Here is a 57,671-nt window from a genome sequence, read left to right as displayed (position 1 = left end):
TCTGCTCATGCTGGTTCAGCCTTTTCAATGCCGCTTTCAGGCTCCCCTCACGGTCGCCCAAATTAGCCCCTAATGCAATATAAGCCTCTGATGCCTCAGAGGTAGAATGTATGGTCATTGCCAAGTTCTCACTTTCTGGTTCTGTGCAGCTCTACGGTCACTCCTTGAAAGTGAATGTCGAACGGCGGATGCGGTTTAGTTACCTTCACCGTTACTGCATTGATAACAGTATAAGTGTCCAGTACTGAGGATGCAATATATTCAGCCAAAGCTTCGATGAGTTTAAATGACTTTGTTTCGACAATTTTTTTGACAAGGAAATGCACTTCCGCATAATTCACGGTCAGTGTGAGATCATCATTAAGACCAGCGCCCTGCAGATCAAGCTCCAGATCCAGATCCACGTAAAATCGCTGACCGAGCTTGCGCTCCTCTTCAAACACTCCGTGATAGCCGTAGTATTCCATGCGGTGCAGTGTCATTTTATCCATAGGGGTTACCTACTTTCTATTCAAATAATCTATAGTTCATCGTATATTAGCCACGTGCCAACGTCCCTGTAGCGTAAAGCATGGCATCGCACATCTGCACCGTCCGCTTGATTCTGGCTACGTCGTGCACCCGCACGATCTGGCAGCCTTGGGCAATTCCGAATGCTACAGTGGCCGCAGTGCCTTCAACCACATCATCTGCCGGGAGATCCAGCACAGTCCGAATGAATTTTTTGCGGGAAGTGGCCAGCAGTACCGGATATCCAAGCTCGCTCAGCCGGTCCAGATTCATCATGGCCTGAAGATTCTCAGTATAATCCTTAGCAAATCCAATCCCGGGATCAATAATAATGTTCTCCGGCTTCACTCCTGCGGCCAGCGCCAGATTTACGCTATCCGCAAGGTCGGCAGACATATCACGAGCCAGATCCTGATAATTCCGGTCATTGCGGTTATGCATGAGAATGATGGGACAGCCACTTTCCGCAGCTACAGCCGCCATATTCGGGTCAGCCTTGGCGCCCCAGACATCATTAATAATGTGGGCACCCGCCTGAATGGCCTTGCGGGCCACTTCGGCCTTGTAGGTGTCAATCGACAAAGGCAGATGGGGAGCCGCACGGTGAATGCTCTCGATGACGGGCAATACGCGGGCCAACTCTGCTTCCAGACTTACCGGTTGATGGCCGGGCCGTGTCGACTCGCCGCCAATATCAATAATATCGGCACCCTCCGCTGCCATTTGCAGCGCATGCTCTACCGCCCGATCCGGCTCGTCCCACAAGCCTCCATCGGAAAAGGAATCCGGGGTAACATTCAGGATGCCCATAATCAACGTTCGTTCACCCAGTGTCAGTTCCGCTGCACCTATACGGTAATTCCGCTTATATATCACGGGTCTCATTTCAGCAATCCAGTCCTCTCTCTGTACAACTCCAGCAATAATGCTGTAATTCTCCCGCAGTGCCCGCCACTTACCGTCTGTCGCCCATTTGTATGCCACAGCGTTGTAACCGGAACGATCTCCTGTACCGAATTGGTTAAAAAAATCTCATCCGCTTCTGAAATCTGCTCCCATCTATACAAGCCTTCTTCTGTTTGCAGTCCAGCATCGAGCGCCAGTTCTAATACCATTTCCCGGGTAATTCCCGGCAGGATGCCGGTGGCTACACTCGGTGTGTAGAGCACGTTATTGTTAACGAAAAAAACATTGCTGACGATGCCCTCAGCAATCTCGCCCTGTGCAGTCAGCATCAATCCCTCTACACCGGTTGCAGCTGAAGCATATCCTGCCAGTTCACGCTTCGCGAGGATATTGTTCATATAATGCAGCGACTTGAAGCGCACCGGGCCCTCCGGCGTATTACGCGGCAGGTTCAATACTTGCAGGCCTTTGCCTTCCAGGTAGAGAGTGTCAGGAAACTTCGGCAGTTCTTTGATATAGAGTAAATGATTCGGCTGACTGTAGTCGCCCGCAGGCAAACCCAGAATATCTTCACCGGCTGTTACGGTGTAACGGATATAAGCATCTTGCAATTCATTTTTGCCCATTACACGCTGAATCCAGTCCCGCAGCTCAGCAGCTTCTCCTTCAAAAGGAATTCCGAGCTGTCTGCAGCCTTCCGCCAGTCTGCCGATGTGCCGCTGCAGCAGAAAGGGTTCTCCCCCGTATGTCCGGAAAGTCTCAAAAAGGCCCATGCCATACAAAAATCCGTGATCCAGAACGGAAATCACGGCATCTTTGGAATCAACGACCCTGTTGTTCAATCCAATATAATTCATACCGGTTCTCCGGCTCTCCGTTTCAGGAAATTGCGTAGTATGGTGTGCCCATGATCGGTAATAATCGATTCAGGATGGAACTGTACACCCTCTATCGGGTATTCTTTGTGGCGCAAGGCCATAATTTCACCTTCCGCTGTTTCCGCCGTAATTTCCAGGCAGTCCGGCAAACTATCGCGTTCCACGATCAGTGAATGATAGCGGGTTGCGGTGAACGGAGACTCCAGTCCCTCAAATACCGAGGTTCCGTTGTGGTGGATGGGCGAGGTTTTGCCATGCATCAGGCGCTCCGCCCGAATAACATTGCCGCCAAAAGCCTGTCCGATCGCCTGATGGCCCAGACAGACACCGAAGATCGGAATTATTCCTTTGAAATGCTGCAGCAGCTCAAGACTAATGCCCGCTTCGTTCGGTGTACACGGCCCCGGAGAAATCAGGATATGGTCCGGTGCGAGCGCCTCAATCTCCTGAATGGTAATCTCATCATTGCGGGATACCTTCACTTCTTCCCCAAGCTCTCCCAGATACTGCACCAGGTTGTACGTAAAGGAATCATAATTATCGATAACCAAAATCATTATATTGCTCCTCCTTCGGCGCCGCCGGTGGTCCGTGATTCCTGCTGATACTCGCTGCAGAGAACCGCCTTCACTATGGCTTTGGCTTTATTATGGCATTCCCGGTATTCCCGGTACGGGTCAGAGTCGATCACAATACCCGCACCTGTCTGGATGTAACCTACTCCGTCCTTAACCGCCAGTGTTCGTATAATAATATTTAATTCCATATTGCCGTTATAGTCAATCCAGCCCATCGACCCCGTATACGGACCACGCCGAACGGGCTCCAGCTCCTCGATGATCTCCATCGTGCGCACCTTGGGTGCGCCGGTGATTGTGCCGCCGGGGAACAAGGCGGCCGTAACATCGTAAGCGCCTTTACCAGGCGCGACGGTGCCCTCCACCTGCGAGACGAGATGCATCACATGCGAGTATCGCTCCACGGTCAGCAGCTCCGGCACGCTGACCGTTCCATATGCAGCGACACGGCCGATGTCGCTCCTCTCCAGATCGACAAGCATAATATGCTCGGCGATCTCCTTCTCGCTCCCGCGCAGCTCCGCCTCCATGGCGGCGTCCTCCGCGGGAGTAAGGCCCCGGCGCCGGGTACCGGCTATGGGGCGTGCACTGACCTTGTCCCCGTGCAGCTTGACGAGCAGCTCGGGCGAAGCGCTGGCAAGTGCGAAGCCGGGCGAGCGCAGCAGCCCCATGTACGGGGACGGATTGAGCTTGCGCAGCCATTCATACACATCCTCCGGCGAGGATTTCAGCTGCGCTTCTTGACGCAGCGACAGATTGACCTGGAATACATCTCCTTGCCGGATGTATTCCTGAACCTTCTGGACCGCCAGCTGAAACTGCTCGGGCGAGAAGGCTGAAGTCATGCCCGGCCACTCACCGGTGACATGGGTATGGGCTTCAAGGATGGCAGCCTCGGCAGCTTCTTCTTCAGCGCCGCATTCTGAAATCCCTGGGGAGGCTGAGATCAGCCGCCATTGCTCCAGCATCTGCTCTGCCCGCCGGAGAGCGTCTTGATACTGATCTTTTAGTTCAGCAGGGCCAGACGGGTTTGCAGTAATAACCGGAACATGCACTGTGCAGTACAGCATATCCTCCTGATGATCATAGATCCACAGCTCCTCCAGCCTCATAAAGAGGTAATCGGGAAAGCCCGGATCATCCTCAGCCAAGGCAGGCAGCTTCTCCAGGGAACGGGCCACATCATAACTGAGAAATCCAATGCAGCCACCTATAAAGGGAGGCAGTACAGAGTGCTGGACGCACGGTGACGTGAAATCCTTCATCCAGCCCTCCAGCATCTCCAATGGTTGACCACTTATGACAGAGTGGAATCCATGCTCATTTGTATTAGCAGTATATGGAGGGAAGCTACTTACTTCAGCCGAGCCATCTTTGCCTTGCAGCACAGAAACCGGACTTAAGCCAAGGTATGTATAACGGCCTCCTTTCCCGCTCTCCAGTACCACTGAATACGGGGAGGCCGTCTCCCAGGCTTTCTTCCAGGAAGAAGGCAATCCTCCCTTGTCCTGAGGTGATCGTATAATAAGGGGGAGAAGGCTCCACTCTGCCTGCGCCCATAGCTCCCAGTCCTGCCATGCTGTTATGATTTCCAATGCCATCCCCCTAACACTTCGTAACAAAACTTGCTTCGTAAGCATCTGCTTAGTTTTGTGCAGCTTACGCTTCCTGTGAAATTGACTCTGTGCACAATCCACCCTAAGCAAATCCCACGGTTAATCCGTTCCCTTATCCTTTGGTTTATTGCCTGTCAGTATACTGTACTTTGGACGGTTTTGAAAAGCCTGATGGATCGATTTTCTCAAAAAAGAGCCTTCACATCCCTATATCAGCGAATGGAAGGCTCTATGGAGGATATGCAAATCAGCAATTACACTTCGAAATTGTAAAGTGGAGTACTCAGGTAACGTTCACCGTTACTTGGAATAATCACAACGATCTTTTTGCCTGCTCCCAGCTCTTTAGCCACTTTGAGGGCAGCGAAGACGGCTGCACCGGAAGAAATACCAGACAGAACGCCTTCTTCCTTCGCTACACGACGCGCGGTTTCGAAGGCTTCGTCGTTCTCTACATGAATGATCTCATCATAGATTTTCTGATTCAGGATATCAGGAATGAAGTTCGCGCCGATCCCTTGGATCTTATGCGGGCCTGGTTTACCGCCAGCCAGAATTGGTGATGCCGCAGGTTCAACAGCATAGATCTTCACATCTGGATATTTATCCTTCAGAATCTCGCCAGCCCCTGTGATTGTTCCACCGGTACCTACACCGGCAATGAAGGCATCCAGTGGTCCACCGATGGACTCAATGGCTTCAACAATCTCAGGACCGGTAGTTTCGCGGTGAATCTTCACGTTCGCCTTATTCTTAAACTGCTCAGCCAAGAAGAAGTCAGGATTCTCGCTAAGGATTTGTTCAGCCTTCTTAACTGCACCGTTCATACCTTCTGATCCAGGAGTAAGGACTAGCTCCGCACCATAAGCACGCAGCAGATTGCGCCGCTCAAGGCTCATGGTTTCCGGCATAACAATAACCGCCTTGTAGCCTTTGGCTGCAGCAACAAGTGCCAGGCCAATACCAGTGTTACCACTGGTAGCTTCTACAATGGTACCGCCTGGCTTCAGAAGCCCTTCCTTCTCAGCTTCTTCCACGATGCTGATCGCGATGCGGTCTTTTACACTGGAGCCCGGGTTTTGATATTCAAGCTTCAGATAGATTTCAGCAGAACCTTCGGGAACCACCCGGTTGAGACGAACGAGCGGTGTACCTCCGATCAAATCTGTTACACTGTTGACGACTTTAGCCATGAGTAAAGACCTCCTTGGAATGATAAATGAATGGGTGCGTAACTTGTGACAATAGTCTTCAGTATAAATTCCCGGGTGTATGAAAAAGCGGCTTGGTCTGCACCAGGATATTCAACACCGCAGCGCCAAGTTATAGCGCTGGACAGCGGAATTGAACCATCCGCCGTTTGTTATTTCCGACTAAATCAGTAGGTTTTACGTTAAGTTCATATTATCAATCTTGTAGGCTGTTGTCAATATATATCGCTGTATCATATTTAGCGCGCAAATCACTTTCCACCTTCTGTAGCGGGGGAGCCTTCTCCAGCGCAAGCTCTTCACGTACCTGCTGCCTGATTTCAGCGTGATCCTGCTCCCTGGGCACGATAGTTTGTTCCAGGCGAATTACCGCATAAGTTTCCCCTGTCTGAAGCGGACCTGCAATGTCACCCGCTTCCAGGCCAGCAGCAGTCTTCAAAAGATCCTCCGGCCAGAAGGGGTCGCCCTCCTCCACCATACCGATACTTCCTCCATGGAGGCGGCTTTCCTCATCGATGGACAGCTCCCTGGCCAGTTCTGCAAAATTCTCCCCCTGCTCCAGGCGGTCCATCACTTTTTCCGCCTCATCGTAAGTGGTTACCTTAATCATAGAGAGCTGCATTTCCTTCTTGGGAGTGAACCGCTCTGTATTTTGCGCTAAATAATCATCAATTTCGCTCTCACTGATGTTAATTCCCGCCGTTGCTACCGCTTGCAGCGTGAGGCGATAGACCGCCTCTTCCCGTACTTCTTCACGGGAGAGCCCAAGCTCTGACTCCATCTGTTCGTAATATTGCTGTTCGGAGCTGTAACCGGCCATACTGCGCTGCAGTTCCTTCTCGACCTCATGATTGGTCACGGTAATCTTTAAGGCCTTGGCCTCTTTGCTGACTACAATATGATTTAGCAATCCAAGGAGCACTTCATCCCCGTGCTTTTTTTTGAGCTCATCTATCCATTGCTGGTCTGTAACCGGCTGATCTCCCGCTCTTGCAATGTCCGAGGACTCCCCCTCTGCGGCCTCTCCCTTGAGTATGGCCATAGCCCGCAGACTCCAGAACAATAAACCTCCGAGCATTAATGTTGCGATCGCCAGTAGTATAACGGCATTGCGCAGCACGCGCTCTTGTCTTGTCATCATCCCATAGCCCTACGATTTCGCTTGATTCAGGATAACCTGCAATTCATCCTTATGAAATACATAAGCCTCGTTACAATAATGGCATACCACTTCCGCCTGGTCATCTTCTTCGATTAACCGTTCCAGCTCATGCTGGCCCAGACTCACCAACGTTTGCTCTACACGCTCACGGGAGCATTGGCAGACAAAATTTATATCGAGTTCATCCATAATAATTACATCAGGAAGCAACCAGCGAAGCATCTCTTCCGGCTCGAGTCCCTGTTCGAGAACGGCGGTAACCGAAGGCAGTGCACCTACTGCCCGCTCAATCTCCGTGATCTCATCATCGGTGAGGCCCGGAAGAAGCTGCACAATAAATCCACCGGCAACTTTCACAGAGTTATCCGTTTCGACAAGCACTCCAAGCCCTACCGCAGCCGGCGTTTGCTCGGATACCGCAAAATAATAGGTAAAATCCTCACCAAGCTCTCCCGAAACAATAGGAACACTCCCCCGGTAAGGCTCCTTCATGCCCAGGTCCTTACTGATATCGATGAACCCTTCTGTTCCCACTGCTCCCGCGACATCCAGTTTGCCGAGACTGTTGCTTGGCAAATGAACATGCGGATTCTGTACATAACCACGAACTTCTCCAAGAGCATTAGATTCCGCAACAATCTGTCCAAGCGGTCCGTTTCCCTTGACCATAATTGCCAGTTTTTCCTCACCCTTGAGCATTGCACCCATCATAGCAGCGGCTGTAACCGTACGGCCCAGCGCTGCTGTTGCTGTGGGATACGTATCGTGTCTGCGCCGAAGCTCGTCGACAAGCTCAGTGGTACGGACTGCAAAAGCTCTTACTTTGCCGTTCATCGCCGTTCCCCGAACCAGCCGATCTTTTTTTTCATCCATTGGTTGCATACTCCTCCTGTCATTTACCCCATACGGGTTCTATATCTTTATTTGTTACGGTCATAAATAATTCTTAAGCCTTCCAGCGTCAGCATAGGATTAACTTCGTCTATACATTCGGTTTCGCCGGCAATCAGTGTCGCCAGGCCTCCTGTAGCGATTACTTTCAGCACCGGGGCATTCATCTCCAGCTTAATGCGTTTCACAATACCTTCAACCTGACCCGCGTAGCCAAAAATAATCCCAGCCTGCATGGCGTGTACGGTATTGCGCCCAATGACTTTCTTCGGCTTCTCAAGCTCAATCCGCGGCAGCTTAGATGCCCGCTGATATAATGCCTCAGTAGAAATACCCAGTCCCGGTACAATCGCACCGCCAAGATAGTTTGCACCGGCATCAATGCAGTCAAACGTAGTCGCCGTTCCAAAATCAACGACGACTAGCGGACATTTATATTGTTCAATGGCGGCAACCGCATTTACAATCCGGTCAGCACCAACTTCACGCGGGTTCTCATACCGCAGATTAAGCCCGGTCTTAATGCCCGGGCCAACAAGCAGCGGTTCCTTGCCAATGTATTTCACACACATCTCCACAATCACCTGTACAAGGGGTGGAACAACCGAGGAGATAATGACCCCTTCCACGTCCTTGAAAGATATATTCGACATATGAAACAAATTATGAATCAATACACCATATTCATCTGATGTCGATTGACGGGCTGTGCTGAGCCTGAAATGATGGAGCAGTTCGCGCCCCCGGTATACCCCAAGGACAATATTTGTATTCCCGATATCTACAGCAAGCATCATGAAAGGTGCTCCTCCTTCTTCGCATTCAGATCCAGACTGATATCCAGACTGGAGAAGGAATAGGTGAGCCTGCCGACAGAAATCACATCAACCCCGGTCTCAGCAATGCGGCGGACTGTCTCTAGGGACACGTTGCCGGAGGCTTCGGTTTTGACATGAGGGGCTTTGGTTTTAATCCGTCTTACAGCTTCAGTCATCAGTTCAGGGGACATATTGTCCAGCATAATTATATCTGTCCCTGCTGCAATCGCTTCTTCAACCTGCTCCAGGCTCTCCGTCTCCACTTCAATGGTCATCGTATGCGGAATATTAGCCCGGGCCCGTCCAACAGCCTGACGAATTCCTCCGGCTCCCTTGATGTGGTTGTCTTTAATCATTACGGCATCGTATAGGCCGAAACGGTGATTAGCGCCACCACCAATACGAACGGCGTATTTCTCCAGCATCCGGTGACCGGGAGTTGTTTTGCGTGTATCCACCAGCCGGGAAGGCAATCCCTCAAGCTTTTGTACAAAAGAGTGAGTACGGGAAGCCACACCCGATAAACGCTGCATTAAATTAAGTGCTAAACGTTCTCCGGTGAGAATCGAATGTGTACTGCCTTCTACCTCGGCGATAACAGTCCCTTTGGTTATAGCCTGACCTTCTTGTACCATGGCAGTGAACACAAGGGAAGGATCTACCACCTCAAAAACCAGTTCTGCTACAGGAACGCCACAGATAATACCATCCTCTTTGGCGTGAATAATCCCCTTGGATTCATGCCCAGCAGGAATCGTTGTGCGGCTTGTGATATCACCAGAGCCGACATCCTCATGCAGCCATCCCTTAATCATTTGTACCAGTTCTTCATTGTAGCCATTAAACATCATCACTTAATTCCTCCACTATTCCCAGTTCACGAATCTGAAGCAGATGCTTCTGCCAACGGGCATCATCACGCTGAGGATAATCCTCACGGTAATGCGCACCTCGGCTCTCATGACGTGCTAAGGCTGATTCGGTAATCAGCAGACAACAGGTCAGCATATTGGCGAACTCGTATTCTTCACGTTTGGTCAAAGCTGAATGGAAGATAGGCAGTTGGCGCTTCAATTCATCTAATCCTTTGAGCAGCATCTCTTCATTCCGCCGCAGACCTGCATATCGTACCATTACCTTTTGTACCTTCAGACGGCGCTCTACAATAGCCTGGGTTGGGGATTCCACCCTTCCTTCATCGCATCCTGCTGCTATATAGCCACGCTCAAGCGGCGGCAGCTGACGGATACGTTCAATAATCCTCCGACCAAAAACAACAGCCTCGGACAGTGAATTACTGGCTAGCCGATTAGCTCCCTGCACTCCGGTAGAGGACACTTCCCCGCAGGCAAACAACCGGGAGATATTGCTCTCTCCATTAAGATCGGTCTTGATGCCTCCCATCATATAATGCGCAGCCGGAGCCACTGGAATCCAATCACTTGTAATATCCAGCCCATAACTCATACAGGTTGCATAAATAGTCGGAAAACGGTGTCTGACCATTTCTGCCGACTCGTGAGTTATATCCAGGTACACAAAAGTAGATTTGGTCTGCTCCATTTCACTGATGATGGCCCGGGCAACGATATCACGAGGCGCAAGCTCCAGGAGCTCATGATAGCGTTCCATGAAACGTTCACCATTGATATTACGCAGCACAGCACCCTCGCCGCGGACCGCCTCGGAGATCAGAAAACGCGGTGCCCCCGGATAACTTAGCGCTGTAGGGTGGAACTGAATGAATTCCATGTCGCGAATATGCGCGCCGGCCCGGTAAGCAATCGCCACACCATCTCCGGTTGCTACCTCTGGGTTCGTAGTATAACGGTACAACTGACCGGCTCCCCCGGAGCACAGTATGGTTGCAGCTGCCTGGAGAAACAAGCGTCCGCCCCCAGGGCGCTGGACCAGGGCACCCACACATTCTCCTCCGTCAGTGATAAGATCGATCACAAAATGATCATCCCATACCTCAATATTTTCATGCTCCGCTACCTGCTCTCCCAGAGCGCGCACAATTTCATATCCTGTTGCATCCCCATTGGCATGCAGAATACGCCGGTGGCTGTGCGCACCTTCTTGGGTGAGCGCAATCACGCCGTTCTCTTTATCAAAAAGTGTGCCTAGACGGATTAACTCACGCACTCCTTCAGGCCCTTCATTTACAAGAACATCAACAGCCGCTGATGAGTTAAGTCCCGCTCCCGCCATCAGTGTATCCTGACGGTGATAGGCAGGTGAATCATCATCGGCAAAGACAGCAGCTATGCCACCCTGGGCATAACGGGTATTGCTCTCCATCAGCGTTTTTTTGGTTATCATAATGACTTTCCGGTCTTCACTGGCTTTGATCGCTGTGAACAAACCGGCGATGCCTGAACCGATGACGATACAATCCGTTTGGACTGTTGGAAGCTCGCTAAGGTCGAAATCAACCAAATATTGTGGAATCATGACCGCTTTTCACCTGTTTCAACGAAAGAGTAGCGCATGCTACCGGACTTGTAGCATGCGCTCTAGGGATGTTCTGGCTTTGTCGGCGACAGCGGGCGGTACATAAATCTGCGGCTTCATCGTCTCCAGGCATTTGACCAGTTTTTTGAGATTATTTACTTTCATATTAGGGCAAACGAGAAATTTGGTGGCAAAATGAAACTCTTTATCCGGACTGTCTTTCCGGAGCTGATAGCCGGTGCCATCTTCTGTTCCGACAATGAACTGCTTGCGGTCGGATTTTTTACAATAATCAATAATGGATGTAGTACTGCCTACATAATCGCCCATGGCCACTACCTCAGGTCGGCATTCCGGATGAACTACAAATTCAGCTTCCGGATATTTTGCTCTCATTTCAATTACGTCTTTGACGGTGAGCATGTCATGGGTATTACAGTAGCCTTCCCAGATGATCAGCTTTTTGCCGGTCTGATCCTGAACATATTGGCCCAGGTTCTTGTCAGGCACCCAGATAATTTCTTCGGCATCCAGCGATTCAATAACCTTCACCGCATTGGCAGATGTACAGCAAATATCCGTTTCCGCCTTGATTTCCGCTGATGAATTGATATAGGTAACCACTTTGGCATTAGGGTGCTGTGCCTTCAGCTTGCGCAAACCATCCACATTCACCATGTCGGCCATCGGACAGCCAGCGCGCTCATCCGGAATAAGGACCGTTTTATTCGGAGCCAGAATTTTGGCACTCTCTCCCATGAAGTGGACACCGCAGAATACAATTACATCAGCATCCGTTTCGGCTGCCTTTTGGGCAAGTAAAAATGAGTCTCCCCGAAAATCTGCCACTTCCTGAATTTCATCACGCTGATAATAATGAGCCAAAATGATTGCGTTCCGTTCTTTCTTAAGCTGTTCGAGGCGCACACGAAGTTCACGATTCTGTTCCTGCTTGCGCTCAAGCGCCAGAGCTTCCACGGTCTGTTCTCCCCCTTATGTCTTCACGGCTTTTAGCCGGCACATACTTAGCAATCTCCCCGGAATTTGCGGGTACGCAGCAGCCACCCAGCCCTGCGATTGATTCGTCATATATTATTTAATATTTAATCACTAATGTACACAACGTTCCACCCACTGTCAATGTAACCCGGCTGGCAGAAGACGTTCTTCTGGGCACTGAAAAGATAAAAAAATCCGGAGTACCCTAAGGTTCTCCGGATCTTAAATCACTTACAATCTAGACGAGACTTCCGCCACCGTCTTTATTACCGTCATCCGAGCCGTTTCCATGCTCTGTATCCGTGTTGTTCGGAATATCCTTGGACAAGTCCCCGATAGTAGTAGAGGTATCCTCAGCTTTACCTTGAATGCGGACACGCACATCACCAATGGAATCAATGACAGGCTCGCCTTCTTCGTGGGTAACGCCAGGCACTTCTACCGGTTTGCCGTCTTCTGTCAGATAACCCTGCTCGATCAATTCCTTGATCTGATCCAGCTCCAGCGTTTCTTTCTCAAGAAGTGTATTGGCAATCAGGTGCATCTCTTTGGAGTATTTGGTCAGCAGCTCTTTGCAGCGTTCATAACTGCTGCGGATAAAGTTCTGCATTTCCTGATCGATCTCGTATGCAATGGAGTCACTGTAATTCTGCTCATGCCCGATATCACGGCCCAGGAAAACCTGGCCCTGAGAAGTACCGAACTGCATAGGTCCCAGCTTATCACTCATACCGTATTCCATAATCATGCTGCGCACAATCCGTGTAGCCTGCTGGAAGTCACTGTATGCGCCTGTACCGATCTCGCCAATGAATAGCTCTTCAGCGACACGCCCGCCAAGGAGTCCCGTTACCTTATCAAGCAATTCCTGCTTGGTAACAAGCATACGGTCTTCTTTCGGAAGCATAATTACGTATCCGCCTGCACGGCCGCGCGGGATGATGGTCACCTTGTGAACCATATCCGCATGTTCCAGGAAATAACCGACAATCGTATGACCGGCTTCGTGGTAAGCCACAATACGCTTCTCGCGATCACTAATGACACGGCTGCGTTTCTCGGTACCTACGATTACCCGGTCAATGGCTTCATCCACTTCATTCATGGAAATATCCTTACGGTTACGCCGTGCAGCGAGGAGTGCTGCCTCATTTAGCAGGTTCTCCAAATCCGCTCCGGTGAAACCGGTAGTACGCTTGGCGATAACGTCAAGTCTAACGTCCTTCGTCAATGGCTTATTGCGGGAATGAACCTTGAGTACAGCTTCGCGGCCTTTCACATCCGGACGATCCACTGTAATCTGACGGTCAAAGCGTCCCGGACGAAGCAGGGCCGGGTCAAGGATATCTGCACGGTTGGTAGCCGCAACGATAATTATTCCTTCATTACCGCCAAAGCCGTCCATCTCAACGAGCAATTGGTTGAGGGTTTGTTCACGTTCGTCATGTCCGCCGCCAAGTCCTGCGCCACGCTGACGTCCAACTGCATCAATTTCATCGATAAAGATGATACAAGGTGCATTCTTCTTAGCGTTCTCGAACAAATCACGTACTCGGGAAGCGCCGACACCGACGAACATTTCAACGAAGTCGGAACCGGAGATGCTGAAGAAAGGAACCCCAGCTTCACCGGCTACCGCACGGGCCAACAGGGTTTTACCTGTACCTGGAGGGCCCACGAGAAGCACACCCTTAGGAATGCGGGCTCCTACTGCGGCAAATTTACGCGGATCTTTGAGGAATTCCACGACTTCGACAAGCTCCTGCTTCTCTTCATCGGCCCCTGCAACATCCTCGAAACTAATTTTCTTCTTCTCTTCATTATATAACCGGGCCTTGCTCTTACCGAAATTCATTACCTTGCCGCCGCCACCCTGTGCCTGATTAAACAGGAAGAAGAACAGGATGAACATGATAACCAGCGGAATGATGGAAGAAAGGAACGTCAGCCAAATGCTGTCACCCTCCATCTTCTTCTGCGATAACTCTATGCCGTTATTATCACTGGCAGCTACGAGTTCATTAATGGCTTGATCTGTAGGAGGAACAAATGTGGAAAAGTTCTTCGATTTAGCATCTGAAGGCTGCTGTTTATATTCGCCGGTTACGGCAAATGCATTGCCTTCGAACTGAATCGTCATGCTCTTCACATTGTTATTCTTGATCTCCTGTCTTAACTCATCGTATCTAGGGAAATCGGCGGATTCATTTCCATTGCTTACAAACTGGACAATGCCCACCACGACTAAAAATAAAATCAAATAAAAACCAGAATTCCGGATGAACCGATTCATCCCCTACCTCCTCTCACAACACTCAAGTTATTGTACCATAGCCTGCCCAGACTCCTCAAATTTGACAGAAGTCAGGGAACCGATCCGTAGATCTAAGGCTGCGATTAGCTCATTTGGAATAAATCTCAGGCTTCAGTACACCGACGTAAGGGAGGTTCCGATACTGCTCGGCATAATCCAGTCCATACCCTACTACGAATTCGTCCGGAATTACAAATCCGGTATACGCGGCTTCCAGACTAACTGTGCGCCCTGCCGGTTTGTCAAACAAGGTGACCACAGTCACTGATGCAGCATTGCGCCCTTGAAGCATTTCAATCAAATAGCTGAGCGTTAGCCCGCTGTCAATAATGTCCTCCACAATCAGAACATCGCGTCCCTCAACGGAAGCATCCAAATCCTTGATGATTTTGACTACGCCTGAGGATTTGGTGGATGCTCCATAGCTGGATACCGCCATGAAATCCATTTCAACCGGCACTGTAATGACTTTAACCAAATCTGCCATAAAGATAAACGCGCCTTTTAGCACACAGATGACGAGTGGCGTGCGTCCTGCATATTCCGTACTCAGCTGGGCGCCGAGCTCCCTGATTCTTTGTTGGATTTCCTCTTCGCTGATCAAGATTTCCTGAATATCGTTCTGCAACTTGCGAACCTCCTAAGTTATACTATGAAAGACTTACTTTGACCATTACGCTTCTTCGCTCTTCTCCATATCCTCCAGAGACAATAAAAGAACCGAGGCCGTGTGCCGCCCTACTGCGGCATGCATCGAGCGTCTAACGCCCGGAATCCAGACAATATTGCCCAGACCATCACAAACGAGGGGAATCACAGAGCGTTCGGAAGAAGGTATTTTATCATCAATGTAAATATCTTTTACCTTTTTGCTTCCGTTTAATCCCATAACCCTTATGGTATCTCCAGGCAAACGGGAACGGATGGTGAGTGGCAGGACCAGCTCGCTGCTGTCAAACCACGCCAACATTTCCCCAAAGTCCTCCCCCAGTACAGAAAAATTTTCTCTCTCCAGCACCGACATCGTCAATACTTTTCCTATCTCCTTAATTTCAATACGGGGATGAGGCAAAGACAGCCGATATGTATAGCTTAATTGCTGCTTCGGAGGCTTGGACAAGAACACAATAGTATCGTATTGCCGCATGCAGGTCAGTCCGCCACCCAAATTCAAACTCCATACCGTGGGATGCTCCTGCAGCGTTCCGCGGCGTACTGCTTCAATCTTGGAAAAGTCCAAGCTCGATGAATCCGCCGACAGATAATTTAATATTAGTTTAATCAAACGCCGTTGTAAAGCGGAGGGTACGGCCGCAAAAGAGGTCCTCTTCAAAGAACATTTTCCAGAATCGACCAGAACAAGCTCATCAAAACATTTTCCCGCTGCCGCTTCCATAAATTCATCTTCCGCCTGAACAATTTCAGACAATTGAAGTAGCGACTGCTTCACTCTGGGATTGTACTCTTCAAGCGTTGGGATCAGCTCCAGCCTTACCGCGTTGCGTCTATACTCCGTCATTAAATTACTGGCATCCTCAGCATATGAAAACCCCTCCTGCCGGCACAATCCGACAAGAGCTGTTTTGTTAATACGCAGGAAGGGCCGGATTAGTTCCACCTTTTTTTCGGTGCGTTTCCACCGCATGCCCGCAAGGCCTGAGGGACCGCTTCCCCGAAGCATGCGCATCAGCACAGTTTCGGCCTGATCGTCTGCATGGTGAGCCAGCGCAACCGAACGGGCTCCATAGCGGTGCGCCGTATCGATGAGAAACTGATAACGTTTCTGCCGTGCTGCTCCCTCCGGCCCAAGACCGCTCTCTTTGACGAGAGAGGGAATATCAAACTCTGCCAGCTCAAAGGGAAGTCCGAGCTCGCGAGCCATGGCACGGACAGATTCCGCTTCTTCTGCCGATTCTGCACGAAAGCCATGATTCACATGCGCACAGATTAAGGTTAGCGGTATCCGGTTCAGGGCGATTTCATTCAGAATATGCAAAAGAGCCACAGAGTCCGGCCCTCCGGAAACTGCGACTACAATGGTGTCATGGGGCGACCATAGCCGATGCTCAGCTGCAGACTCCAATACGGATTCCACCAGTTCTTTCATTTGCTCCATACGGCTCCCTTTCTCACCCGGTAACGGGCCGGAACTGGCATGAGATGCCAAGCCCTCCCGATATTATGTATAATTTTCAAAATCGAAATACGTAGTAAATCGTAAATACAAGCAAAAATAAGGATAGCGCGAATGCACTTTTTAACCAGCCGGGTGTCGCCATTGATTCTTTCCCCGGTTTTCTTGAATTGTAAATATGGGTCCTCCAGGCTTCTGTTGCCGCCTCCGTTCCCGGGAATCCGCCTTTAAGTGCCAGACACAGCCAAGCAGAGAGCTTCTTATCGGGCAAAGTTCTGGCCAGCTTCAGCAGCTCGTCGGCACTTCTAGTCTGCGGCAGCTGGGAGGCAGCTGTCTTCAACCCTTCTTCATCCAGTAAACGCAGACACAGCACTGCAAAGGCAAACAGATCGTAATTCTCGTCACCCATACGGCTGCCCGCATTCCAGTACCCGCGGTCATGCCATTCAGTAAATTGCTTCACACTGCGGCCAAGCGGGCTGGCACCGCCGTAATCAATCAGCTCTGCCTCTCCGTAATTGGACACCATTACGTTCTCTGGCTTCAAATCTCCAAACACAAAGCCGCACTCATGCAGATTGCGTAGCTTCTCCAGCAGCTTGAGGCCAACCAGACCTAACCAGGAGGCCCCGTTCTTGGCTAAAAAATGGTGCAGCGGCCGGCCCTCCACATAACGCATAACATAAAAAGGCACGCTATCAGCGTCTTTAAAATCATCTGATTCGAGTAAATAGGAGGACAAGGGAGATTCACGGTGTGCACGATGCTCTTTTCGCTTCCTGCTGGATTGCAGGCTGGTCAGAACATTGATCTCGGATTGCAGCTCAAGGGTATCGTTACCGATCTTGAGGGCATAGAGCTCCCGTCTGCCTTCCCGCTGCACCAGATATACGGTTCCGTTCGCTCCTCTTCCCAGCATCCGCTCAACGACATAACGGTTTCCCCGCCATTTGCCGCTGATTACTGTGCCGGCAGGATAGGGCGGATTAGACGACATACCCACCAATCATCCCTTCTTTTTCATCGTAACCGTCATCTGTCGGACGTTCACGGTGTCCATCCAGTGTATCATAACGGTAATGCTCAAGCACCTTGAATATGGCCGGTCCAGTAGGCGTGGCCCCGCGCATCTTCAGCTTGGAGAACAAGGAGCGGACCTCCGACACATTATGTGTCCAGTCCATATCCAGCATGGCATCCTCACTACTGGAGCGTCCCGGAAAATGGAAAACGGCTATTTCGCTCTTACCCTCCCGGGCCTCCAGGCTAAGCGCCAGATCACGGATCGCATCTTCTACAGCACCCAGCTTAGGCTTCATGCTCGCACTGGCATCGATCAAAAGCGCAATACGCAGTGGTGAGGTTTCGGTCAGTTCATCGACAACTGTAACCACCTGCGAGCGCTGAAGAGGAGGCAGCTCCTCCAGTGAGCCTTCTCCGAGTATTTTTTTTACCTCTTTATTAACCGCCTGTTGAATCGTCTGAACCACCGTCTTGCGGGTCATCATCTGAATCGTCTGTGCCAGCTGCGGCGTTCCAACGATCCGGCTGATACCGCCACCGGCCTTGGCAATATCGGAAATCTCTTGGCTGCCAAGCTCCCCGATAGTACCATAATCGACTACACCGACCACATTAACGGTGATGCCTTCCTGACGTGCATGCGCCGCAGCCATCACCGGACTCTCCCCTACGTTCGAACAACCGTCAGTAATAAGCAGAATCTGCTTCATGACTGATCACTCCCCTTCCTTGTATATGTTTCTAGCATATCCAAGGTAGAGAGATTTCAAACTCCGCTTAGCGGGATTCCAGATAAAAACCAGCTGTGAATAAGGGGAACTACGAGAAATGTTTGGACTTCCGATCGCTGTTGTCCTCCGATTTCCAGATTAGAACCGCATTAAGCGGTTGAAATCGGAGGACAAAGGCGAACGCTGACGCTTCTACAGTTCCAAACTTCCTCTGCGTTCCTTCAATTCACATCAAGTTGTCAAACTGAAAGAAGGCACCGCTGAGCCAGCGGCTTGGGAAACAAGAGAGACAGGCAGCATTTAGAGGGTTGATTTCCCCTGATGCTCTGAAAAAGTAATTACCTCAACCCGGACAAAAAATATGCTCCACCCGCGGCTATAGCTACAAAAAACAGTGCCAGTTAAATGATAGATTAGCTTACAGTACGCGGTCGCTCCATCCGGCCGATACCCGGCAAATGCAGGCTGGACCATTCCGGATGGAAGTGATCCAAGCGGCTGACTACGATCGTCATATCATCATGGATTTCATTACCTTGATACCGGATAACATTTTCCAGCAGATTATCGGCCAGCACCTGGGGATCATCACCCTCAAGCTCCTGGATTAAGCGTTTCATCCATATTTCTTTATTAACGGCATATCCGGGCGCATCATAAATACCATCGGTCATCATTATTAAAATATCCCCTGGACGCAGCTGCATGCTGACGAGATCAACCTCGATATCCTTGATGATTCCAATCGGCAGATTGCTGGCTGTAATAGGAATGACCTCGCTTCCCCGCCGGATGAAGCTGGGGGCTGACGCGATTTTCATAAACGTTGTCTGCGCTGAATACTGGTCAATCAGCGCCATATCCACAGTCGCATAGAATTCGTCCGGAGAACGCAGGAGCAGAATAGAATTAACGGATTTGACCGCGAGTTTCTCATCCATCCCGGACTGCAGGAGCTTTTCCAGCATCCCGAGCGCGGCGCTACTCTCCATGCGGGCCCGCTCCCCGTTGCCCATACCATCACTGATGGAGACAGCAAAGGTTCCATTACCCAGCTCTACAGTGCTAAAGCTGTCTCCAGACAGCATATCACCGCCTTTGGCCGCTCCGGCAACACCTGTATTAACCTCATAGGCTTTGGCCGATCCAAAGGTCACCATCGACAATCCCTCCCGGGGATGAACCGCCGTTTCATTCACAACTGCAATATTCTCATCCAGAATGTCAGAGAGCAGCGGAGCGATCATCTTCCGGCATTCATCAAAGCCGCGGGTATAGGCATGCACCACTTCGATCTCTACCCGGCCCGGGTCCAGGCTCAGAATCTCAATACTATGGATGGACAGGCCCAGCTTCTCCAGTGCTTCACGAATCTGTCCTTCCTGACGGTACATGGCCTGTCCTTCACGTTTGATCTCTTTGGCCAGGTCCTCCATCACCTGAGACACACCTGACAACTGCTCGGCAACAAATTGGCGGCTGTCGTATATTTGTCTTTTCCAGCGCATATCATGCTGGTATAGATCATATTGACCTTTCATCACTTCCAGTACCTCTGCCGTTTTGCCGCAGATCCGGCTCCATTCCGGCGGAAGCTGGGTAGCCGTAATACCGGGGCACTCCTCCACCGTTGTCATCATATCGGTCATATAGCGGTAGGTCTGATAGAACTTGGCATCCCAGCAATGGGAGCGGCGGATGCAGCCAGAGCAGGCGCCTTCGGTCACAGTATTCATGAAATCTTCCATTTCGCGATCCGATTTACCGGCTTCCCCGGCTCGCGGAATCTGACCGAAGCTGCTCGACAATTGGCGGAATACCTGGGAGAACTGGGTTACCCGATCGGCTGTAATATCCCTTACCCTTCTCGCATATTCATGTTGGGAACGGCTATGGTCTGGCGTGCCTGGTACGTATTTGGCAATGGCAGAAATCATCCCTTTAGGTGTAAGAAGAAACAACACTACCGCTGCGCAGGTCTCCCAGGTAGAGGCCATCACATCACCAGGACCCAGGAAGTAGACGGACAGAATGGTTGAGCCGAGTAGCATCCCAATAGAGACCGCACCTTTGCGCCCGGATTGCATCATGCCTGCCAGCATCCCTGAAAAGGCGAGGAGACTCATCTGATAAATCGCCCCAATATCCGCCAGACTGAGGATCAGTCCGGTAACCACACCAACGGCTGCACCAAGCGGGGCGCCTCCAGCCAGGGCAAACAGCAGGATCAGATAGCGGGATAGGATATGCTCAAGCGATAATTCGCCCACACTCCAGCCCACAAGGCCAGTCATCACTGAGGCTAGCAAAATAATCAGGCAAAGCACTTCCTCATTACGCAGCGCCCTGCTTTTTTGCTTGTACGTAAAGATCGGAAGCGCCTGCAAGAATACCAGAGTAAGTACGAATCCGAGCAGAGCATCCAGTGTTGCCATCATCAGCGAATACCAGGTAATTGAGGGTCCAATGACGATTTGGAACAAGCCGACCATAAACGAAGAGACGAAGACCATCAGCGGCGCATAGGAAAGTTCCACTTTTTGAAAACTCTCCAGTCCTTTATACATCAAGAAAAAGATAATCAGCTCCGCGGCTACCATTACGGCACCGGGGAATGGAGTAAAGAGGCTTCCAAGGATAATTGCACCAGCTACAGGCAATATGGAATCTTTACGCATAAATACAATAACGGCAAAATAAGCTGCAGCAAAAGGGGACAGCTCATCCAGAATCATCGCACGGCCGAGCAGAAAACCCATAAGACTCAGGAGCAGCATCCACTTTTTCACTATGAAAAGCTGGATTACCGGCTGCTTCAGACTCCACGCCTTAGCCCGGTCCCCCCAGCTATCCCTCTGATCTTTGTCATTGTTTCCAGCTCTTGTCCACTCCGGCAAATTCACCACATTGCTTTTACCCATTCCTCTACACCACCCGTTTAAGAATTTATGAGTCTCATTATATAGCGGGGGTCTTTGGAAAGTTTGTCAGAAATGGAGGGCGGCCTGTAAGAAATTTCCGACAAAAAAGCCTGTACCGACATTCTGTGGAAAAGCCTGCGCATCCCTTACGGGACAGCCGGTTGGCGGAATTTATGGAAAGCACTTCCACATTTTACATACCTGCGGCTGCAGATATTCGTCAGCGATTGCTCTGGAGTTATGTGAGAATGGCAAGGATACTGTCGGGAATATATTTCCAGCCGACAAAATAGCCCTGCCAAGTAGAACCTGATTTCACAGTGTCTATTCACTATTTCTGGATTAGCACAGCCTTTTCATTCCGGGCATACAAAAAAACCGCAAAGGGCATTTCGCCCCCGGCGGTTATTAATGATGTACATGTATGAAACTATACGCGCTTGGCTCCACGGCCTCCGCGCTTTCCTTCTGTGTTCTTCTTGATCGAAGATATCCGTTCTTCGCTGTCTTTCAGGAAGCGTGACATTTTATCCTCGAATGAAGGTTTACCGGCTGCAGGCTTGAATGGACGCCCTCCCCGTTCACGATTAAAACCACCGCCGCCTCCACCACTGCCGCCACCGCCGCCGAAACGGTCTCCACCGCTTGGACGTTCAGGTCTTGGAGCTCTGGGGGGACGTACTTCCGATGCCGGCTTATCTACGGCCTGCTTGATGGAAAGTCCGATCTTACCGTCCTTGTCAACGTTAATCACTTTGACGGTCACCACATCAGCAATCTTCAAATGATCATTAACATCTTTGACGTAATTATCGGCGATTTCCGAGATGTGAACGAGACCTGTGACACCTCCTGACAGATCCACAAATGCTCCGAAATGCGTGATGCCTGTCACCTTGCCCTCTAACTTGGTGCCCACTTCAATTGCCATAGAATAAAATGATCCTCCCTTAAAAATATACAGACGAATATAAAGTCCATCCTGTCTGCGGTGATTTGATTATACAGTAAAGAACAAATCAAGGCAACACAGCGAAAGCCCCTTTTGGCCTGCTTTATTCCCCTGATTGCTCTGTACGAATAGGTGTTTCGCCTTTAGGATACATATTGTACCATTTACGCGCCAATTGTCCGACATACTCATCATCATTCAGGCGGGATACTTCATATTTCAATTGATTAAGAGAAGTTGTCACCGTCTCATTGCTCTCTTGCTTCTTGGCGAGCTGTTCACTCTTTTCTGCAATAGCCGCACTCTGGGCAAAGAAAATAAAACCGGCCCAGCCGAAAAACACAGCAACGACGAGCGTCCATATGAATTTTCTTCTCTTCGCGCCTGCGGCCGAAGCTTTATGGCTATTCCCCTTCTCTTCCGCAGAGAATCTGTTCATGCAGCGTTCCTCCAGTTCAAGGTCAGTGTTTCCTTTTGGTGTGTATCCATGCTATGCATCTCGTGACCCAGCCGCTGTGGCGGAGCCGGGAGACATGTGGAGAGATCCACCTTACAGGAAATACCCAAATGGGCTTCGTTAGACGCAGCAGCAGCTTTAGAATAAATAACAGGATACGGCCCAGCAGCTGCAGTATGCCTCTCAAGAGGCGCCACAACAAGCGCAGCGGTCCACCTATTAACACTTCTATAACTCTCCATAGCAGTCTGCACGTATACTGAACCGACTGAATTAACATTACCACAAAACGGCGCACCGTAACACTGAAGATTAAAAAATAGATCCATACACCTAGAAACAGGCCTAAGAAGACATAAAACCTCAATTGTCCCTGATTTCCGGCATAAAGCATGCGAAAGACCAGCAGCGCAGCCCATATCCAATACAAGAGATCGAGAAGCGCATTCAGCCACTTGGGAAAGCTTAATTTCAGTGACAGCACCCGGTAGCTGTCATAGGCCAGTCCCATGGCTGTGCCAGCCAGCATCATATAGAACAGGGTCATCCACTGAACTGTGGGATTCATTTAAACAGCTTGCCGAGTAATCCTTTATTTTTGCCTTGCGCTCCGGGATCCAGATAAATCAGCGATTGCACATTGCCCTCCAGAGACAATATGCCATTCTCCAGACTTAAGTTTTTGATATGTAAATGATTTCCCCGAATGGTGAGATGGCCAAGTTCCGTACGCAGCAGAAACTCTTCACTGTCGAAGCTTTCCACGTTCTGCACACCGGTAAGCTCCAGCTGTTTGCGGCTGTGCATGTGCAGATCGTGCTGTTTATTGACTTTTACTGGCTCGATCATAGCATGTACCCCTCCTTCTTGATTCTAATCTATGGGGGAAGGAGAGGTTATAGAACAGAAACAAGTGGAACCGGCTAATTTACTGCGTGAAACCTAGAAACTCTTATATTTTCAAAAAAAGCGCTACTCCACAGAATGCAGAGCAGCGCTTTTCTCAGAAACTTTACGAATCTGCTTACCAGTCGAGGCCGCTGCTTTTGGCAACAGGCTCTTCACGAAGCAGTGTATACATACCTGCGGCCTCGTCCTTGCGGGTCGTTTCGACCAGCTTCTCCACTTTGACCGTCACAAGTTTTTGACCGAATTGCACAGTGATCTCGTCGCCGATCTTCACTGTACTGCTCGGCTTGGATTCTTTCCCGTTGATCAGCACCCGGCCTTGTTCGGACACATCCTTGGCCACTGTGCGGCGCTTGATCAAGCGGGAGACTTTCAGGAATTTATCAAGACGCATTAGTTGACGGCTTCTTTGAGCTTGTTGCCAGCCTTGAAGGCCGGTACAGTCGATTCAGGAATTTCAATCGGTGTGCCCGTTTGCGGGTTGCGGCCGGAGCGGCCGGAACGTTTGCGGGTTTCAAAGGTACCGAATCCGATCAGCTGCACTTTATCGCCTTGTGCAAGAGCTTCGGTAATTTCGCCCAGTACTCCGTTCAATACAGCTTCAACATCTTTTTTTGCCAATCCGCTTTTTTCGGAAATGTTGTTAACCAAATCTGTCTTGTTCATAATTTGAAGTTCCTCCTAGGATACAAAAAAATAAATGAAACGCGATTGTGCGCCAGGATATGCCGCAAATCGTCATTTCGTCTTTATGATATTCTTGATGCCAACCCGAATTCCTGCCACGAACCGCCAATTTTTTAAAAATATAAGTCTCAATATGCTGAGTGCTATAGAGTAACCCTCTATATCCAGCCGAAAAATCCCGGGCTTATAGCACTATAACATTATAAACTACTCTTTGCATTTCAAATCAGAGATTTGCGCGCATTCACAGCATTGCCGCTTTATCGGAGAGCTATACCGGATGTACGGGCAACCCTGTAAAATTAGAGCTTTCGTTCTTCTTTTTTGGCTTCCTGCCAGAGCGCTTCCATCTGTTCCAGACTGCTCTCCTGAACCGAAGTTCCCTGGCTGCGTAACTGCTGCTCAATGTAATGGAACCGGGAGACAAATTTGCGGTTGGTGCGGGTTAGCGCCTCTTCCGGGTCTGCATCGATAAAGCGGGCGGCATTGGCTGCCGCGAATAACAGATCCCCTAACTCCAGCATCTGCTCCTCCGCTGAAGCACCGTTCTCAATAGCTTCCTGCAGTTCGTCTGCCTCCTCACGGACTTTGGCCAGAACGTCATGAACGTTGTCCCAATCAAAACCTACTCTGGAAGCTTTCTTCTGCAGTTTATAGGCTTTCATCAGCGCCGGAAGATCGCGGGGAACTCCACTAAGCGCAGAGTCAGCTTCAGGTTTCAAGCCCTTGCGCCGTTTCTCCTCAGCCTTCATGCCCTCCCAGTTCTTCAGTGCCTCCTCGGCATTGCCCGCTTCGGTATCCCCGAATACATGCGGATGACGGAAAATCAGCTTGTCATTGAGGCCTTCAATCACATCATAGACATTAAAAGTTCCGAGCTCCTCTTCCATCTGGGCATGCAGCATAATCTGGAGCAGCAGGTCACCGAGCTCCTCCTTCATATGATCCGGGTCATCTTCGTCAATGGTTTCGAGCACCTCGTAGGTTTCCTCAATCAGATTCTTGCGCAGCGACTCATGGGTCTGTTCCCGGTCCCAGGGACAGCCCTCCGGACTGCGCAGAATATCAACGATCTCATGCAGACGGGCAAAGCTGCGCCGTCTTGCGTTCTCTTCGCGGTTCGCCGGAACATAGACAAGCGAGAGATTGCCATAGCCTGTAAGGCGGTCAAGCTCATAGAGTGGTATACGGTCTATCTGCTCTTCACCCTCTACTCCGAGCGCATGGCCTACAACGACCTCATACTCCGGCGGATACAGCTCCATGAGGCACAGCTTGGTTTCCGAAGCCGTAAAGCTGTCGTACACCTGGCCGATCAGCGTATGCAGTTCGGGCTGAAGCTGGGAGCTGCGAATGCCCGAGGCATCCAAAAGCTGAAAGCCTTCAATCGGATCAAAACCCAGACGCACAAAAGCCTCGTCCAGGAAGCTTTCCCCGCCTAGAATATCCAGCTTGATTCCCGCCTGCGGGCAGCGCTCCCGCAGCAAAGAAACAGCCGACTCCGCAACCATCGGATGTCCTGGAACAGCATAGACAATTTCTGTGTCCGACGGCGCCGAACCCGCTTCCTCGATCAATTTCGCCGTAATTGCTTCATATACCTCAGGAAAAGAAGACAACGATTCATACAGGCTGTCGAACGACTGTGAAGAAATCTCAAGCTCAGCCAGAGCCGCCATGACCGGATGCTCTGCAGTCCGCACGTAAACGATAGATGCCGCCTTCAGCTTCTTGATAATTCCCAGTGTCAGCCGGTCCGGATTCCCCGAGCCAAGCCCCACCACTGTTAGTGTTGCACTCATGCGATTCTACTCCTTCCAGGCGGCCGCTGCCCTTAATAGCATATGACCGCTCTATGTACTGCTGGTACTTCAATCCGTGCCGCATTTCAGCAGAACTGCTGGCGTTGATTCATAACCGGGCCAGAACCTTTACGGAAAGGCCGGAGGGATTAGCCTAATCCAAACCAGAGCTGCCAGCTCTAGGGAAATAGGCGCAGCTTCTTCAGCTTGTCCGCCAGCCTCGGGCCAAAGCCCGGCAGCTGGCGCAGTTCACTTTCGCTCAGCAGGCGCAGGACTACCGCGCCGATAGCGAAGACAGCGCAGCCTGCGAGCACGCCGAGCAGGCTCTGCGCCAGGGCCGCGGTGCGGCTGCCGCCAAGGCCCGCGGCATCTGCCGCAGCGCCGGTGCCGTAGCTTACGGCGACAGCGGCCAGGGCCAGGCCCGCCAGCAGCAGCGCGGGCCGCAGTAGGGCATCTGCCAGGCGCAGCCGCAGATGGCCCTGGCGGTGCAGCAGCAGCACGTTCAGCGCTGCTGCGAACCCATGCGCGGCCACGCTGGCGATGGCCGCGCCGGTAATGCCCTGCTGCGGCACGAGCAGCAGGTTAAGGGCCGCCTTGAGCAGCGCGGCGGCCAGGAGGTGCAGCGCCGGCGCGCGCACGGCGCCAAGGCCCTGCAGCAGCGCGGCCGAGATGATGCTGACCGTACCGCCGGCGGCGGTGAAGGCCAGCCAGGTCATCGTGCTGCTGCCCGCAGCGTCGCCGTAGAGCGCCACATTGATCGGCTCCGCAAGCACCGCCAGGCCTGCGGAGGCGGCCAGGCCCAGCAGCCAGAACCAACGCAGCGACAAGCTGACGCGGGTCTGGATTAGCCCCAGGTCGCCCCGGTACTTGGCTTCTGCGAGTGCCGGGATGAAGACCACAGACAGCGAAGTAGCCAGCATCGTGACGATCTGCACCAGCGGCAGGCCGCGGTTGTAGATCCCGAACTGCGCCATCGCTGCCGCTTCGCTCCCGCCTGAGGACAGCAGGCGGGGCACGGTGAATACATCCACAAGCCCGATGAGCGGTACGGCCAAGGCCCCCAGCATGACCGGAAGCCCATAGGCCAGCAACTGCAGGGTACGTGTGCTTGCCTTCGGGCTGGCGGGAGCTGCCGTCCTCTGCTCTTGTGTCCATGAGGTCTCAGCCACCACTTCCGATGCGGCAGCAAGCTCAGGCTCTGCTTGACGGCGGCGGTGTCTCCGCAGATATAGCAGCATGATGAGCAGGCCCGCGCCACCCCCTCCCGCTGATCCCAGCAGCGCCCCGGCGGCAATACCTGACGCATCTGCATGGATCGAAGTCAAATACAGCAGCAGTACGATCATAACAGCAACGCGCACCGACTGCTCGGCCACCTGGGAGACCGCAGTAGGAACCATATTATGCAGACCCTGAAAATAGCCCCGCAGCGCAGCCATTAGCGGAACAACGGCCAGCCCCCACGCGCTGGCCCGCAGTGCTGGGGTAATATGCGAGTTGCCGACCCATGCCGAGAGGAGTGGCGCACCTGCATAGACCAGAATTCCAATTACCACCCCGCTTACTCCGGTAAGGACAGCGGAGAGTTTTAGTATCCGGCGTCCTTCCTGCTCCTCCCTACCCGCGGAAGCCTCTGCCACGAATTTGGAAACAGCTGAGGGCAGCCCCAGCATCGCCACCGTTACCAGCATGGTATACAGTGGATATACTGTGTTATAAATACCGAATACAGCATCTCCGCCCAGATTTTGCAGCGGGATTTTCTGTAGGGTGCCAATCAGCTTGGAGAGGATGGCTGCTGCACTAAGAATGAATGCCCCTTGCAGCAGTTTCGAGCCTTGCGATTTAAGTTTCATACATATACCTGCTTCTACAGCTATAACTGCTATGATGGGATGAATTTCTATATTATAACGCATAGGGACACCCCACGACAAAAACCCCGCCTCCCGCTTGGCTTATTTCGCCAAAGGGGAAGCGGGGCCTCCGTGCCACAGCAGTTACTGCTCCATTTGTTTGCCCAGAAAGGCAGCAGCGGTTTCGGCCATTTTCACTTCCATCTGCGCCATTTTCACCGAGTCATCCTTATTCAGCAGGACGACACAACCGATGGGGTCTCCACCGGAAATGATAGGTGCAGCCACATACGAAGAGACGGATTCCGGATGGTCTTTACCAATCTCGTAGCTGCCTGCATTCGTTTCAAGCACCGTCTTCCGGCTCTCCATTACTTTCTCAAGCAATACGCCAACCTGTTTCTCTAGATAATCTTTTTTTGAACCTCCAGCCAAAGCGATAAAAGTGTCCCGGTCGGTGATCATGGTAATATGGCCTGTTCCTTCAAAGAGTGATTCTGCATACTCCTTGGCAAAATCGCCCAGTTCCCCAATTGGAGAATACTTTTTCAGTATGACTTCACCGTCACGGTCGACGAAGATTTCCAGTGGATCACCTTCACGGATACGCAAAGTACGTCTAATTTCTTTGGGGATAACAACTCGGCCGAGGTCATCAATACGGCGAACAATTCCAGTAGCTTTCATTTCACATGTTGCCCCGCTTTCTTAAGAAGTATGGTCCAACTACTGTCCATTATGGGAATGGATAATCCCAGTGATTTATTGAAATATCTGACCATAGTATTCATCTCTTCCCAGTTCCTTATACATCGTCCGGCATGTATTATATTAAACGGGGACGGCCCCCTCGCATCATGCGAGGGGGCCGTCTTAATGATATTTGTTGTATATTATTGGGCCGCTTCCGTTGCAGCCGGAGCCTCAGCGCTTGGTGCCGCTGTAGGCTCTGTTCCGCCAGTTGTTGCTCCCGCAGCTGCAGAGCTCTTCGGCAAATTAATTTTGACATCGAGCGACTTCAGATCCTTCTCAAGGTACGATTCCAGAGCCTGGGACGCGAGCGACCCCTTGATGGTTTCCTTTTGTTCATCGGTCAGCTTATCAAAAGGAGTTTCTGTGCGGGATTCCACTTCCATCACGTGATAACCGTAGACGGTCTTGACCGGATCACTAATCGTATTCAGCGGCAGCGTCTGGGCTGCCTTCTTGAATTCCTCCACATAACCGCCCAGGACCTTGTCCTTAATTTCGCCGCCGCTTTCCTTGGACCCGGTATCATCCGAGTATTCTTTGGCTGTCGCAGCAAAGTCCGCTCCTCCATCCAGCTTGGCCTTCACTTCCTTGGCCAGCTTCAGCGCATCCGCATCGGTACGTTCCTTACCTGCAGCATCCTTAAGACCGATCAGCACATGGCGTAGCGTAGCTACCGTGAAGTCGCCTTTGGTTTTTTCAAACTCAGCCTTTACCTGGTCGTCCGTAACTTTCAGCAGCATGTCCTGATATACAGTCAGTACACGCAGCATGTAGGCATGGATATCTTTTTCTGTCAGATTGGCTTCCTTCAGCGTGCTTTCATAGGTCTCCCCTAAGCCTTTCTTAATGGAGTTTACTTGTTCGTCTGCTTGCTTCTCAGCTTCTTTCTTCGCGGCATCCGTAGCTTTACCGGACAGATATTCAAATGCGACCTCCTGCTTCAGGATGGATTCCTTGAAGGCGTCAATTTCCAGGTACTGCGCCTGCTGTGGCGACAGAAGTTTCATAACACGGGTATCCATTTCAAATTCTTTTTCGGTAATCGTACCGCCTTTGTAAGTAGCTACCGCTTTGCTGTTATCTTCAGCGGCATTATTGTTATTATTGCTGCTGCAAGCTGCCAGCATAGAGAAGGAAATGGCTGCCGCAAGTGAAACCAGCAGCACTTTCCAGGATTTTGTTTTATTTGATGACATCATGTAATTCTCCCTTCGATTTTAAAGACTGTTTGGCCGCCGCCAGGAACTGTTCCAGCAGATCAAGCAGTTCCTTGTCCCCCAGATCCTTTGATTTCACACGGATAGTTGCCTTGGCGTCCCTATCAAATTGTACACGTCTTTCAAAGTTATTTCCAACCTTAGCGAGCTTTGCCGTGTCAAAAGCGCCGGTGCTGCCTTCATGGAAGTTAAGCGAGACCTCATCGCCCCGCCGGACCATCGATTCCATTCCGTAGAGCTTGCCGTATACCTTCAGGCGGGCTACAGATAACAGATTGACAACAGCCTCAGGCAGTTCACCGAAACGGTCGAGCAGCTCGTCTTCAAGTTCTGCGGCATCCTCAAGGGCAGCCACCGCAGCAACTTTCTTGTATATCTCTATTTTTTGAATACTGTCATAGATATATTCGGATGGCAGATAAGCATCAATCGACAAGTCAATTACCGTATTTCCTTGCTTAAGTGAGGTATCCTCTTCACCCAGCACGCTGACTTTGCGTTTGCGGATCTCTTCTGCAAGCATCTGCGAGTAGAGGTCAAAACCGACAGACGCAATGAATCCGTGCTGTTCAGCACCAAGCAAATTGCCCGCTCCGCGAATGGAAAGGTCACGCATGGCGATTTTGAACCCGGAGCCAAGCTCCGTAAATTCCTTAATCGACTGCAGCCGCTTCTCGGCTACCTCAGTAAGCACCTTATCGCGCTGGTACGTGAAATAGGCATAAGCAATCCGGTTGGAACGGCCCACCCGCCCGCGAAGCTGATACAGCTGGGACAGCCCCATTTTGTCAGCATCATGCACAATCAGCGTGTTAACATTCGGAATATCTACCCCTGTCTCGATGATGCTTGTGCTGACCAGTACATCGTATTCCCCATCCAGAAAGTCAAGAATGGTCTTCTCCAGCTCTGACTCCGACATCTGGCCATGACCAATACCGACCCTAGCTTCCGGAACGAGCATGGAGATTTGCGCAGCCATTTCCTGAATACCCTGTACGCGGTTATACAGATAATAGACCTGCCCGCCCCGGGCCAGCTCACGCTCTACAGCCTCACGGGTAAGCGTCTGGCTGTGCTCTACCACGTACGTCTGTACAGGAAAGCGGTTCTCCGGCGGTGTCTCAATGACTGACAAGTCCCTCACACCGAGCATGGACATATGCAGGGTCCGGGGAATAGGTGTAGCCGTAAGAGTAAGTACATCAACATTGGTCTTCAGTTTCTTGAGCTTTTCCTTATGTGTAACCCCGAAACGCTGCTCCTCATCCACGATCAGAAGACCCAGATCCTTAAAGACCATATCCTGCGACAACAGCCGGTGCGTACCAATAACCACATCTACGGTTCCCTGTCGTACACCCTTGATCGTCTCATTCTGCTCCTTGCGGCTGCGGAACCGGCTGAGCACCTGAATGTTAAGCGGATAGTTGGCAAAACGCTCGCGGAAGGTCTCATAGTGCTGCTGGGCAAGAATCGTCGTTGGTACCAGAACCGCAACCTGCTTGCCTTCAATCGCAGATTTAAATGCGGCACGAATGGCTACCTCCGTCTTGCCATAGCCTACGTCACCGCACAGCAACCGGTCCATCGGACGGTTCTGCTCCATATCCTTCTTGATCTCTTCAATGGCCCGCAGCTGATCGCGCGTCTCTTCATAAGGGAACATCTCTTCGAATTCGTGCTGCTCCTGGGTATCCTTCTCAAAGCCATAGCCCAGGGCACTCTGACGTTCAGCATAGAGTTTAATCAGATCATCGGCAATATCCTGTACCGAAGACCGCACCTTACTTGTAACTCTCGTCCATTCATTACCGCCAAGCTTATATACCTTCGGCTCCTTATCTTCCGAGCCCACGTACTTCTGAATCAGATCAATTTGTTCAATTGGTACGGAGAGTTTATCTCCTCCGGCATACATAATATGCATATAGTCCCGGTGAATTCCGCTGACCTCCAGCGTCCCGATTCCCATATACTTCCCGATCCCGTGATTTTGATGAACAACATAATCACCAATCTTGAGTTCAGTGTAACTCTTGATCCGTTCAGCATTATCAATGCCTTTGGAAACCTTGCGCGCCTTGCGCTGCTTCTGGGAGAACATTTCTCCTTCGGTAATCACCGCAAGATGAATGGAAGGCAGCTCAAAACCGGAACCCAAATTGCCTTGTAGAATGGTAGGCTCCTCAATGCCATAGTCGTACAGAACCCTGCGGACACGCTCCATCCGCTCTTCACCATTCGCCAGCATAATCACTTTCACGCCGGATTTGTGCCACCGCTCCATCTCCGATTTCAGCACATTCATCTGGCCATGGAAGTCCTGCATTCCACGGCTGATAAAGCCCAGAATATTCTGCGGCTGAATATGGGGAACCTGGCGCAGGAAAATCGACATGAACAGGCTTTGAAACGGCCGCTGATACATAACGACATCACTTTCCACAGAAAGCTGCAGATCAGGCAGTGTCTTTCCGTTTTGCAGCAGGTGCAGGTTCCATTCCGATTCATCCCGTTCAAGCTGCTTCGCGGTTTCCAGCAATCTCGCTGGTTCATCCAGCACCAGAATCGTATCCTTCGCCATGTAATCGTACAAGTGGGTACGTTCAGGATATAAGAGACTAATATATTTATAGATTTCCGGAAAATAAGTGCCTTCGCGGAGCATTTCCAGCTCCCGGCCCATTTCCTCGCGCAGACGCAGCTTCGCCTGGCGGTCGGCCATCTTTTCGAGCTGCCGTTCCAGCATTGCCGCTGCTTCCGTAGAAGCCATATCCTGGCGCAGCTGATCAGCAATAATTTCCTTGGCAGGTGTGATCTTCACGCTGTTTACCTTGTCGATCGAACGCTGGTCCTGCGGATCAAACGTACGGATGGAGTCAACCTCATCATCAAACAGCTCCACCCGGTAGGCCAGGGGAGAAGTCATCGGATAGAAATCAATAATACCGCCCCGGACACTGAGCTCGCCGCGGTTCTCTACCCGCTCCACCCGTTCATAGCCCATCTCAATCATGGACATCAGGAACTCATCAAGGACAAGCGTCCCATCCTGGGAGATCGTTACCTCTGCGTCTGCCATCACATGTGGCGAAGGAAGCAGACGGCGTACACCGGAATAGGGAACAATAACAACGCCACGGAAGCCCTGAGCGCATCTCGTCAACACATCAATCCGCTGGGCAAGCGTCTCAGGGCTTGAGACTGCAGCCTCAGCGGCAACCAGCTCATTGGCAGGGTAGAGCAGCACGCGATCCGGGGAAAGCGCTTCCTGCAAATCCTCAGCCATCTTCTGGGCAGAAAACATGTTATGAGTAACTACAAGCAGCGGACGCGAAGTTTCTTCATGCAGCGCCGCCAGCATGATTTGTCTGGCCGAACCGGACAAACCCGATATGAGCTGCTCCTTCATACCCGCAGCTACACCTCGGGTAACGGACTGAAAATCGGGATCTTTGGAAAAAGCTTCTATAAGACCTTGTAACAACAGGCGCACCTCTCTTACTAAACAGGCTGGCCCTGCCCCGACGGGCAGATGCCACCTATTATAATTAGAATCGAAAACAAGCCTTAGCGTAAGGCCAAGGCTTGCGGATGACGATAGAGACAGCCGCTGCCATTTACTGAAGCGGACTGGCCAGCAGACTGAGCTCGGGGTTATTGTCCAAGGCCTCCTTGCAGTAGTCGCAAGTCACCTTTACCGTAATCTCGCCTTCTGAATCATACGCTATGATATCTCTGCGCTCCGCAGGGGTCAAGGAATGTAGGCCCAACTGCATTTCTGTAATATCACTTCTCTGGATGCTTCCCAGAAAAGTCCGGCAGTGCCTGCATACATAGTTTATTGCCATCTATATGCCTCCTGAAGGTAGTATATTACCTTCAGTATGCCCCGCCTGATTTAGCTTTAGCCTTAGGAGAAATTATCGCCTGCAGGCAATCAGCCATTAAATTTAGCCATAGTCTGCTCAAATGTATGCTTCATACTGAACTCCAGAGCGGCACAGGTGTCCTGAATCATCATTTCCAGCTTATCCCCATCCTTCTTAGGGAAGGTAGATAGAACATAGTCAACAATGGCAAATCCGGGCTCAGGCCGGGATATTCCCATCCGCACACGATTAAAGGTTTGGGTACCGGTATGCTGTATGATGGACTTAATCCCGTTATGGCCGCCGGCGCTTCCCTGGTAGCGCAGCCGGACTTTACCCATTTCCGTATCCAGGTCATCATACACAACAATCATATCTTCAAGCTGTACTTTGTAATAATCCATATAAGCACGAACCGCTTCCCCGGATAGGTTCATAAAAGTCATTGGTTTAATCAGAACGGTTTTGACACCGTCAATCACACCTTCACCAATAACAGACTTACATTTGTTCTGATTAAAAACTATACCATTTTTAGCCGCCAGTTCGTCCAAAGCCATAAAGCCGACATTATGCTTCGTTTTGGCGTACTGCGGTCCGGGATTTCCGAGTCCAACTATCCATTTCATGATGCGGCTATCCTTTCTTTCTTGGCACCTCTCGGCAGAGGCGTTCCGTTTTTGGTACAATAAGCGTATATTCCAAAGACAGGTGATGAAACATGCTACATCAAGGCGATATCTTAACGCTTCAGCGCCATTTCCAGTACCACATCCAACATGCTGTGCCTGTCGAGGTATATAGAGGCAACCTGCACGTTGATATCGGGATGGTGACAGCTGTGGATGAAGGTTTTGTGGAGCTTCAGGGGACCCTTTATAACCGTACCCTGTTCACCTTCGTCTCTCGTCCGGGATACTAGAGGCAGCTTTCGCATTACGCCGACAAGGGTTACATCTTCCTCGCGAAAGGTGTAACCCTTTTTCTATGCCCTGGGCAGTCTATTCTATTTCAAACAATTTACTGATCGACAGCTCTTCATGAACGCGGATAATAGCCTCGCCCATCAGTGGAGCCACGGACAGAACCTTTAGCTTCGAGGTCGGATTGTTGCTGCGAATTGGAATGGTATCCGTCACGATAATTTCTTTGATTGGCGAGTTTTCCAAACGTTCATGTGCAGGACCTGATAATACGGGATGGGTGCAGCACGCATATACTTCCTTCACGCCGCCTTCCATCAGAGCATTTGCTCCCAGTACAATGGTTCCCGCTGTGTCGATGATATCATCGATCAGAATCGCCGTTTTGCCCTCGATATTACCGATGATGTTCATAACCTCACTGACATTTGGCTCTGGACGGCGTTTGTCGATAATCGCCAATGGTGCATTCAGGAAATCAGCAAGCTTTCTTGCCCGCACAACACCGCCATGGTCTGGAGACACTACAACAGGGTTCTGAATCTGCTTGGAGCGGAAATACTGAGCAAGAATGGGAACACCCAGCAGATGATCTACAGGAATATCGAAGAAGCCTTGAATCTGCATCGCATGAAGGTCCATGGTAATGACGCGATGTGCCCCTGCTTTTTCAATCAGGTTGGCTACCAGCTTGGCCGTAATCGGATCACGGGAACGGGCCTTACGGTCTTGGCGCGCATAACCGTAGTAAGGAATCACGACATTGATGCTCTTCGCAGACGCACGCTTGAGTGCATCTACCATAACCAGAAGCTCCATCAGATTGTCGTTAACCGGTCCACAGGTGGACTGTACAATATAGACATGACAGCCCCGGACACTTTCCGACAGCTTAACCTGAATCTCTCCGTCGCTGAAGCTGGTGGTGTGGGATTCTCCCATGGGTATGCCGATGTAGTCGGCAATTTGACTGGCCAGCTTAGGATTGGAATTGCAGGTGAAAATCTTTAGTTTGGAATCGCAATAAGTCATAAAATATAAACCCTCCGTGACGGAATTTAACTTCCAAGTGAGCGCCGGCGCGGATTTACGGGTCCGACCGGCGCCTTGGCTTCTAGCGCTCTACGATGGACCCGGATTAGCCTTTCTTGGCTTTGGCCCGGGCACGGATCTTCTCGGCATACCCTGGCTTGTTCTCCTGCCTTACTCTGGCAATAGCCAGATCGTTCTCTGAAACTGAACGGGTAATGGTCGACCCGGCAACGACAAATGCACCCTTACCCACTGTAACCGGAGCTACAAGGTTCACATTACTCCCGATAAAGGCATCATCGCCAATCTCAGTTCTGGATTTATTGTAGCCGTCATAGTTAACGGTAATTGCACCGCAGCCCACATTTACATTCTTACCAACCGTCGCATCGCCGACATAGCTCAAATGCGAGACTTTGGAGCCATCTCCAATGCTGGCATTCTTAATTTCCACAAAATCACCGATTTTAACCTCTTCCCCAAGCACAGCACCTGGCCGCAAATAGGCAAAAGGTCCAACAGAGGTTCTTGCTCCGACCTGGGCTTGATTCAGCACGGAGTGCTTCACTTCAGCACCATCCATGACCACGCAGTCCTCAATCTCGCTGGAAGGCCCGATGATGCAGTCCTCCCCGATGACAGTCTTCCCTTTCAGGGTGGTTCCCGGATAGAGTGTAGTATCTGCTCCAATGATCACATCAGCTGCGATGTAGGTGGAAGCAGGATCAATAATGGTTACCCCGTTCAGCATGTGCTGACGGTTGATGCGCTGGCGCATCAGACCTTCGGCTTCCGACAAGGCTAAACGGTCATTAACGCCAATAGACTCCGCAGCATCATGAGCTTGATATCCCAGTACGATATCCCCCTGTGCCCGGAGTATTCCGATAACATCGGTTAAATAATATTCCTGCTGGTTATTGCTGTTCGTAACCTTCTCCAAAGCTGCAAACAGCTTGGCGTTATCAAAACAATAAGTCCCCGTGTTGATCTCGTTTACAGCAGCTTCCTCCGGAGAGCAATCCTTCTGCTCTACGATCTTCAGCACGCCGCCATCCTTACCTCGAATAATCCTTCCATAGCCTGCAGGCTGCTCCATGACAGCTGTAAGTACGGTTGCAGCCGCATTCTGGCCCTCATGCAGAGCCATAAGCCCCTCCAGCGTTTCCGCCGTCACGAGCGGCGTGTCTCCGCAGATTACAACTGTTGTGCCTGTTTCGCCGCCGAGAAGGTCTTTAGCCTGCTTTACGGCATGGCCTGTACCCAGCTGCGTTTCCTGAAGAACATATTCCGCATTCTGGCCCACATAGGCTTTAACTTTCTCCGCACCGTGTCCGACAACAACAACGGTGCGCTGGCATCCGGTCGCTTTTACTGTATCAAGTACATGCCCTACCATCGGTTTGCCGCAGACGGGGTGCAGCACTTTGTATAATTTAGATTTCATGCGCTTGCCTTGACCTGCAGCAAGTACAACAGCCATTCTTTTCAAGAATGCCAACCCCCTACTTCTTTAGCTCACTACTGAATATATCTCATTCCGGGCAAAAAGAAAAGAGAACCATGAAGGCATGGTTCCCTTTTCTTCGAACCCCAATAAAAAAACGGCATGGCCTTAAGCCGCCCAAGTAAGGGCAGCCGTCCTTCAGAGTAAGCGACTAGCTTATGCTCCCTCTTCAATGACCTCTTCTTCTTCAGTAGCGGCGCGATCATACTCGGCCAGAACCGCGGATTGAATCTTCTCGCGTGTTCCCGAAGAAATCGGGTGTGCGATATCGCGGAATTCCCCGTCCGGTGTACGCTTGCTGGGCATTGCAACGAACATCCCGTTATTACCGTCGATGACGCGAATGTCATGAACAACAAACTCGTTATCGATTGTAATGGATGCGATTGCTTTCATTCTCCCCTCAGAGTTAACGCGGCGGAGTCTGACATCCGTAATTTGCATGTGTGTGTTCACCACCTTTTTCCATCAGAGACTTGGTGTATAATTCCACACAGCAATGCGAATTCCTTCTTTTGGATTCCATAAAATGTCTGATGAAGAAGATTATTTTTGCCATACCATCGTTTTCGACACATTTCGTGAAGTTCTCTGTGTTTTCCTCACAGATTCGACATTTTAGCCAGTCTTACAGATGTTAGGTTTACACCACCAATCAAGCGAAAAAATAATTCCCCGGATGTGCAGAGATCCGCCGTTCCTTGGAATCCACTTCACTTAACTTCACAAGGGATACATAGTCATGGAGCAGGCGTTCCTCCGTTTCAACAGCTCCGGATTCAACCAGCACACCTACACCGGCAACCTCAGCATTGAATTCACCCAGAAGATCGACCATGCCGCGTACGGTTCCACCCGCCTTCATGAAGTCATCCACAATTAGCACCCTCGACTTCTCCCTCAGCGCCCGTCTGGACAGCGACATCGTATGTATGCTTTTATGCGATCCCGAAACATAATTGATGCTTACTGCCGAGCCCTCCGTCACCTGATGGTCGCGGCGTACCAGCACTACCGGAAGTCCCAGCTGCGCGGCTGTGGCATAAGCCAGGGGAATACCCTTGGTCTCTACTGTCATTACCACGTCAATCTCTACACCATAGAAGGCTGTGGCGATAATCTTACCGGCCTGCTCCATCAGAGACGGAAGCCCAAGCAGATCAGACATATACAGATATCCGCCAGGCAGTATACGGTCACTTTGTTCAAGCTGGCTGCACAGGCCGTCTACGAAGGCTAACGCCATGTCTGTAGGCATCCTCGGAATATAGCGAACACCACCAGCCGCACCGGCCAGTGTCTGCAATTCCCCCATGCCTTCCCCTTCAAATACCTCTTTTATAATAGCCAAATCTTCACTTACAGATGACTTCGCCGCTCCGTACCGGTCTGCAAATGTGGATAGCGGGAGAAGATCATGCGGTTTTTCAAGTAAAAATTGGGTCATGTCTACCAAACGTTGGCTTCTTTTAAGTTTTTTCACGGAATGCTCCTCGCCAAAACCGAATATTATTAAAAATAATATCACTTTTGTACGGATTTACACAAGCATGGGGATCCATTCGACCACCGTCAGACAGCGTTTACTTAGTTCAGCGAACGCACAGCGTATACTTCTTTGCAAAATCCGCGCAGCCCATTGTAAATTCTGGCTACCTTCGATTGTTTCGACACCAGGCCAAATACTGTTGGCCCGCTGCCAGACATGAGTACGCCATCTGCACCCAGCTTCACCATAGTGTCCTTTAACTGCTGCACCTCAGGATGCAGCTTCAGCGTAACATCCTCCAGTACGTTGCCGAGCCCCGCACAGACGGCTGCGAAGTCGCCTGCGGCGATCGCCTCCTGCATCCGGGAAGCGGACGGATGCACAGCGATGTTGTTCGCGCGTACGCGTCCGTACACCTCAGCCGTCGATACATTAATCGGCGGCTTGGCCAGGACGACCCAGCACTGCGGCGGACTCGGAATGGGAGTCAGCCGCTCGCCTCTGCCCGTTGCCAGGGCAGTGCCGCCTGTGACACAGAACGGGACGTCCGAGCCCAGCTCGGCGCCCAGTTCCTGCAGCTCCTGCGCCGGAATGCCGAGGCGCCAGAGCCGGTTCAGGCCACGTAGCGTTGCCGCGGCGTCACTGCTGCCGCCAGCGAGGCCGGCAGCCACCGGAATCCTTTTGTCCAGATGGATATGCACACCGCTTCTCACGTTATAGCGGTCTTTAATAAGCCTCGCCGCCTGGAAGGCCAGGTTCTTCTCGTCCAGCGGAATATATCCGGCTTGGCTTGAGATAATAATGGAATCCCGTTTCAGCTCAGACAGCTCCAAGCGGTCCGCCAAATCAACCATAGTCATAATCATTTCAACTTCATGAAAGCCATCCGCGCGTTTATGCAGCACATCCAGCATCAAATTGATTTTTGCTGGCGCTTTTTCATACATTTTCAAGGCGTTCACCCACCCTCAGCTTTTCCCGTAAAAACAACTTAACATATTATATGAGAAACTCGTAACGAAGTCCATCAAGTAGAAAAGGTTTGCCGTCCTTTTTTTGCATTTTATCAAAAGTTCAGTACATACCTAAAAGGCACTGCCGTCGTGGCAGCACCCCTCACTGAGTTATTCCTGCAAGTCCTATTACGATTTGCGTGCGGCTTCTTCAGCCAGCTGAATAGCTCTTTTGACCATATTCCCTGCATCTTTCGCCCGAATTCCGCCCCAGCCATCACGTTCTACTGTCTCATAAAAACCCAGTTCCTTGGCCAGCTCCGTCTTCAATTCCTCAGACATCATACCCCGTTTTCTGCGGCTCATTAACAGAATCCCTCCTTAAAATAATGGATGACGAGATTGTTGCTGCTTTAGTATGCTGCCAAGACCGGATGGCCATTCAGCCAAAAACAACAAAAAACAGCCTCCCCAGCGGGAGACTGCCCATAAACCGTTAAGCTTTAATATACATAATCCGCATCTGCCCATCATCTTCGCATACTGTGATTTCCACAGATTCAGTAAGGATATCGGCATAGCTGTAGGAGACTCGCTTGAAGGTTTGCTGCTCCTGATCCAGTTTGACAATAAATACAGAAGGGTACGTTTCTTCCAGGACACCGGTGCGTTCAACGGTTTTACGACGGCCACCGTTTGCACGCAACGTGATCTTATGACCGACGTGAGCTTCGAGACTGCGTTTAATTTCCAACAGCGCGTTATTAGCCATTGCCTGACGACCACCTCTTTCCTTGTCCATTATACAACTTTCCGCCTTCATTGTCAAATCAAATGAATAATTATAGATGATGGTAAAAACGTTGTCAACGGAATTTTTTTAGCATAGAGCAAGGCTGACATTAAATCCTTGTTAGCCGTAATATCAGAGTGTCTTATTCAAAAAGCAAGAAACACCGTAAACAAAAAAACCCCACAAAAGTGGGGTTTTTCTGAAATGTCTGTTCACACATCCCGCGGCTACATCATCACCGATGGTGCTACCTTTAGAGTAGACAGATTCTGCAGGCGAGGCATCCCGATACGGAAGCTGCCGCGGGTCTCGATTCCGCCCATACCCTGGCTGCCGCTGATGGTATTATTCAGCACATCCCCCAGGCTGACGGAATCCCGTATGGAAGTAAAGGATGCCTTTGCCGCTATATAGACCGGATCCAGGGCATGAATCAGTATTCTTCCGGGCGAGCTGGCAAAGTTGGCCCCCGCACCTAACAGTGCTTCGAAATGGGACTGGCAGGCTCCTGCCACAATAGTCAGCGTATCAAAATTCCGCTCATATTCCCTCGCAACCCTAATGGCTGCTACGAAGTTCTGCGAATTTTTGTAACTACTCAGGCTGTAGAGATCATAAGTATACTGCTGCTTAAGTACTCCGTCATGCCCGGTAATGACAACAATATCCGGACGTACATGCGGCAAAAGCCGGTACAGCGTTTCGGCCATCTTTGACTCATGAATATGATGTCCTTCAGCAGGGATCCGAAGCTGCTCGTATAGACTAAGGCTCTTCTTCAAATACAGTGCATCACCATCCAGGTGCAGCACCTTTCCCGGCACCTCAAAGTAGGCCAGCTCCTTGGGAGACTGGGGCCATACCCCGGAGATACTCTCTCCGCTGCGCTGGCTCTGCTCCTGCCGGTCTTTACGCAGCCGGGTCAGGGATTCAGTGGCTTTAATCTGCGCCTGTTGTCCCCGCTCGGTAATACGGGTAGGAGGCACCTGCACCAGGTCTTCCAAAGGCGCATCCGCCAGCAGGCGGAATTCAGTGCCTTTGATGACAGCACCGTTCTGCACGATATTCTCCACCCGGAACGTTACATCGCCACCGTAAGATTTGCGAACGACCAAGTCTCCTAAATTCATTTCAAACACCACCTCTACCCCATCGTATGGGCAAAGACCCCGGTTGGTTCATAATCGGCGGTGATTTGAAATATAAGAAAGATATCAAGCCGTTTCTTCTTACCTAAACAATTCCGGCAGCAAGCAGTACGCTGCTTAACCGGGCATACTCCTCCAGGCTGAGTGTTTCTCCGCGGCGGCTTGGCTCGATTCCAGCCTCAGCCAGCAGGGATTCCAGACGTTCACGCCCCTCTTCCGGGAAGAACCGGGCTTTGAGATTATTGGCAATGGTTTTTCGCCGCTGGGTGAAGGAAGCTTGTACAACCTCAAAGAAATGCTTCTCGTCTGCAACCTCTACCGGAGGACGCTCTCTCACCTTGAGACGAATCACGGCAGACTCCACGTTCGGTTGAGGAATGAATACCGTGCGCGGCACCATGCAGACCAGCTCGGGTTCGCTATAGTACTGCACAGCGATGCTAAGGCTGCCATATTCCTTCCCGCCAGGTGAAGCTGCCATACGTTCAGCAACCTCCTTTTGAATCATCACCACGATATTATCGAGCGGCAGTTTTTCTTCAAGCAGCTTCATGAGGATTGGAGTGGTTACATAGTACGGCAAATTGGCAACTACACTGACTCTTTCCACAGCCGCAAAATCCTCAGCGAATAACTCCTGCAAATTCACTTTCAACACATCGTCGTTCCGGATTTTGACATGCGGGTAAGAGGCAAGAACATCCCGAAGTATCGGGATCAGCCGCCGGTCAATCTCTACTGCTGTCACCACTCCAGCGGACATTGCCAGCCTCTCGGTCAAAGCGCCAATGCCTGGTCCAATCTCTAGTGCACCTGCTGCCTGGTCCAGGCCTGCAGCATCCACAATCTTGTCGAGTATATTCTGGTCAATCAGAAAATTCTGGCCCAAGCTTTTCTTAAATGAGAACCCGTAACGCTGGATAATTTCCTTTGTGCGTACCGGGGATGAGATATGATTGTTGCCACTCATGAGGTAATGCCTCCCTGATCAATTTGCGCGAGAGCATTTACAAATTCCTCTCGTGATATTCCAAACATCGCCAGCCTCTTGTATAGCTGCTTGCCGTTACAGTAGCCGATCCCCAGCAAATTGCCCAGCGCCATTCTCCGCTCCGCTGCCCGGGGATGTACCATCATCCCTGCAGCCATCAGATCCTCCAACCCAATCAGAGCCGGGGCGCCTTCAAAGGAAGTATGAACATGCTCTAGCGCGTGACGAATGGCCTCCGGAGAAGCATTTTCAACTCCGATATCACCTTTACGGGTGGCATCTTTTTCAGGAATGAACGCATGCTTGCAGCCTGGCACCTTGGAAGACACAATCTTCCGGATCCGTTCACCGGCATGATCAGGATCGGTTAGAATAATGACCCCTCTGCGCTCCATGGCCAGCGCAATCCTGGCGATCACTTTGCGGTCCACTGCCGAACCGCCTGTTTCAATGGTATCCGCATCTACAGCACGCTTAACAGCAACTGTATCACTTTTACCTTCCACAACGATTAATTCCTTGATCATTTTACAAAACTCCTTACTCTGAAACGCAAAAAGAAGAGGATTCGCTCCCCTTCTTATTGGCTAAAGAATGTATAAGTGATGAGCGGCAGCTCTATAATTCCGTAACAGTCTTAAGTGCTACCCTCACTATATCTTATAAAACGCTATTTTGCAAAAATCTGCTGCTTAATTCAGCTCTGGCTTCACAGGTCCAATCACATAAATCGTACGCGATTTACGGCCGAAGTTACGGGCATGGCTCAGTGAATCATAATAGACATCTACCTTGTTGCCTTTAATGGCACCGCCGGTATCCTCTGCACGGCGAAACCCAAGTCCCTCAATATACACCCACCAGCCAATAGGTATTACGTCTGGATCTACAGCGATAGTCCTACCTTCCGTTACGCGTGTGCCGGAAGCCGTACGGGTACCGATACCTGGCTCTTCAGATGAATAAGCCGTCATGGATACATTTTTAATTATTTTTTTGTACTCAAAATCCATACCTGCCTTGCTGGCAACATTGTTGCTGTTCGCGCTAACTTTAGATGATTTTGTGGTAGTGGTTGAATTGGAAGTTGCAGTAGTAGCTACAGCAGCCTTGGGAAGTGCTTTGGTACCAATAGCAATGATCTTGTCTTTGGTAACCGCCTGTACTTCCTTGCCCACCATACGCATAGATGCCAGCTCGCCATCTTTATAGATTTTCTCTATATGCTGGATCATTACGCCCGGTTTGCCTGCTTGTGCAACTCTTACAGTTCCCTTAGTCAGGGAGGGGTCTGCGGTCTTAATCACTCGGAAAGGCAAATTCGTTGTCCGCTGTACCACTTGCTTGTTGATTCGGACAATTTTGATTTCCATGTCGGCAGAAACTGCAGTGTTGAGCGAAGGATAAATCTTATCGTAGCTTTCCAGGCTGATGCCCAGTTTGTCAATCGCCTGACCGATGGTATCCTCGGTCGTGTACAGCGTTTGGGTTGTTCCATCCGCAGTAAGCTTAAGGGCCTGCGCACGGTTGATTACGACACGGTCGCCGTCTTTTATTTCATCACTAAGGCCAATGGATAAAGCATCATGCGGCTGAAGCGAAATTTGTTCCTTTGCCAGCACATCGCTGAGCAGCGCATCCCGCGTCTCCAGCGTTTGTACCTTTCCGTCTATTACTAAAGTTATTTCTTTAATGCTTTGACCGTGTACGTACAGCAGAATTACCAGCGCGATTACAATTGATGCTGCGCCTGCAAGCGAAAGTACGCGAGGATTCACTTGCTTCCACCGTAATGCGAAAGACCTGCTGGATGATTGCGAATCATGGGATACTTCTGGTTGGAATACGCCCACTCTCTCCATCCTCCTTACATAGCCCCGTCGTCCAAGTTGTATAGCAAAGGTGACTTATCACTTCTGACGAAACTAGGTTTGAGATTGCACAGGATACGCCCGCATTGCTTTAGCGTTTCCTGCTCATGGATCGCCTGCTCGGCATAGCTACTCCAGACATCTGTTATATAACAGTATGCTGGGAACATCCCCATTATTCAAAAAACAAAAAAAGCCCAAAAGAGTTCACAGAGGACTCTTTCGTGGCTCTCCGGGTGTCAGAATACGCGGGAATGTTTATGCACGAGGTTTCCTCTCTTACTTGCGCTTACGGGGTTAGCTGTCGGGTTCGGGCATAAGAGAGACGCCCTATCTCAGGTCACCCGCTCACGGCGGTTGCCCTCAAATTCACCCCAAAGACCACGTGAAGAAATCAAATAAAGTCTGCGGCATTTCTATGCTGTACTCTATGTACGGACATGCGGCAGATCATTATTGGTTCCCCCGTTCTCCATACGGAGACTCAGCGAGACGATCCATGAAATTGTGACTGTCACAGTAACAACAGCTCACTTCACTGAAAAGATGATATCCTGTTTTGATGCATGTTGTAAAGCACGATTCAACCACGTTTACGTAAAAAAATCGTTAAAATATTGTAATAATCAGCCATTTCTTTATTAAAAAAGTTTAATATATCGGCTATACTTCTTTTTTCACCTGTTTTTCTCCCGTTTTCAGACAATTCCAAATCGTTCCAGTGCGTTCGCATACGTAATTTCAGCTAATTCCTGTAAATCAATCCCTTTTATTTCCGCTGCCGCCTCGGCGACAAGCTTCACATGAGCACTCTCATTTCGCTTCCCGCGGAAGGGGTGAGGCGTCAGATATGGGGAGTCAGTTTCGATCAAAAGCCGGTCCATTGGAGTCTGGGCAAGCACCTCTTTAGGCACCCTGGCATTCTTGAAAGTCACGGGTCCGCCGAAGGATAAATGAAAGCCCAGATCAAGACACATTTTGGCTGTTTCCCAGCTGCCGGAAAAGGAGTGCATGACACCGCCAATTTCATTTGCCTTCTCTTCCCGCAAAATCCGTACCACATCCTCATGGGCATCACGATTATGTATACAGATAGGCATTTTCAGTTCCCGTGCCATTCCAATCTGTTTGCGGAATACCTCATGCTGTACCTCCTTAGGAGAAGTATCCCAGTAGTAATCAAGTCCAATTTCTCCGATAGCCACCACCTTTTTATGGCTGCACAGGGAGGCGATCCAGTCCATATCCTCCTCTTTCATGTCTATGGCGTCCACGGGGTGCCAGCCGACCGCTGCATAAATATAATCATACTCTTCTGCAAGTTTCATTGTCGTTGGAATCGTTTCCCGGTTAAATCCGATGTTAATCATCTTGCTGACACCAGCCTCTAACGCACGGGCAATAACCTGCTCACGGTCCTCGTCGAATTGCGGTGCATCCAGATGAGTATGTGTGTCGAATAAACGCATGCTTGCATCTTCCTTTCAGTCTTGTTTTCTATGATGAATTCCAGAAATTTTTGTATTATTTTGCAAAGATCTCAGCAATAGCGTCGGGCAGCTGTGTAAGCACATTCTGCAGCTTGTCCTGCGGAAAATAAAGGTGATACCGCCCGCGGTGAATGCCGCTGATTGAGCGGACTATATCCGATACTTCAGAGATTTCCCGCAGTTTGTCATGCCGGTCCAGCAGCAAAATTTGTTTGCTGTCAAAGCCCTGCCCCGGACGAAAAACATCATAAGGAAGATCTGTCGGATAATCAATTTCCAGGTCGTAATCAGGACGCAGCCCGGCACCGGCAAAACTGCGGCGGATTTCGTCAATCGTCTCCGAATCGAGATGATCCATCTCCACATATTTATACAGTTTACGATGAATAAATCGGCTGCACAAGTCAGCTAAGATTTCATCGGATTCCAGCGTCCACTGCATAAAGGCAGTCTGGACCAAGGCTTCATCCAGCAGTAAATACTGTTCTACATTAATCTCTCCACAAAATAGATCACTGAGTGGATTGATCATAAAGCGGAAGGAGTAACCCTCCTGAAGAAGCTCTTTCGCCCTGCGGAAAATCTGACGCAAAATAATCTCCGAACTGCGCGTAACCGGGTGGAAATAAACCTGCCAATACATCTGATACCGTGACATCAGATAATCCTCAATGGCATGCATGCCTGATTCCTTTACGACAACCCGCCCATTATAAGGACGCAGCATTCTAAGAATACGGTCAATATCGATGGTCCCATAGTTCACTCCGGTGTAGTAAGCATCCCGCAGCAAATAATCCATGCGATCCGCATCCAGAGGACCCGACACCAGGTTAACCACGATTTCGTGCTCATATGTTTTGGCAATTACAGAGGCAACCTTACGCGGGAAATCTTCACTCACATCGCGCAGTATAGCAGTAATTTCCGTATTCTCCTGTATAATTCTGCAGGTCCAATCCTCATGGTTCATTTCAAAAGCTTCTTCTATTGAATGGGAGAATGGCCCATGGCCCAAATCATGTAAGAGCGCTGCACATAATGTAAGCAGACTCTCCTCCGGCATCCAATCCTTGTACCCGCTTCTTTCAAACTGGGAAATGATTCGCCGAGTAATTTCGTAAACGCCCAGGGAGTGGGAAAAACGGCTATGCTCTGCTCCGTGGAAGGTTAGATAAGAAGTACCCAGCTGGCGAATGCGACGCAAACGCTGAAATTCGCTGGTATTGATCAATCGCCAGATGATCGTATCCTGAACATGAATATAGTTGTGTACCGGGTCTTTAAAAACCTTCTCTTCTGTCAGCGGTTGCTTCATAAGTTCAACTCCTTTGAATAATAAGAATAGAAATCAGTTGAAACAAAGGTTATAATGGTAGATAATGTCGCACTTTGTCGAACCGTGACGGTTTATAGATTTACAAATCGACAAATTACTTTTTAGCAATTTTCGTACGATTAGCGTTATTTATAAGCGTCACAAAAGTTTTTTTCAAAATTCCCTTGAAATTGCCCGTAAAAAAGGTTGACTGTTTTGGGAATGGTTGGTATTATAAATATCATAAAACGGTGAACATTGTCGAATAATGACGCTTTTGAACATTGAGAGGAGCAACGATTACAATGATGAAATCAACAGGTATAGTTAGAAAAGTAGACGAGCTAGGACGGGTTGTTATTCCAATTGAATTGCGCCGTACACTGGGCATCGGAGAAAAGGATGCGCTCGAAATTTACGTGGACGGTGAGCGGATCATGCTTAAAAAATATGAGCCTGCTTGCATATTCTGTGGCAATGCTGAAAATGTAACCTATTTCAAAGGAAAAATTGTTTGTCACGAATGCATTTCTGCCATCCCTACCCCTGTGACAAATTAAAACAAATAGGTTATAATAAGAACTAATCAAATTGTTAATTCTAACCTTTTTATATCTCCTTGGCCTCCCGTTATTGCGGGAGGTATTTTTTTGCTGTTTTACCCTACTGAGGTTTACCCTCCCAAACCCTCCAGGGAAGGCCCCAAGGACCCTGGCCCTCTACACCCGGAAGCTTGTCTGATCATGTGGCCGCACGTAAAGGAGTAACGGCTAATGGTTGACCGTCCCTTTTTCGGGAAAGTCCTCGGGGCCTTGTCATGCGGAAGGTTTCGCCATAGGCTACACGCCTATAGCATCTGCGCAAGGCGCTCCCGGGTAACGTGCGGTGCTGCAAGCCGCTCTCCCTGCGGGAATCACTTAGCTACACTTATACCCAGATATATACTCTAAACTCTCCCTTTACCATATATATAAATGTAGAAACTACATTTACAACTAATATAAGGAATTCCTCATCAATATTTTCTTACTCTTTTTCCAGTAGAGCATTATAAATATCCCGTTTGGCCAACCCACGATCTGATGCTGCTTTTTTCATAGCGTCCTTACGGGTCAATCCTGAAGTTTCATAATGAGCCACATGCTCCTCAATGCTGAGTTCACGCCACCAGGATGATTCGGCGAGCTTGGCCTCCTCTTTGCTCTCCCCCTCCAGCACAATCACGTACTCACCCAGTGGTGGATGATCCGACAACCAGACCACACATTCTTCAATCGTTCCGCGCAGGAACTCCTCGTACCGTTTTGTCAATTCACGGGCGAGTACAACCTGGCGGTTACCGAAGGTCTCCTGCAGGTGAGCCAATGTTTTTGCTACGCGATGCGGTGATTCATAGAACAATAGGGTGCCTTGCGCTGAACGGAGCCCTGACAGCACGGTGCGAATATCCTTACGCTCCCTTGGCAGGAACCCGATGAAGGTGAAGCTATTAGTAGGCAAGCCGGAAGCAATCAAAGCAGACAGCGCAGCATTTGCTCCAGGGATCGGAATCACAGGAATACCGTGACTGACCGCAAGCGCTACGAGATCGGCTCCAGGGTCGGAAATGGCCGGCAGACCGGCGTCGCTGACCAGTGCCAGATTTTTACCTTCTATTATATAGCGGATAAGCTCTGGTCCACTGGCCGCCTTATTATGCTCATGATAACTGAACAGCATCGAAGGTGTGATTTCGAAGTGGCTTAGCAATTTGCGGGTCTGTCTCGTATCCTCGGCGGCGATAATATCGCATTCCTGCAGCGTACGCACAGCACGATACGTCATATCCTCCAAGTTGCCAATGGGAGTCGCTACCAGATACAGTGAGCCCGTTCCTTTTTGCTGATCTATATTCCTGTTTTGAAAGCTGCTTTGACACGAGATCGTCATGATTTACCCTCTTTAGCTCCGTAGTAGATATCCAGAATTTCCGGACAATATTGATTGTCCTCATTATATACGATCAATGGGGGTTGTAAACGTACCTCTGGCTTGCCGTCCCGTGCAGCCTCGATTAATACCATATTAGCCTCCAGATGGGCACGCGGATGAACAAAACGGATCAGCTTCGGCTCCAGCCGGTATTGTCTCATCAGACTGATGATATCCACCAGACGCTGTGGCTTGTGAACCATGCTTACCTTTCCCCCGGTTCGGACAAGCCGTACACAGGCCTGAATGACCTCCTCAAGAGTGCAGCCCAGCTCGTGGCGGGCCATAGCCTGATGGGTATTCAGTTTAAGGTCACTCCCGTTCAGCGGCATATAGGGCGGGTTAACGGTTATCGCATCATACACACCGTAACCTGCCGTATGGTGCAACTCACGTAAATCCCCCTCATGTATACTTACCCGATCCTCCAGCCCGTTCATCGCTACGCTTCGACGAGCCATATCTGCCAGACGCGGCTGAATCTCAATACCTTCTATAGTGGCCTTGGTACGTGTGGTAAGAAGCATCGGGATCACGCCATTGCCAGTACACAAATCCAGTACCTTGCCACGCGGCGGTACACTGGCGAATCTTGCAAGCAACACTGCATCCATTGAAAAGCTGAACACCTCGTCGCTCTGAATAATCTTTAAGTCATGTGTCAGTAAATCATCTACCCGCTCTGCGCCATACAAAGGAACCGGCACATCGTTAAAAGAATTCGTCATAGTGTTCTCCTAAAAGTTGTGCTTAAGTATATACTTCCTGAGTTGTCTTCAAACAAAATTTGCTCCAGAAGCATACACCCTGCTAAATTCAAAAAAAACCGTAGGCGTAAATCTCCTACGGCTGGATTTGCTCATTTATTAAGAAACGAAAGACAGAACAGGCAGTCACCCTCTGTACGTAAATGCCCGAAATAGACATTGCAGATGTGAAAACCTTCATGATAGAGCCGCGCCAGATTGTCATAGCCTTCCCCGACAACCTCCTCTGTTCCCTCGCTTGCGGCCAAAAGAGCCTCTGCTTCAGCAGAATGGGCGGCAGGGTCCAAAGGGGCCTCCCGCTTCAATATTTTACGAAGCTGTTCATTCTCCAGACTTAGCCTTTGATTGGCTTCCATTAATTCCTTAACCGTCTGTTTCCAATCTCCGAGACTTGCGCGCATGTTCTCCATCTGCGCTTCCATCTCCTGCATGTGTGCAAATATATTTATCTTCTCCAAGTTTCCACCCCGAAAGTAACCTTATATGGTTTACTTGACGACAACATCATCCATTGGAAGTTCTTTAACTTTGCCCACTTCGAACAACTGTACATGAACTGTACGGCTTCCGGCATTAATGCCAACCACCTTACCGTCACCCAGTGAGGTTACGACTAGCTTGCCTACCGCTGGCATTTCTTCCTTCGTGCTTTCGTAATTATCATGCTCAAATTTCAAGCAACACATGAGTCTTCCGCAAAGACCCGAGATCTTTGTTGGGTTTAGTGAGAGATTTTGGTCTTTAGCCATTTTTATGGATACAGGCTCGAAATCTCCAAGCCAGGAGGAGCAGCAAAGTACCCGACCACAAGGCCCTAACCCACCGAGCATCTTAGCCTCATCACGCACACCGATCTGCCGAAGCTCAATGCGGGTACGGAAAATGCTTGCCAGATCCTTGACCAACTCACGAAAATCGACCCGGCCTTCAGCAGTAAAATAAAAAATAATTTTATTGCGGTCAAACGTAAATTCCACATCCACAAGCTTCATTTTGAGGCCATGATCGCGGATTTTATTTAAACAGGTGGTAAAAGCATCCTTCGCTGCACCTTTGTTCTCTTCCACCACGCGTGCGTCCGTTTCTCCGGCAATCCGCATGACTTTTTTGAGAGGCAACACCACATCCGCTTCCTGCACCTCTTTTTTTCCAACGACAACTTTACCGTACTCGACACCTCTTGCTGTCTCCACGATCACACATTGATCCCGTTCAATCGGAAAATCGAGCGGATCAAAATAATATATTTTACCCGCTTTTTTAAAGCGGACACCTACTACGCTGTACAAAAATTAACCCCCTTGTTTGCCGGTAAAAGGAACCCTTAAGCAAGTCCGCTCCCTGGTGATCCATGCTTGTCCTTCCTCATCCGTTAAACCCATACTTCCAGGCTGAAGCGTTGATCCGGAGGATATATCAAAACTAACCCATTAACTTTCCAATCGGATTAGGAACTGTTCCAGACACAATTGAGCATTGGCATTGGATCGCAGCTTACGCTTGCTCTCTGCAGCAAATTCCATATAGGCCACCCATTGTTCCGTACTCCGCTGACGGGCAGACTTGGAAATAAAGTCTAACTGATCTATGAAAACGATACTTTCGTGCTTTCGGTACAGGAAGTAAAGCATATCTTTGAACCATAAGTGGAACATGCTGAACAGGATATCCAAATGTTCGCTGAGTCCGGTCTTGAACAGCTTCTGCCCGGCGGTTGCTACCGCGGAGCTGCCCTTGCCCAAAGACTCCTTCGCTAATTGTAACACTAGATTTCTCATTTCTGCAAACCAATTCTGTGCCAAAAGTTCCCTGCATCCATCAAGTCCCGAAGTCAGTGATACCGCACATCGTGCCAGTGGCACCGGAACCCCCTCACTGGACAGCGCCTGAAGCATAATGTCGGGATGCAGAGGACTAAATGGAATGCGCTGCGTTCTGGACTGGATTGTCGGCAGCAGGGAACTGCTATTGTCGGAAATCAGAATGCCCACCGCAGGTGCCGGAGGCTCCTCTAAAAACTTAAGCAGACTATTTGCGGCCTGAACCGTCATCTTGTCCGCTCCTTCTATAATATACACCTTTGGGTTAACACCCTCTGAGCGGTATGAGAACATGCGTTGCAGCTCGCGGATCTGATCAATTTTGATGCTTGCCCCATCAGGCTTAAGCAGAGATAAATCCGGATGGTTTCCATGTTCTACCTTACGGCATTCCAGACATTCTCCGCACGCATCATCTTCACTGGTGGTACAAAATATAGCTTGGGCGAACATCTGCGCTGTCTTCATTTGACCACTTCCGGGTGGTCCTGTGAACAGATAGGCATGGCTTACTGCATCTTTGCGTAATGCGTTTTGTAGCAGGCGTTTGGCATCCTCCTGGCCTAATATATCATGAAAAGACATACATTCCTCCAAGTCTTTTAAAAAGAAAGGTTGATCAGCAAACCTCGAATTTCTCCGACCCGCCCCAGCAAATCTATACGGCCCTGCTCACTCTCAAGCAGTTCATCAGCCATATTTAGCAGAGCGGCATCTATTTCCTCCAGCAGTTTGTAACGTTTCCCCCGCCCCCGGCGGTCCCAGCCCTTGGTTTCCTTTAGAATAACGCCTCTTCGGGCGGTTTCTTCCAGGAACTTTTTGATCATATTCCGGTATATCGCAAGTTCACGGACCGTCATGGATTTGGCAAGCCGGTCTCCCTGCTGCTGAATATCCTTGATCTTTTGGTTCAGCTCATCTATTGTTTTTTGTTCACCTTGCTGCTGAAATATATCGGTAAAGGTTTTCTGCTGAACGGGCCTCCCCGCTCCAGCTGTCGGCAGCTCACTTTTTAAGGGCCTATAGCCGGGATTGATTTTCAAAGGTTCCACCGCCCTTTACGGAGAATTTATCTATACTATGCTCAATAATGCTCAAAACGATCGACAGGAAGTACAAATACGGTAGCCCCGCCTACTTGTACCTCTACAGGAAGCGGTAAATAGGAATCCGTCGTACCACTCATTGGAGTCACTGGAGTGACAAGCTGTTCGCGTACCTTGCAGCTGTTACGAATAACAGTTAATACAGCCTCAACCTGAGAGTCGTCAACACCAATCATAAATGTAGTGTTGCCTGCCCGTAGAAATCCGCCTGTACTGGCAAGCTTCGTTGCACGAAAGTTTGCTTTGACTAGTTCACTCGACAACCGGTTGCTGTCTTTATCCTGGATAATTGCAATGATCAGATTCATCTTCGCTATCCCTCCTAAAAGTTTTGTGAGCTTGGCTTCATACATTCACTTCGTACAAATACCCGCTTCGATAGCATACGCTTTGGTACACTTAGTTTAATTAGACAAAGCGTCTCAGAAATCCTTTAATATTCGTTCCTTCAGTATGCGGACAATATCTTGCTCCACCATGTGAATGGGACGGTTGGCATCAAGCACCACGATCCGCTCAGGATCAGACTTTATGACTTGGCAATATCCATCCCTAACCTTTTGATGAAAAGCCAGACTCTCCAAGTCGAGACGGTTCACTTCCCGCTCCTCATTGGCAGCAATCCGAGACAACCCTACTTCCGGGTCCACATCAAGATAAAACGTGAGATCCGGGGTACGTCCGCTGGTAGCAAATTGATTAATTTTCCTTACCTCTTCGATACCCAATCCTCTGGCATAGCCCTGATAAACCAGACTGCTGTCGACAAAACGGTCACATAGCACGGTAAGTCCTTCTTTAAGCGCCGGCTCGACCACTTCCGCCAAATGCTGGCTTCGGGATGCTGCATATAGCAGCGCTTCCGTACGTGCATCCATCGCAGTGTGGGCCGGATCGAGAATTATGGAACGGATTTTCTCAGCAATTTCAATGCCGCCGGGTTCACGGGTAATCAGGTAAGGCATGGAATGATTCTGCAGATAGGCTGCTACTCTGCCGAGTACTGTTGTTTTTCCGGAGCCATCGCCTCCCTCCAGAGTAATAAAGAAACCTTCTTGTGCCACTTATGCGTCTCCGCCCTTCTTAATGTTGTAAACCAGAATTTGTTGTAAAGCCGGATCCGCACAGGCCTGGAATTTGGCTCCCCCTTGGCTGAGGCCAATAAGCCGGTTGCAGGTATCTTCGCTTATCTTTTCTCCTGGATATAGAAGTGGAATCCCAGGGGGATAGGGTATCACCATTTCCGCCGACATTCTACCCGTACTATATTCAAGCCCAATACTTTCAGTTTCCAATAGATTCACTGGTTTCATCGAAAATAACACAGGGCCGGAAATTAAATCATTCGTGAAATTGTTCCACGTGGAATTTTTTGCGGAATCAGGAACTACCCCATCTGCTGGCCGGGTAGGCAGGCATCCCGTTGAAAGTCCCTGCCTAATAATATCTTCATCGAGGTTTACCGTCGCCTCTGCTGTCTCATCGGCTATCTCCTGCAACGCAGCCAACAGCAGCCCCGAATCCTCCGCCTTCGAGCCAAGACTGAAGGCAAGCACCACGTGCCGGTCATCACTCATCTCCGGCACGATCCCCTTCTCTTCGAGCCTGCGCTGCAGCTCGAAGCCTCCCAGGACCCCGGCGGCATCATATATGACCGCCTTGAAGGGGTCCTGGGTGCTGTATGCCGCCACGCTCTGCGGCGGCATCTCAGCAACGGCGCCTGCACCAGCAGCGCCGCAGTCAAGCTGCAGCGGCTCTGCCGGCTGCAGCAGCCCGTAACGCGGCAGCGAGGCCAGGCCGCGCCGAAGTACATCCACGGCGGCGAGTCCCGCCGTGAAGGCCCCGGCCCGCTGGCTATGCACCAGCCGGCGGGCCAGATCGAGCGAAGCCATCACGGGGTATGATGGGCTGGAGCTCTGAACCATGGCGAGCCGCTGCCGCAGCAGCGCGCGGTCGAGCCATGGCCCTTGCACATGCAGCATGGCGCCCATCGTCAGCGCCGGCAGCATCTTGTGCGTGGACTGCACCACGCCGTCCGCGCCACACATCAGCGCCCCCGCTGGCAGCGCAGGGTGCTGTCCGTAATGCGCCCCGTGCGCTTCATCCACCAGCAGCGGAACACCGCTGTCGTGGCAGGCCTGCGCGAGGGGCGCGAGATCACTGCCCATGCCATAGTAATTTGGCATAGTGACCAGGACGGCAGCGGCCTCAGGATAGGCTGCAAGGGCATTCTGAATCGACTGAACCGCAGGAGCAACCATAAGGCCGCTGTGCCAATCCATCTGTGGCTCCACAAAAACAGCACGAACCCCAGCCAGCATCAAACCATGGATAACCGACTTGTGAACATTCCGTTGAAGGATAAGTGTCATTCCAGGCTCAGGACACACCGTAAGGATCAACGCCAAATTGCCAACAGTGCTGCCCCCAACCAGAAAAAAACTCTCCTCGGCCCCAAAACAATCCGCCGCCAGCTCTTGCGCTTCCCGAATGACTCCTTCAGGATGATGAAGATCATCCGTACCAGTAATTTCAGTTACATCGTACCTCATCACCTCTGTTAAGAAACCGGCACCTTCTTGCCCTCGATAGGCATCTCCGTTCTTATGTCCAGGTACATGATAAGAGATATTACCCTTTACTCTATATTGTTCCAGCATTTCATATACAGGTGCCCTGCCAGGCTCTAGTCTATCCATCTTTTCTTCCTTCCCTGGGGGTTACCTTCTATTTTAACGCAAATATGCCCATACGCCTATATTTCGGCCAAAAAGCTTACACATAACAAAACAGCTCCTCCCGCCAAAAGAACAGGTGAAGCCGTTATATTGGTCATTCTTAATGGTGCAGATACTTATCCGGTCTATTATCAAACTTTCTACTATTCATTAAGCCTACCACATAGTTTGTTCACGCATTCTTTTGCAGATCAATCTTCTTCAACCGGCCTACGAAAAAACGGTATTTGGCGTCTTCAGCCTCGGTACGTACCATCTCAGCCTCACAATCCTCGCAAATGAAATGTGAGACAATTACGATTCCTTCTTCTTTCATCTGCCCGCAGATGATGCAGGCTTGCTCGGTTTGCTGTTCCATTACCATCCCACCTTGACTCTTTTAAGAACAGTATGATACACTTTCTATCATTTTAAACCTTTTCATAGATTTTTCCCATCCTTCATTGGCTTAAAATATATGTATTCATCAACCGCCCAATTGGTGATTATGCCTAAGTGAGTTTAATAAAATACCTTCACCCGCCGATATTAGTATCATAAGGACTTGTGAGGAGGTCAGCGCTTTCTTATGGAAGCAAACAACAAAGGCTCAGCTACATTCTACCAGTACAAACTAATCAAAAAAATCAATACTTCTGCCGCTTGGCTGCGTGTCTATATGGCGCTCCCCATTATCTGTGTGGTGTTTGAGACCATTTTCCTCTCTTGGTGGAGCATCCTGTTTATGATCATTGCCGCACCCGTCGTTCTATGGATTCAGTATGTAATCTCACGTTCTGTTCTGCTAATTTCTGGACACCCCATTGCTAAGCGGTGGAAAATGTCATTCCGTCTGCCATGGCCCGGATATATACCTGACCAGTACATTAACTACGGTATTTTCCGCAAAGTACAACTTCATAACTTCTGGATCGGCCTTTCCATCACTGCACTTTTTATCGTCTGGGCCCCTTTAGCCTTCACTGTGTCTTTGGCAGTATTTCATCTATGGGTACTCTTACCCCGTTTGTATATACTATTCCGCTTACACCGCGAACAAAAGGACGGTATGTTGAAGTTTACCCCTGCCGATGCCTCCTATTACTCACAATAGAAATATCATATATACATACGGCAAAGGCCACTACATTTGGAGCTAAAACAAGCGCCATCCTGCTATGGATGGCGCTTGTTTATTTTGTCTTAAGTCCTTTAATTGAGGCCTTCTTTTCCTTCGGAATCATGACTATAAAATAACCATTGTGCACGGTTAAGTGTACAATCATTCCATCCTTCTGATAAACCCGGGAATTTGTCGAATCCTCATCCTTTTGCTCTTCCCATCCCCAAGCTTCTATTGCCTTCCGGTAAGGTTCCGGAATACCTTCCTTTTCCTTGAGATCAGGCATAGAATACCGGACATAATCCATAGCTACATTACTAGTTGTCCGGTCCGTAGAATTAGCTTCCTTAGGAACAGGAAAACCCTTTTCGTTAAGAGCCCCTTCAAAGGTGTCCCAGGCAGGCTCCTTTGTTCCGCAACCAACCAGCATTACACCAACTATACAAAGAATGAATACTATCCATAATGGTCGGGTTCGCTTCATACCTAAATCCTCCTTACCACTGCCATGCATCTAAAGACACAAAAAAATTAAATGCTCGGATTTATCAGTAGTCCATTCGTATTAAGGAAGTGCTTAATATTTGCACTTTTCTATTATACTTGGAACAGAATGTTCGTCGGTAACAAAAATGTCACTCGATTGAAAGCGTTTTATTTATTTTTTGTACTTAAACCACAATACCTTATATGTACAAAACAACAAAAAAGCCATTGTCGATGACTCAACAATGGCTTCATGTGCTTGGCAACGTCCTACTCTCCCAGGACCCTTCGGTCCAAGTACCATCGGCGCTGGAGGGCTTAACGGTCGTGTTCGGGATGGGTACGCGTGGAACCCCTCCGCTATCGCCACCAAACGGGCATTTACAGCGTAAATGCTTCAGGAACCTTCATTCCTGAAAACTGAATCCGAAACGAATCTGCGTTTTAAGATTTGGATAAGCCCTCGACCGATTAGTATTGGTCAGCTCCACACGTTACCGTGCTTCCAC

Annotated in this window: 59 protein-coding genes, 1 rRNA gene and 1 riboswitch (1 of these 61 running past the window's edge); of the genes, 3 read left to right on the top strand and 57 right to left on the bottom strand. The window is 50.0% G+C overall.

What is annotated here, in order from left to right; all coding sequences use genetic code 11:
* The 32 genes from folK to pth all read right to left on the bottom strand — a co-directional run.
* Positions 1–118 carry the 5' portion of a 2-amino-4-hydroxy-6-hydroxymethyldihydropteridine diphosphokinase gene (gene folK / locus A3849_RS22895; RefSeq protein ID WP_074113465.1) on the bottom strand. Its footprint begins 434 nt before the window's first position, so only the first 118 of its 552 coding nucleotides appear in the window; the start codon lies at positions 116–118; the stop codon falls past the left edge of the window.
* 10 nt (positions 119–128) lie between these two features.
* Positions 129–491, bottom strand: a complete 363-nt coding sequence (gene folB / locus A3849_RS22890; protein WP_074113464.1) for a dihydroneopterin aldolase — start codon at positions 489–491, stop codon at positions 129–131.
* A gap of 46 nt (positions 492–537) precedes the next feature.
* Entirely contained in the window at positions 538–1,395 is an 858-nt protein-coding gene (folP, locus tag A3849_RS22885; RefSeq protein ID WP_074113463.1) for a dihydropteroate synthase, read from the bottom strand.
* Positions 1,392–2,273 carry an aminotransferase class IV gene (locus A3849_RS22880; protein ID WP_074113462.1) on the bottom strand — a complete coding sequence of 294 codons (882 nt, stop codon included), beginning with the start codon at positions 2,271–2,273 and terminating at the stop codon, positions 1,392–1,394. The genes folP and A3849_RS22880 overlap by 4 nt, the downstream gene beginning before the upstream one ends.
* Complete coding sequence (gene pabA, locus A3849_RS22875) at positions 2,270–2,851, bottom strand: aminodeoxychorismate/anthranilate synthase component II (protein WP_074113461.1); 582 nt, start codon at positions 2,849–2,851, stop codon at positions 2,270–2,272. The genes A3849_RS22880 and pabA overlap by 4 nt, the downstream gene beginning before the upstream one ends.
* The gene (locus A3849_RS22870) at positions 2,851–4,473 is read right to left on the bottom strand and encodes an anthranilate synthase component I family protein (RefSeq protein WP_074113460.1); all 1,623 of its coding nucleotides are present in this window, start codon (positions 4,471–4,473) and stop codon (positions 2,851–2,853) included. The genes pabA and A3849_RS22870 overlap by 1 nt, the downstream gene beginning before the upstream one ends.
* Before the next feature lie 269 nt (positions 4,474–4,742).
* Entirely contained in the window at positions 4,743–5,681 is a 939-nt protein-coding gene (gene cysK / locus A3849_RS22865) for a cysteine synthase A (protein WP_074086942.1), read from the bottom strand.
* 214 nt (positions 5,682–5,895) lie between these two features.
* Entirely contained in the window at positions 5,896–6,837 is a 942-nt protein-coding gene (locus A3849_RS22860; protein ID WP_074113469.1) for a peptidylprolyl isomerase, read from the bottom strand.
* A 12-nt stretch (positions 6,838–6,849) separates the two neighbouring features.
* Positions 6,850–7,734, bottom strand: coding sequence for an Hsp33 family molecular chaperone HslO (hslO, locus tag A3849_RS22855; protein ID WP_074113459.1), 885 nt, complete (start codon positions 7,732–7,734; stop codon positions 6,850–6,852).
* Positions 7,735–7,781: 47 nt separating this feature from the next.
* On the bottom strand, positions 7,782–8,549 hold the full coding sequence (locus A3849_RS22850; RefSeq protein WP_074086940.1) for a type III pantothenate kinase: 768 nt from the start codon (positions 8,547–8,549) through the stop codon (positions 7,782–7,784).
* The gene (nadC, locus tag A3849_RS22845; protein WP_074113458.1) at positions 8,546–9,421 is read right to left on the bottom strand and encodes a carboxylating nicotinate-nucleotide diphosphorylase; all 876 of its coding nucleotides are present in this window, start codon (positions 9,419–9,421) and stop codon (positions 8,546–8,548) included. The genes A3849_RS22850 and nadC overlap by 4 nt, the downstream gene beginning before the upstream one ends.
* Positions 9,411–11,027, bottom strand: coding sequence for an L-aspartate oxidase (gene nadB / locus A3849_RS22840; protein WP_074113457.1), 1,617 nt, complete (start codon positions 11,025–11,027; stop codon positions 9,411–9,413). The genes nadC and nadB overlap by 11 nt, the downstream gene beginning before the upstream one ends.
* 39 nt (positions 11,028–11,066) lie before the next feature.
* A complete protein-coding gene (gene nadA / locus A3849_RS22835; RefSeq protein WP_074086937.1) occupies positions 11,067–12,005 on the bottom strand; it encodes a quinolinate synthase NadA in 939 nt (312 codons plus the stop codon).
* Positions 12,006–12,264: 259 nt separating this feature from the next.
* Entirely contained in the window at positions 12,265–14,319 is a 2,055-nt protein-coding gene (gene ftsH, locus A3849_RS22830) for an ATP-dependent zinc metalloprotease FtsH (RefSeq protein WP_074113456.1), read from the bottom strand.
* Positions 14,320–14,428: 109 nt separating this feature from the next.
* Positions 14,429–14,968, bottom strand: coding sequence for a hypoxanthine phosphoribosyltransferase (hpt, locus tag A3849_RS22825; RefSeq protein ID WP_074086935.1), 540 nt, complete (start codon positions 14,966–14,968; stop codon positions 14,429–14,431).
* A gap of 45 nt (positions 14,969–15,013) precedes the next feature.
* Positions 15,014–16,456, bottom strand: coding sequence for a tRNA lysidine(34) synthetase TilS (gene tilS / locus A3849_RS22820; protein WP_074113468.1), 1,443 nt, complete (start codon positions 16,454–16,456; stop codon positions 15,014–15,016).
* A gap of 76 nt (positions 16,457–16,532) precedes the next feature.
* Entirely contained in the window at positions 16,533–17,471 is a 939-nt protein-coding gene (locus tag A3849_RS22815) for a serine/threonine protein kinase (RefSeq protein WP_074113467.1), read from the bottom strand.
* Complete coding sequence (locus tag A3849_RS22810) at positions 17,461–18,207, bottom strand: vWA domain-containing protein (protein ID WP_074113455.1); 747 nt, start codon at positions 18,205–18,207, stop codon at positions 17,461–17,463. Before A3849_RS22810 ends, A3849_RS22815 begins: the two co-directional genes overlap by 11 nt.
* Before the next feature lie 434 nt (positions 18,208–18,641).
* Entirely contained in the window at positions 18,642–21,149 is a 2,508-nt protein-coding gene (gene spoIIE, locus A3849_RS22805) for a stage II sporulation protein E (RefSeq protein ID WP_074113454.1), read from the bottom strand.
* A 430-nt stretch (positions 21,150–21,579) separates the two neighbouring features.
* Positions 21,580–22,080, bottom strand: a complete 501-nt coding sequence (locus A3849_RS22800; RefSeq protein WP_036696437.1) for a S1 domain-containing RNA-binding protein — start codon at positions 22,078–22,080, stop codon at positions 21,580–21,582.
* A gap of 124 nt (positions 22,081–22,204) precedes the next feature.
* On the bottom strand, positions 22,205–22,540 hold the full coding sequence (locus tag A3849_RS22795) for an FtsB family cell division protein (RefSeq protein WP_074113453.1): 336 nt from the start codon (positions 22,538–22,540) through the stop codon (positions 22,205–22,207).
* 22 nt (positions 22,541–22,562) lie between these two features.
* Complete coding sequence (gene yabQ, locus A3849_RS22790; protein WP_074113452.1) at positions 22,563–23,126, bottom strand: spore cortex biosynthesis protein YabQ; 564 nt, start codon at positions 23,124–23,126, stop codon at positions 22,563–22,565.
* Positions 23,123–23,407, bottom strand: a complete 285-nt coding sequence (gene yabP / locus A3849_RS22785; RefSeq protein ID WP_074086929.1) for a sporulation protein YabP — start codon at positions 23,405–23,407, stop codon at positions 23,123–23,125. The genes yabQ and yabP overlap by 4 nt, the downstream gene beginning before the upstream one ends.
* A gap of 175 nt (positions 23,408–23,582) precedes the next feature.
* Positions 23,583–23,861, bottom strand: coding sequence for an RNA-binding S4 domain-containing protein (locus A3849_RS22780; RefSeq protein ID WP_038584395.1), 279 nt, complete (start codon positions 23,859–23,861; stop codon positions 23,583–23,585).
* Positions 23,861–24,133 carry an HU family DNA-binding protein gene (locus tag A3849_RS22775; RefSeq protein ID WP_074086928.1) on the bottom strand — a complete coding sequence of 91 codons (273 nt, stop codon included), beginning with the start codon at positions 24,131–24,133 and terminating at the stop codon, positions 23,861–23,863. The genes A3849_RS22780 and A3849_RS22775 overlap by 1 nt, the downstream gene beginning before the upstream one ends.
* A 323-nt stretch (positions 24,134–24,456) precedes the next feature.
* The gene (yabN, locus tag A3849_RS22770; protein WP_074113451.1) at positions 24,457–25,956 is read right to left on the bottom strand and encodes a bifunctional methyltransferase/pyrophosphohydrolase YabN; all 1,500 of its coding nucleotides are present in this window, start codon (positions 25,954–25,956) and stop codon (positions 24,457–24,459) included.
* Positions 25,957–26,135: 179 nt separating this feature from the next.
* Positions 26,136–27,812: a putative polysaccharide biosynthesis protein gene (locus A3849_RS22765; RefSeq protein WP_074113450.1), complete on the bottom strand. Its 1,677-nt coding sequence runs from the start codon at positions 27,810–27,812 to the stop codon at positions 26,136–26,138.
* 144 nt (positions 27,813–27,956) lie between these two features.
* Positions 27,957–28,499 (bottom strand): stage V sporulation protein T, encoded by a 543-nt coding sequence (gene spoVT / locus A3849_RS22760; RefSeq protein WP_074113449.1) that lies wholly within the window; start codon positions 28,497–28,499, stop codon positions 27,957–27,959.
* A gap of 206 nt (positions 28,500–28,705) precedes the next feature.
* A complete protein-coding gene (locus A3849_RS22755; RefSeq protein ID WP_083613629.1) occupies positions 28,706–29,761 on the bottom strand; it encodes a peptidylprolyl isomerase in 1,056 nt (351 codons plus the stop codon).
* Positions 29,748–33,272 (bottom strand): transcription-repair coupling factor, encoded by a 3,525-nt coding sequence (gene mfd, locus A3849_RS22750; RefSeq protein ID WP_074113447.1) that lies wholly within the window; start codon positions 33,270–33,272, stop codon positions 29,748–29,750. Before mfd ends, A3849_RS22755 begins: the two co-directional genes overlap by 14 nt.
* Positions 33,273–33,405: 133 nt before the next feature.
* Positions 33,406–33,636, bottom strand: coding sequence for an anti-sigma-F factor Fin (gene fin / locus A3849_RS22745; RefSeq protein WP_074086922.1), 231 nt, complete (start codon positions 33,634–33,636; stop codon positions 33,406–33,408).
* Between the two features lie 89 nt (positions 33,637–33,725).
* Entirely contained in the window at positions 33,726–34,286 is a 561-nt protein-coding gene (gene pth / locus A3849_RS22740) for an aminoacyl-tRNA hydrolase (RefSeq protein WP_074113446.1), read from the bottom strand.
* Positions 34,287–34,378: 92 nt separating this feature from the next.
* Between pth and A3849_RS22735 the strand changes: the two genes are divergently transcribed.
* On the top strand, positions 34,379–34,579 hold the full coding sequence (locus A3849_RS22735; protein ID WP_074113445.1) for a hypothetical protein: 201 nt from the start codon (positions 34,379–34,381) through the stop codon (positions 34,577–34,579).
* 79 nt (positions 34,580–34,658) lie between these two features.
* Here A3849_RS22735 and A3849_RS22730 read toward each other — a convergent pair whose 3' ends face one another.
* The 13 genes from A3849_RS22730 to A3849_RS22670 form a co-directional block, all read right to left on the bottom strand.
* On the bottom strand, positions 34,659–35,612 hold the full coding sequence (locus tag A3849_RS22730) for a ribose-phosphate diphosphokinase (RefSeq protein ID WP_020425824.1): 954 nt from the start codon (positions 35,610–35,612) through the stop codon (positions 34,659–34,661).
* A 106-nt stretch (positions 35,613–35,718) separates the two neighbouring features.
* A complete protein-coding gene (glmU, locus tag A3849_RS22725; protein ID WP_074113444.1) occupies positions 35,719–37,104 on the bottom strand; it encodes a bifunctional UDP-N-acetylglucosamine diphosphorylase/glucosamine-1-phosphate N-acetyltransferase GlmU in 1,386 nt (461 codons plus the stop codon).
* Between the two features lie 171 nt (positions 37,105–37,275).
* Positions 37,276–37,563, bottom strand: a complete 288-nt coding sequence (spoVG, locus tag A3849_RS22720) for a septation regulator SpoVG (RefSeq protein ID WP_020425826.1) — start codon at positions 37,561–37,563, stop codon at positions 37,276–37,278.
* A 211-nt stretch (positions 37,564–37,774) separates the two neighbouring features.
* The gene (gene purR / locus A3849_RS22715) at positions 37,775–38,602 is read right to left on the bottom strand and encodes a pur operon repressor (protein WP_074113443.1); all 828 of its coding nucleotides are present in this window, start codon (positions 38,600–38,602) and stop codon (positions 37,775–37,777) included.
* A 104-nt stretch (positions 38,603–38,706) separates the two neighbouring features.
* The gene (ispE, locus tag A3849_RS22710) at positions 38,707–39,561 is read right to left on the bottom strand and encodes a 4-(cytidine 5'-diphospho)-2-C-methyl-D-erythritol kinase (RefSeq protein ID WP_074113442.1); all 855 of its coding nucleotides are present in this window, start codon (positions 39,559–39,561) and stop codon (positions 38,707–38,709) included.
* A 189-nt stretch (positions 39,562–39,750) separates the two neighbouring features.
* A complete protein-coding gene (locus A3849_RS22705; RefSeq protein WP_074113441.1) occupies positions 39,751–39,927 on the bottom strand; it encodes a small, acid-soluble spore protein, alpha/beta type in 177 nt (58 codons plus the stop codon).
* Between the two features lie 130 nt (positions 39,928–40,057).
* Positions 40,058–40,333, bottom strand: a complete 276-nt coding sequence (gene veg, locus A3849_RS22700) for a biofilm formation stimulator Veg (RefSeq protein WP_019914493.1) — start codon at positions 40,331–40,333, stop codon at positions 40,058–40,060.
* A 248-nt stretch (positions 40,334–40,581) separates the two neighbouring features.
* Positions 40,582–41,484, bottom strand: a complete 903-nt coding sequence (yabG, locus tag A3849_RS22695; RefSeq protein WP_074113440.1) for a sporulation peptidase YabG — start codon at positions 41,482–41,484, stop codon at positions 40,582–40,584.
* 103 nt (positions 41,485–41,587) lie between these two features.
* Positions 41,588–42,472, bottom strand: a complete 885-nt coding sequence (rsmA, locus tag A3849_RS22690) for a 16S rRNA (adenine(1518)-N(6)/adenine(1519)-N(6))-dimethyltransferase RsmA (protein WP_074113439.1) — start codon at positions 42,470–42,472, stop codon at positions 41,588–41,590.
* Positions 42,469–43,020 (bottom strand): ribonuclease M5, encoded by a 552-nt coding sequence (gene rnmV, locus A3849_RS22685; protein WP_074113438.1) that lies wholly within the window; start codon positions 43,018–43,020, stop codon positions 42,469–42,471. The genes rsmA and rnmV overlap by 4 nt, the downstream gene beginning before the upstream one ends.
* 165 nt (positions 43,021–43,185) lie before the next feature.
* The gene (locus A3849_RS22680; RefSeq protein WP_074113437.1) at positions 43,186–44,346 is read right to left on the bottom strand and encodes a resuscitation-promoting factor; all 1,161 of its coding nucleotides are present in this window, start codon (positions 44,344–44,346) and stop codon (positions 43,186–43,188) included.
* Between the two features lie 289 nt (positions 44,347–44,635).
* Positions 44,636–44,864: riboswitch (cyclic di-AMP (ydaO/yuaA leader) on the bottom strand.
* A gap of 198 nt (positions 44,865–45,062) precedes the next feature.
* On the bottom strand, positions 45,063–45,833 hold the full coding sequence (locus tag A3849_RS22675) for a TatD family hydrolase (RefSeq protein ID WP_074113436.1): 771 nt from the start codon (positions 45,831–45,833) through the stop codon (positions 45,063–45,065).
* Between the two features lie 55 nt (positions 45,834–45,888).
* Positions 45,889–47,172, bottom strand: coding sequence for an HD domain-containing protein (locus A3849_RS22670; protein ID WP_074113435.1), 1,284 nt, complete (start codon positions 47,170–47,172; stop codon positions 45,889–45,891).
* Between the two features lie 305 nt (positions 47,173–47,477).
* Here A3849_RS22670 and A3849_RS22665 point away from each other — a divergent pair, with 305 nt between their 5' ends.
* On the top strand, positions 47,478–47,732 hold the full coding sequence (locus A3849_RS22665) for an AbrB/MazE/SpoVT family DNA-binding domain-containing protein (RefSeq protein ID WP_019914502.1): 255 nt from the start codon (positions 47,478–47,480) through the stop codon (positions 47,730–47,732).
* Between the two features lie 466 nt (positions 47,733–48,198).
* Here the strand turns inward: A3849_RS22665 and rsmI are convergent, their stop codons facing one another.
* The 10 genes from rsmI to A3849_RS22615 all read right to left on the bottom strand — a co-directional run bounded on the left by rsmI (position 48,199) and on the right by A3849_RS22615 (position 55,932).
* Complete coding sequence (rsmI, locus tag A3849_RS22660) at positions 48,199–49,101, bottom strand: 16S rRNA (cytidine(1402)-2'-O)-methyltransferase (protein WP_074113434.1); 903 nt, start codon at positions 49,099–49,101, stop codon at positions 48,199–48,201.
* On the bottom strand, positions 49,098–49,871 hold the full coding sequence (locus tag A3849_RS22655) for a tRNA1(Val) (adenine(37)-N6)-methyltransferase (protein ID WP_074113433.1): 774 nt from the start codon (positions 49,869–49,871) through the stop codon (positions 49,098–49,100). The genes rsmI and A3849_RS22655 overlap by 4 nt, the downstream gene beginning before the upstream one ends.
* 131 nt (positions 49,872–50,002) lie before the next feature.
* Entirely contained in the window at positions 50,003–50,368 is a 366-nt protein-coding gene (locus A3849_RS22650) for an initiation-control protein YabA (RefSeq protein WP_074113432.1), read from the bottom strand.
* A gap of 30 nt (positions 50,369–50,398) precedes the next feature.
* On the bottom strand, positions 50,399–51,199 hold the full coding sequence (locus A3849_RS22645; protein WP_074086906.1) for a PSP1 domain-containing protein: 801 nt from the start codon (positions 51,197–51,199) through the stop codon (positions 50,399–50,401).
* A gap of 141 nt (positions 51,200–51,340) precedes the next feature.
* Positions 51,341–52,315: a DNA polymerase III subunit delta' gene (gene holB, locus A3849_RS22640; RefSeq protein WP_074113431.1), complete on the bottom strand. Its 975-nt coding sequence runs from the start codon at positions 52,313–52,315 to the stop codon at positions 51,341–51,343.
* 17 nt (positions 52,316–52,332) lie between these two features.
* On the bottom strand, positions 52,333–52,773 hold the full coding sequence (locus A3849_RS22635; RefSeq protein WP_074086904.1) for a YaaR family protein: 441 nt from the start codon (positions 52,771–52,773) through the stop codon (positions 52,333–52,335).
* 41 nt (positions 52,774–52,814) lie between these two features.
* Entirely contained in the window at positions 52,815–53,144 is a 330-nt protein-coding gene (locus A3849_RS22630) for a cyclic-di-AMP receptor (RefSeq protein ID WP_020427905.1), read from the bottom strand.
* A 114-nt stretch (positions 53,145–53,258) separates the two neighbouring features.
* Entirely contained in the window at positions 53,259–53,900 is a 642-nt protein-coding gene (gene tmk, locus A3849_RS22625) for a dTMP kinase (RefSeq protein WP_074113430.1), read from the bottom strand.
* The gene (locus tag A3849_RS22620) at positions 53,901–55,535 is read right to left on the bottom strand and encodes an aminotransferase class I/II-fold pyridoxal phosphate-dependent enzyme (RefSeq protein WP_074113429.1); all 1,635 of its coding nucleotides are present in this window, start codon (positions 55,533–55,535) and stop codon (positions 53,901–53,903) included.
* Between the two features lie 211 nt (positions 55,536–55,746).
* The gene (locus A3849_RS22615) at positions 55,747–55,932 is read right to left on the bottom strand and encodes a sigma factor G inhibitor Gin (RefSeq protein ID WP_074113428.1); all 186 of its coding nucleotides are present in this window, start codon (positions 55,930–55,932) and stop codon (positions 55,747–55,749) included.
* A gap of 210 nt (positions 55,933–56,142) precedes the next feature.
* Here A3849_RS22615 and A3849_RS22610 point away from each other — a divergent pair, with 210 nt between their 5' ends.
* Positions 56,143–56,667 (top strand): hypothetical protein, encoded by a 525-nt coding sequence (locus tag A3849_RS22610; RefSeq protein WP_074113427.1) that lies wholly within the window; start codon positions 56,143–56,145, stop codon positions 56,665–56,667.
* A gap of 79 nt (positions 56,668–56,746) precedes the next feature.
* On the opposite strand, the gene A3849_RS22605 is transcribed toward A3849_RS22610, so the two are convergent.
* The gene (locus A3849_RS22605; RefSeq protein ID WP_074113426.1) at positions 56,747–57,160 is read right to left on the bottom strand and encodes a hypothetical protein; all 414 of its coding nucleotides are present in this window, start codon (positions 57,158–57,160) and stop codon (positions 56,747–56,749) included.
* A 259-nt stretch (positions 57,161–57,419) separates the two neighbouring features.
* Positions 57,420–57,536 (bottom strand): 5S ribosomal RNA (gene rrf / locus A3849_RS22600).
* Positions 57,537–57,671: the final 135 nt, after the last annotated feature.

Origin of the sequence: Paenibacillus sp. P46E, from assembly GCF_001909095.1 — a bacterium.
Taxonomy (GTDB): domain Bacteria; phylum Bacillota; class Bacilli; order Paenibacillales; family Paenibacillaceae; genus Paenibacillus_AQ; species Paenibacillus_AQ helianthi.
This window is presented reverse-complemented; position numbering and strand designations above follow the sequence as displayed.

Excerpts from the sequence above, each read along its gene's own strand:
- A3849_RS22775 (WP_074086928.1), bottom strand. The coding sequence starts at position 24,133 with ATGAACAAGACAGATTTGGTTAACAACATTTCCGAAAAAAGCGGATTG.
- spoIIE (WP_074113454.1), bottom strand. The coding sequence starts at position 21,149 with ATGGGTAAAAGCAATGTGGTGAATTTGCCGGAGTGGACAAGAGCTGGA.
- A3849_RS22870 (WP_074113460.1), bottom strand. The coding sequence starts at position 4,473 with ATGGCATTGGAAATCATAACAGCATGGCAGGACTGGGAGCTATGGGCG.
- tilS (WP_074113468.1), bottom strand. The coding sequence starts at position 16,456 with ATGGAGCAAATGAAAGAACTGGTGGAATCCGTATTGGAGTCTGCAGCT.
- ftsH (WP_074113456.1), bottom strand. The coding sequence starts at position 14,319 with ATGAATCGGTTCATCCGGAATTCTGGTTTTTATTTGATTTTATTTTTA.
- folP (WP_074113463.1), bottom strand. The coding sequence starts at position 1,395 with ATGAGACCCGTGATATATAAGCGGAATTACCGTATAGGTGCAGCGGAA.
- A3849_RS22810 (WP_074113455.1), bottom strand. The coding sequence starts at position 18,207 with ATGAAGCAGATTCTGCTTATTACTGACGGTTGTTCGAACGTAGGGGAG.
- A3849_RS22670 (WP_074113435.1), bottom strand. The coding sequence starts at position 47,172 with ATGAAGCAACCGCTGACAGAAGAGAAGGTTTTTAAAGACCCGGTACAC.
- folB (WP_074113464.1), bottom strand. The coding sequence starts at position 491 with ATGGATAAAATGACACTGCACCGCATGGAATACTACGGCTATCACGGA.
- A3849_RS22800 (WP_036696437.1), bottom strand. The coding sequence starts at position 22,080 with ATGGCAATTGAAGTGGGCACCAAGTTAGAGGGCAAGGTGACAGGCATC.
- hslO (WP_074113459.1), bottom strand. The coding sequence starts at position 7,734 with ATGGATGAAAAAAAAGATCGGCTGGTTCGGGGAACGGCGATGAACGGC.
- A3849_RS22620 (WP_074113429.1), bottom strand. The coding sequence starts at position 55,535 with ATGGATAGACTAGAGCCTGGCAGGGCACCTGTATATGAAATGCTGGAA.
- A3849_RS22765 (WP_074113450.1), bottom strand. The coding sequence starts at position 27,812 with ATGAAACTTAAATCGCAAGGCTCGAAACTGCTGCAAGGGGCATTCATT.
- pth (WP_074113446.1), bottom strand. The coding sequence starts at position 34,286 with ATGAAATGGATAGTTGGACTCGGAAATCCCGGACCGCAGTACGCCAAA.
- A3849_RS22610 (WP_074113427.1), top strand. The coding sequence starts at position 56,143 with ATGGAAGCAAACAACAAAGGCTCAGCTACATTCTACCAGTACAAACTA.
- A3849_RS22860 (WP_074113469.1), bottom strand. The coding sequence starts at position 6,837 with ATGACAAGACAAGAGCGCGTGCTGCGCAATGCCGTTATACTACTGGCG.
- spoVT (WP_074113449.1), bottom strand. The coding sequence starts at position 28,499 with ATGAAAGCTACTGGAATTGTTCGCCGTATTGATGACCTCGGCCGAGTT.
- nadC (WP_074113458.1), bottom strand. The coding sequence starts at position 9,421 with ATGATGTTTAATGGCTACAATGAAGAACTGGTACAAATGATTAAGGGA.
- A3849_RS22675 (WP_074113436.1), bottom strand. The coding sequence starts at position 45,833 with ATGCGTTTATTCGACACACATACTCATCTGGATGCACCGCAATTCGAC.
- A3849_RS22780 (WP_038584395.1), bottom strand. The coding sequence starts at position 23,861 with ATGCGTCTTGATAAATTCCTGAAAGTCTCCCGCTTGATCAAGCGCCGC.
- holB (WP_074113431.1), bottom strand. The coding sequence starts at position 52,315 with ATGTCTTTTCATGATATATTAGGCCAGGAGGATGCCAAACGCCTGCTA.
- yabG (WP_074113440.1), bottom strand. The coding sequence starts at position 41,484 with ATGAATTTAGGAGACTTGGTCGTTCGCAAATCTTACGGTGGCGATGTA.
- A3849_RS22705 (WP_074113441.1), bottom strand. The coding sequence starts at position 39,927 with ATGAGCCGCAGAAAACGGGGTATGATGTCTGAGGAATTGAAGACGGAG.
- yabQ (WP_074113452.1), bottom strand. The coding sequence starts at position 23,126 with ATGAATCCCACAGTTCAGTGGATGACCCTGTTCTATATGATGCTGGCT.
- A3849_RS22605 (WP_074113426.1), bottom strand. The coding sequence starts at position 57,160 with ATGAAGCGAACCCGACCATTATGGATAGTATTCATTCTTTGTATAGTT.
- yabN (WP_074113451.1), bottom strand. The coding sequence starts at position 25,956 with ATGAGTGCAACACTAACAGTGGTGGGGCTTGGCTCGGGGAATCCGGAC.
- A3849_RS22630 (WP_020427905.1), bottom strand. The coding sequence starts at position 53,144 with ATGAATCTGATCATTGCAATTATCCAGGATAAAGACAGCAACCGGTTG.
- A3849_RS22755 (WP_083613629.1), bottom strand. The coding sequence starts at position 29,761 with ATGTCATCAAATAAAACAAAATCCTGGAAAGTGCTGCTGGTTTCACTT.
- A3849_RS22815 (WP_074113467.1), bottom strand. The coding sequence starts at position 17,471 with ATGTCGTCTAATCCGCCCTATCCTGCCGGCACAGTAATCAGCGGCAAA.
- veg (WP_019914493.1), bottom strand. The coding sequence starts at position 40,333 with ATGGCTAATAACGCGCTGTTGGAAATTAAACGCAGTCTCGAAGCTCAC.
- rsmA (WP_074113439.1), bottom strand. The coding sequence starts at position 42,472 with ATGAGTGGCAACAATCATATCTCATCCCCGGTACGCACAAAGGAAATT.
- A3849_RS22730 (WP_020425824.1), bottom strand. The coding sequence starts at position 35,612 with ATGACTTATTGCGATTCCAAACTAAAGATTTTCACCTGCAATTCCAAT.
- rnmV (WP_074113438.1), bottom strand. The coding sequence starts at position 43,020 with ATGATCAAGGAATTAATCGTTGTGGAAGGTAAAAGTGATACAGTTGCT.
- A3849_RS22795 (WP_074113453.1), bottom strand. The coding sequence starts at position 22,540 with ATGAACAGATTCTCTGCGGAAGAGAAGGGGAATAGCCATAAAGCTTCG.
- pabA (WP_074113461.1), bottom strand. The coding sequence starts at position 2,851 with ATGATTTTGGTTATCGATAATTATGATTCCTTTACGTACAACCTGGTG.
- A3849_RS22615 (WP_074113428.1), bottom strand. The coding sequence starts at position 55,932 with ATGGAACAGCAAACCGAGCAAGCCTGCATCATCTGCGGGCAGATGAAA.
- rsmI (WP_074113434.1), bottom strand. The coding sequence starts at position 49,101 with ATGACGATCTCGTGTCAAAGCAGCTTTCAAAACAGGAATATAGATCAG.
- A3849_RS22880 (WP_074113462.1), bottom strand. The coding sequence starts at position 2,273 with ATGAATTATATTGGATTGAACAACAGGGTCGTTGATTCCAAAGATGCC.
- A3849_RS22665 (WP_019914502.1), top strand. The coding sequence starts at position 47,478 with ATGATGAAATCAACAGGTATAGTTAGAAAAGTAGACGAGCTAGGACGG.
- fin (WP_074086922.1), bottom strand. The coding sequence starts at position 33,636 with ATGGCAATAAACTATGTATGCAGGCACTGCCGGACTTTTCTGGGAAGC.
- nadB (WP_074113457.1), bottom strand. The coding sequence starts at position 11,027 with ATGATTCCACAATATTTGGTTGATTTCGACCTTAGCGAGCTTCCAACA.
- A3849_RS22655 (WP_074113433.1), bottom strand. The coding sequence starts at position 49,871 with ATGACGAATTCTTTTAACGATGTGCCGGTTCCTTTGTATGGCGCAGAG.
- cysK (WP_074086942.1), bottom strand. The coding sequence starts at position 5,681 with ATGGCTAAAGTCGTCAACAGTGTAACAGATTTGATCGGAGGTACACCG.
- A3849_RS22850 (WP_074086940.1), bottom strand. The coding sequence starts at position 8,549 with ATGATGCTTGCTGTAGATATCGGGAATACAAATATTGTCCTTGGGGTA.
- A3849_RS22735 (WP_074113445.1), top strand. The coding sequence starts at position 34,379 with ATGCTACATCAAGGCGATATCTTAACGCTTCAGCGCCATTTCCAGTAC.
- spoVG (WP_020425826.1), bottom strand. The coding sequence starts at position 37,563 with ATGCAAATTACGGATGTCAGACTCCGCCGCGTTAACTCTGAGGGGAGA.
- yabP (WP_074086929.1), bottom strand. The coding sequence starts at position 23,407 with ATGATCGAGCCAGTAAAAGTCAATAAACAGCACGATCTGCACATGCAC.